Annotated in this window: 60 protein-coding genes and 3 pseudogenes (1 of these 63 cut by a window edge); 42 read left to right on the forward strand and 21 right to left on the reverse strand. The window is 44.9% G+C overall.

Going from position 1 to position 56,695, the window contains the following annotated elements; genetic code table 11:
• Both BTR1S_RS16755 and BTR1S_RS16760 read left to right on the forward strand, forming a co-directional pair.
• A pseudogene (locus BTR1S_RS16755) lies at positions 1 to 244 on the forward strand (homoserine kinase); the annotation flags it as partial.
• Positions 245 to 357: 113 nt separating this feature from the next.
• Positions 358 to 2,328 (forward strand): S9 family peptidase, encoded by a 1,971-nt coding sequence (locus tag BTR1S_RS16760; RefSeq protein WP_029418745.1) that lies wholly within the window; start codon positions 358 to 360, stop codon positions 2,326 to 2,328.
• A gap of 41 nt (positions 2,329 to 2,369) precedes the next feature.
• Here the strand turns inward: BTR1S_RS16760 and BTR1S_RS16765 are convergent.
• Positions 2,370 to 2,632: pseudogene (locus tag BTR1S_RS16765) on the reverse strand (NifU family protein).
• Between the two features lie 169 nt (positions 2,633 to 2,801).
• Here BTR1S_RS16765 and BTR1S_RS16770 point away from each other — a divergent pair.
• Together BTR1S_RS16770 and BTR1S_RS16775 are read left to right on the forward strand one after the other, a co-directional pair.
• Positions 2,802 to 3,131 carry a YuzD family protein gene (locus BTR1S_RS16770; protein ID WP_029418744.1) on the forward strand — a complete coding sequence of 110 codons (330 nt, stop codon included), beginning with the start codon at positions 2,802 to 2,804 and terminating at the stop codon, positions 3,129 to 3,131.
• A 99-nt stretch (positions 3,132 to 3,230) separates the two neighbouring features.
• On the forward strand, positions 3,231 to 3,497 hold the full coding sequence (locus BTR1S_RS16775; RefSeq protein ID WP_006638941.1) for a hypothetical protein: 267 nt from the start codon (positions 3,231 to 3,233) through the stop codon (positions 3,495 to 3,497).
• Positions 3,498 to 3,535: 38 nt separating this feature from the next.
• On the opposite strand, the gene padC is transcribed toward BTR1S_RS16775, so the two are convergent.
• Entirely contained in the window at positions 3,536 to 4,036 is a 501-nt protein-coding gene (gene padC, locus BTR1S_RS16780) for a phenolic acid decarboxylase (RefSeq protein ID WP_029418743.1), read from the reverse strand.
• Positions 4,037 to 4,284: 248 nt separating this feature from the next.
• Between padC and BTR1S_RS16785 the strand changes: the two genes are divergently transcribed.
• The 3 genes from BTR1S_RS16785 to BTR1S_RS16795 all read left to right on the forward strand — a co-directional run bounded on the left by BTR1S_RS16785 (position 4,285) and on the right by BTR1S_RS16795 (position 6,469).
• Complete coding sequence (locus BTR1S_RS16785) at positions 4,285 to 5,391, forward strand: response regulator aspartate phosphatase (protein WP_029418742.1); 1,107 nt, start codon at positions 4,285 to 4,287, stop codon at positions 5,389 to 5,391.
• Complete coding sequence (locus BTR1S_RS16790; protein ID WP_006638939.1) at positions 5,388 to 5,612, forward strand: hypothetical protein; 225 nt, start codon at positions 5,388 to 5,390, stop codon at positions 5,610 to 5,612. The genes BTR1S_RS16785 and BTR1S_RS16790 overlap by 4 nt, the downstream gene beginning before the upstream one ends.
• Positions 5,613 to 5,875: 263 nt before the next feature.
• Complete coding sequence (locus BTR1S_RS16795; protein ID WP_006638938.1) at positions 5,876 to 6,469, forward strand: dienelactone hydrolase family protein; 594 nt, start codon at positions 5,876 to 5,878, stop codon at positions 6,467 to 6,469.
• A gap of 111 nt (positions 6,470 to 6,580) precedes the next feature.
• Here BTR1S_RS16795 and BTR1S_RS16800 read toward each other — a convergent pair whose 3' ends face one another.
• Positions 6,581 to 7,648: an NAD(P)/FAD-dependent oxidoreductase gene (locus BTR1S_RS16800; RefSeq protein WP_029418741.1), complete on the reverse strand. Its 1,068-nt coding sequence runs from the start codon at positions 7,646 to 7,648 to the stop codon at positions 6,581 to 6,583.
• Positions 7,649 to 7,923: 275 nt separating this feature from the next.
• Between BTR1S_RS16800 and BTR1S_RS16805 the strand changes: the two genes are divergently transcribed.
• The 4 genes from BTR1S_RS16805 (at position 7,924) to BTR1S_RS16820 (ending at position 10,944) form a co-directional block, all read left to right on the forward strand.
• A complete protein-coding gene (locus BTR1S_RS16805) occupies positions 7,924 to 8,160 on the forward strand; it encodes a YuzB family protein (protein WP_006638936.1) in 237 nt (78 codons plus the stop codon).
• A gap of 148 nt (positions 8,161 to 8,308) precedes the next feature.
• Positions 8,309 to 9,526, forward strand: a complete 1,218-nt coding sequence (locus tag BTR1S_RS16810; protein ID WP_029418740.1) for a NupC/NupG family nucleoside CNT transporter — start codon at positions 8,309 to 8,311, stop codon at positions 9,524 to 9,526.
• Positions 9,527 to 9,647: 121 nt separating this feature from the next.
• Positions 9,648 to 10,502, forward strand: coding sequence for a diaminopimelate epimerase (dapF, locus tag BTR1S_RS16815; RefSeq protein ID WP_006638934.1), 855 nt, complete (start codon positions 9,648 to 9,650; stop codon positions 10,500 to 10,502).
• A 76-nt stretch (positions 10,503 to 10,578) separates the two neighbouring features.
• Entirely contained in the window at positions 10,579 to 10,944 is a 366-nt protein-coding gene (locus BTR1S_RS16820) for a HesB/IscA family protein (protein WP_006638933.1), read from the forward strand.
• Positions 10,945 to 11,112: 168 nt separating this feature from the next.
• On the opposite strand, the gene BTR1S_RS16825 is transcribed toward BTR1S_RS16820, so the two are convergent.
• Positions 11,113 to 11,337, reverse strand: coding sequence for a cold-shock protein (locus BTR1S_RS16825; RefSeq protein ID WP_006638932.1), 225 nt, complete (start codon positions 11,335 to 11,337; stop codon positions 11,113 to 11,115).
• A 142-nt stretch (positions 11,338 to 11,479) separates the two neighbouring features.
• On the opposite strand from BTR1S_RS16825, the gene BTR1S_RS16830 reads away from it, so the two are divergent.
• Positions 11,480 to 11,683 carry a hypothetical protein gene (locus tag BTR1S_RS16830; protein WP_006638931.1) on the forward strand — a complete coding sequence of 68 codons (204 nt, stop codon included), beginning with the start codon at positions 11,480 to 11,482 and terminating at the stop codon, positions 11,681 to 11,683.
• A 31-nt stretch (positions 11,684 to 11,714) separates the two neighbouring features.
• Here the strand turns inward: BTR1S_RS16830 and yumC are convergent, their stop codons facing one another.
• The gene (gene yumC, locus BTR1S_RS16835) at positions 11,715 to 12,713 is read right to left on the reverse strand and encodes a ferredoxin--NADP reductase 2 (protein ID WP_006638930.1); all 999 of its coding nucleotides are present in this window, start codon (positions 12,711 to 12,713) and stop codon (positions 11,715 to 11,717) included.
• Between the two features lie 361 nt (positions 12,714 to 13,074).
• Between yumC and BTR1S_RS16840 the strand changes: the two genes are divergently transcribed.
• From BTR1S_RS16840 to spsC, 4 genes are all read left to right on the forward strand, one after another.
• On the forward strand, positions 13,075 to 14,292 hold the full coding sequence (locus BTR1S_RS16840) for an NAD(P)/FAD-dependent oxidoreductase (protein ID WP_162148091.1): 1,218 nt from the start codon (positions 13,075 to 13,077) through the stop codon (positions 14,290 to 14,292).
• 188 nt (positions 14,293 to 14,480) lie between these two features.
• Positions 14,481 to 14,612, forward strand: a complete 132-nt coding sequence (locus BTR1S_RS22885; protein WP_006638928.1) for a YuiA family protein — start codon at positions 14,481 to 14,483, stop codon at positions 14,610 to 14,612.
• 74 nt (positions 14,613 to 14,686) lie between these two features.
• Positions 14,687 to 15,007, forward strand: a complete 321-nt coding sequence (locus BTR1S_RS16845) for a YuiB family protein (RefSeq protein WP_006638927.1) — start codon at positions 14,687 to 14,689, stop codon at positions 15,005 to 15,007.
• Positions 15,008 to 15,147: 140 nt separating this feature from the next.
• A complete protein-coding gene (spsC, locus tag BTR1S_RS16850; protein WP_029418739.1) occupies positions 15,148 to 15,810 on the forward strand; it encodes a stationary phase survival protein SpsC in 663 nt (220 codons plus the stop codon).
• Positions 15,811 to 15,856: 46 nt separating this feature from the next.
• Here the strand turns inward: spsC and BTR1S_RS16855 are convergent, their stop codons facing one another.
• Positions 15,857 to 16,333 carry a divergent PAP2 family protein gene (locus BTR1S_RS16855; protein WP_006638925.1) on the reverse strand — a complete coding sequence of 159 codons (477 nt, stop codon included), beginning with the start codon at positions 16,331 to 16,333 and terminating at the stop codon, positions 15,857 to 15,859.
• A 164-nt stretch (positions 16,334 to 16,497) separates the two neighbouring features.
• Here BTR1S_RS16855 and BTR1S_RS16860 point away from each other — a divergent pair, with 164 nt between their 5' ends.
• Both BTR1S_RS16860 and BTR1S_RS16865 read left to right on the forward strand, forming a co-directional pair.
• A complete protein-coding gene (locus BTR1S_RS16860) occupies positions 16,498 to 17,988 on the forward strand; it encodes a leucyl aminopeptidase (protein WP_006638924.1) in 1,491 nt (496 codons plus the stop codon).
• Between the two features lie 162 nt (positions 17,989 to 18,150).
• The gene (locus BTR1S_RS16865; protein ID WP_029418738.1) at positions 18,151 to 19,479 is read left to right on the forward strand and encodes a Na+/H+ antiporter family protein; all 1,329 of its coding nucleotides are present in this window, start codon (positions 18,151 to 18,153) and stop codon (positions 19,477 to 19,479) included.
• A 69-nt stretch (positions 19,480 to 19,548) separates the two neighbouring features.
• Here BTR1S_RS16865 and BTR1S_RS16870 read toward each other — a convergent pair whose 3' ends face one another.
• A complete protein-coding gene (locus BTR1S_RS16870) occupies positions 19,549 to 20,145 on the reverse strand; it encodes a biotin transporter BioY (protein ID WP_029418737.1) in 597 nt (198 codons plus the stop codon).
• Between the two features lie 99 nt (positions 20,146 to 20,244).
• Here BTR1S_RS16870 and BTR1S_RS16875 point away from each other — a divergent pair, with 99 nt between their 5' ends.
• Positions 20,245 to 20,841 (forward strand): sulfite oxidase-like oxidoreductase, encoded by a 597-nt coding sequence (locus BTR1S_RS16875; RefSeq protein WP_006638921.1) that lies wholly within the window; start codon positions 20,245 to 20,247, stop codon positions 20,839 to 20,841.
• 110 nt (positions 20,842 to 20,951) lie between these two features.
• Here the strand turns inward: BTR1S_RS16875 and ald are convergent, their stop codons facing one another.
• Entirely contained in the window at positions 20,952 to 22,091 is a 1,140-nt protein-coding gene (ald, locus tag BTR1S_RS16880) for an alanine dehydrogenase (RefSeq protein WP_006638920.1), read from the reverse strand.
• Between the two features lie 112 nt (positions 22,092 to 22,203).
• Complete coding sequence (gene adeR / locus BTR1S_RS16885) at positions 22,204 to 23,442, reverse strand: sporulation transcriptional activator AdeR (protein WP_029418736.1); 1,239 nt, start codon at positions 23,440 to 23,442, stop codon at positions 22,204 to 22,206.
• Positions 23,443 to 23,604: 162 nt separating this feature from the next.
• Between adeR and BTR1S_RS16890 the strand changes: the two genes are divergently transcribed.
• From BTR1S_RS16890 to BTR1S_RS16930, 9 genes are all read left to right on the forward strand, one after another.
• Positions 23,605 to 25,008, forward strand: coding sequence for an alanine/glycine:cation symporter family protein (locus tag BTR1S_RS16890; protein WP_029418735.1), 1,404 nt, complete (start codon positions 23,605 to 23,607; stop codon positions 25,006 to 25,008).
• A 366-nt stretch (positions 25,009 to 25,374) separates the two neighbouring features.
• Complete coding sequence (locus BTR1S_RS16895; RefSeq protein WP_006638917.1) at positions 25,375 to 25,671, forward strand: WXG100 family type VII secretion target; 297 nt, start codon at positions 25,375 to 25,377, stop codon at positions 25,669 to 25,671.
• 78 nt (positions 25,672 to 25,749) lie between these two features.
• Positions 25,750 to 25,989: an ESX secretion system protein YukD gene (gene yukD, locus BTR1S_RS16900; RefSeq protein WP_006638916.1), complete on the forward strand. Its 240-nt coding sequence runs from the start codon at positions 25,750 to 25,752 to the stop codon at positions 25,987 to 25,989.
• 14 nt (positions 25,990 to 26,003) lie between these two features.
• Positions 26,004 to 27,299: a type VII secretion protein EssB gene (essB, locus tag BTR1S_RS16905; RefSeq protein ID WP_006638915.1), complete on the forward strand. Its 1,296-nt coding sequence runs from the start codon at positions 26,004 to 26,006 to the stop codon at positions 27,297 to 27,299.
• A gap of 36 nt (positions 27,300 to 27,335) precedes the next feature.
• Positions 27,336 to 31,820 (forward strand): type VII secretion protein EssC, encoded by a 4,485-nt coding sequence (gene essC / locus BTR1S_RS16910; protein ID WP_006638914.1) that lies wholly within the window; start codon positions 27,336 to 27,338, stop codon positions 31,818 to 31,820.
• A complete protein-coding gene (gene esaA, locus BTR1S_RS16915) occupies positions 31,817 to 34,879 on the forward strand; it encodes a type VII secretion protein EsaA (protein WP_006638913.1) in 3,063 nt (1,020 codons plus the stop codon). The genes essC and esaA overlap by 4 nt, the downstream gene beginning before the upstream one ends.
• A complete protein-coding gene (gene essA / locus BTR1S_RS16920) occupies positions 34,869 to 35,357 on the forward strand; it encodes a type VII secretion protein EssA (protein ID WP_006638912.1) in 489 nt (162 codons plus the stop codon). The genes esaA and essA overlap by 11 nt, the downstream gene beginning before the upstream one ends.
• An 11-nt stretch (positions 35,358 to 35,368) precedes the next feature.
• Positions 35,369 to 35,824 carry a hypothetical protein gene (locus BTR1S_RS16925; RefSeq protein ID WP_006638911.1) on the forward strand — a complete coding sequence of 152 codons (456 nt, stop codon included), beginning with the start codon at positions 35,369 to 35,371 and terminating at the stop codon, positions 35,822 to 35,824.
• Positions 35,825 to 35,845: 21 nt separating this feature from the next.
• A complete protein-coding gene (locus tag BTR1S_RS16930; protein WP_006638910.1) occupies positions 35,846 to 36,577 on the forward strand; it encodes a (S)-benzoin forming benzil reductase in 732 nt (243 codons plus the stop codon).
• Positions 36,578 to 36,606: 29 nt separating this feature from the next.
• Here the strand turns inward: BTR1S_RS16930 and BTR1S_RS16935 are convergent, their stop codons facing one another.
• On the reverse strand, positions 36,607 to 37,044 hold the full coding sequence (locus tag BTR1S_RS16935; protein WP_006638909.1) for an NUDIX hydrolase: 438 nt from the start codon (positions 37,042 to 37,044) through the stop codon (positions 36,607 to 36,609).
• A 200-nt stretch (positions 37,045 to 37,244) separates the two neighbouring features.
• Here BTR1S_RS16935 and BTR1S_RS16940 point away from each other — a divergent pair, with 200 nt between their 5' ends.
• Entirely contained in the window at positions 37,245 to 37,775 is a 531-nt protein-coding gene (locus BTR1S_RS16940; protein WP_006638908.1) for an HD domain-containing protein, read from the forward strand.
• Here the strand turns inward: BTR1S_RS16940 and BTR1S_RS16945 are convergent.
• The 3 genes from BTR1S_RS16945 to BTR1S_RS16955 form a co-directional block, all read right to left on the reverse strand.
• Positions 37,772 to 39,235 (reverse strand): esterase/lipase family protein, encoded by a 1,464-nt coding sequence (locus BTR1S_RS16945; protein ID WP_006638907.1) that lies wholly within the window; start codon positions 39,233 to 39,235, stop codon positions 37,772 to 37,774. The genes BTR1S_RS16940 and BTR1S_RS16945 overlap by 4 nt on opposite strands.
• A 145-nt stretch (positions 39,236 to 39,380) precedes the next feature.
• On the reverse strand, positions 39,381 to 40,277 hold the full coding sequence (locus BTR1S_RS16950) for a prolyl oligopeptidase family serine peptidase (protein WP_006638906.1): 897 nt from the start codon (positions 40,275 to 40,277) through the stop codon (positions 39,381 to 39,383).
• A gap of 171 nt (positions 40,278 to 40,448) precedes the next feature.
• Positions 40,449 to 40,883, reverse strand: a complete 435-nt coding sequence (locus BTR1S_RS16955; protein ID WP_006638905.1) for an Rrf2 family transcriptional regulator — start codon at positions 40,881 to 40,883, stop codon at positions 40,449 to 40,451.
• 186 nt (positions 40,884 to 41,069) lie between these two features.
• Between BTR1S_RS16955 and BTR1S_RS16960 the strand changes: the two genes are divergently transcribed.
• The 7 genes from BTR1S_RS16960 to BTR1S_RS16990 all read left to right on the forward strand — a co-directional run bounded on the left by BTR1S_RS16960 (position 41,070) and on the right by BTR1S_RS16990 (position 46,871).
• A complete protein-coding gene (locus BTR1S_RS16960) occupies positions 41,070 to 42,173 on the forward strand; it encodes an AI-2E family transporter (RefSeq protein WP_006638904.1) in 1,104 nt (367 codons plus the stop codon).
• A gap of 72 nt (positions 42,174 to 42,245) precedes the next feature.
• Complete coding sequence (locus BTR1S_RS16965; RefSeq protein WP_006638903.1) at positions 42,246 to 42,470, forward strand: spore germination protein; 225 nt, start codon at positions 42,246 to 42,248, stop codon at positions 42,468 to 42,470.
• A gap of 76 nt (positions 42,471 to 42,546) precedes the next feature.
• Positions 42,547 to 42,795 carry a YueH family protein gene (locus BTR1S_RS16970; RefSeq protein WP_006638902.1) on the forward strand — a complete coding sequence of 83 codons (249 nt, stop codon included), beginning with the start codon at positions 42,547 to 42,549 and terminating at the stop codon, positions 42,793 to 42,795.
• Positions 42,796 to 42,895: 100 nt separating this feature from the next.
• On the forward strand, positions 42,896 to 43,297 hold the full coding sequence (locus tag BTR1S_RS16975; RefSeq protein WP_006638901.1) for a YueI family protein: 402 nt from the start codon (positions 42,896 to 42,898) through the stop codon (positions 43,295 to 43,297).
• 137 nt (positions 43,298 to 43,434) lie between these two features.
• Positions 43,435 to 43,986: a cysteine hydrolase family protein gene (locus BTR1S_RS16980; protein ID WP_006638900.1), complete on the forward strand. Its 552-nt coding sequence runs from the start codon at positions 43,435 to 43,437 to the stop codon at positions 43,984 to 43,986.
• A gap of 17 nt (positions 43,987 to 44,003) precedes the next feature.
• Entirely contained in the window at positions 44,004 to 45,467 is a 1,464-nt protein-coding gene (locus tag BTR1S_RS16985; protein WP_029418733.1) for a nicotinate phosphoribosyltransferase, read from the forward strand.
• 186 nt (positions 45,468 to 45,653) lie between these two features.
• Positions 45,654 to 46,871, forward strand: a complete 1,218-nt coding sequence (locus BTR1S_RS16990) for an EAL and HDOD domain-containing protein (RefSeq protein ID WP_029418732.1) — start codon at positions 45,654 to 45,656, stop codon at positions 46,869 to 46,871.
• 46 nt (positions 46,872 to 46,917) lie between these two features.
• Here the strand turns inward: BTR1S_RS16990 and BTR1S_RS16995 are convergent, their stop codons facing one another.
• Positions 46,918 to 47,259 carry a YuzC family spore coat inner layer protein gene (locus BTR1S_RS16995; protein ID WP_255265724.1) on the reverse strand — a complete coding sequence of 114 codons (342 nt, stop codon included), beginning with the start codon at positions 47,257 to 47,259 and terminating at the stop codon, positions 46,918 to 46,920.
• A 492-nt stretch (positions 47,260 to 47,751) separates the two neighbouring features.
• On the opposite strand from BTR1S_RS16995, the gene degQ reads away from it, so the two are divergent.
• The 6 genes and pseudogenes from degQ (at position 47,752) to BTR1S_RS17025 (ending at position 52,640) form a co-directional block, all read left to right on the forward strand.
• Positions 47,752 to 47,892 carry a degradation enzyme regulation protein DegQ gene (gene degQ / locus BTR1S_RS17000; protein WP_003184860.1) on the forward strand — a complete coding sequence of 47 codons (141 nt, stop codon included), beginning with the start codon at positions 47,752 to 47,754 and terminating at the stop codon, positions 47,890 to 47,892.
• Between the two features lie 191 nt (positions 47,893 to 48,083).
• Complete coding sequence (locus BTR1S_RS17005) at positions 48,084 to 48,965, forward strand: polyprenyl synthetase family protein (RefSeq protein WP_029418730.1); 882 nt, start codon at positions 48,084 to 48,086, stop codon at positions 48,963 to 48,965.
• Between the two features lie 2 nt (positions 48,966 to 48,967).
• Positions 48,968 to 49,141 (forward strand): competence pheromone ComX, encoded by a 174-nt coding sequence (comX, locus tag BTR1S_RS17010; protein ID WP_029418729.1) that lies wholly within the window; start codon positions 48,968 to 48,970, stop codon positions 49,139 to 49,141.
• Positions 49,142 to 49,152: 11 nt separating this feature from the next.
• Positions 49,153 to 51,509: pseudogene (locus tag BTR1S_RS17015) on the forward strand (ATP-binding protein).
• Positions 51,510 to 51,590: 81 nt separating this feature from the next.
• A complete protein-coding gene (gene comA / locus BTR1S_RS17020; protein WP_006638893.1) occupies positions 51,591 to 52,229 on the forward strand; it encodes a two-component system response regulator ComA in 639 nt (212 codons plus the stop codon).
• 18 nt (positions 52,230 to 52,247) lie between these two features.
• Positions 52,248 to 52,640 carry a hotdog fold thioesterase gene (locus BTR1S_RS17025; protein WP_006638892.1) on the forward strand — a complete coding sequence of 131 codons (393 nt, stop codon included), beginning with the start codon at positions 52,248 to 52,250 and terminating at the stop codon, positions 52,638 to 52,640.
• 40 nt (positions 52,641 to 52,680) lie between these two features.
• Here BTR1S_RS17025 and mnhG read toward each other — a convergent pair whose 3' ends face one another.
• The 7 genes in view from mnhG to BTR1S_RS17060 are tightly spaced (at most 5 nt apart) and all read right to left on the reverse strand, a layout consistent with a single transcriptional unit that may run on beyond the window.
• Positions 52,681 to 53,055 (reverse strand): monovalent cation/H(+) antiporter subunit G, encoded by a 375-nt coding sequence (mnhG, locus tag BTR1S_RS17030; RefSeq protein ID WP_006638891.1) that lies wholly within the window; start codon positions 53,053 to 53,055, stop codon positions 52,681 to 52,683.
• Complete coding sequence (locus tag BTR1S_RS17035; RefSeq protein WP_006638890.1) at positions 53,039 to 53,323, reverse strand: Na(+)/H(+) antiporter subunit F1; 285 nt, start codon at positions 53,321 to 53,323, stop codon at positions 53,039 to 53,041. Before BTR1S_RS17035 ends, mnhG begins: the two co-directional genes overlap by 17 nt.
• Positions 53,323 to 53,799, reverse strand: a complete 477-nt coding sequence (locus tag BTR1S_RS17040; protein WP_006638889.1) for a Na+/H+ antiporter subunit E — start codon at positions 53,797 to 53,799, stop codon at positions 53,323 to 53,325. Before BTR1S_RS17040 ends, BTR1S_RS17035 begins: the two co-directional genes overlap by 1 nt.
• A 5-nt stretch (positions 53,800 to 53,804) precedes the next feature.
• Positions 53,805 to 55,283, reverse strand: coding sequence for a Na+/H+ antiporter subunit D (locus BTR1S_RS17045; RefSeq protein ID WP_029418728.1), 1,479 nt, complete (start codon positions 55,281 to 55,283; stop codon positions 53,805 to 53,807).
• On the reverse strand, positions 55,276 to 55,617 hold the full coding sequence (locus tag BTR1S_RS17050) for a Na(+)/H(+) antiporter subunit C (protein ID WP_006638887.1): 342 nt from the start codon (positions 55,615 to 55,617) through the stop codon (positions 55,276 to 55,278). Before BTR1S_RS17050 ends, BTR1S_RS17045 begins: the two co-directional genes overlap by 8 nt.
• The gene (locus tag BTR1S_RS17055; protein WP_006638886.1) at positions 55,617 to 56,048 is read right to left on the reverse strand and encodes a Na(+)/H(+) antiporter subunit B; all 432 of its coding nucleotides are present in this window, start codon (positions 56,046 to 56,048) and stop codon (positions 55,617 to 55,619) included. The genes BTR1S_RS17050 and BTR1S_RS17055 overlap by 1 nt, the downstream gene beginning before the upstream one ends.
• Positions 56,045 to 56,695, reverse strand: the 3' portion of a protein-coding gene (locus BTR1S_RS17060; RefSeq protein ID WP_006638885.1) for a Na+/H+ antiporter subunit A. It continues 1,752 nt past the right edge of the window; 651 of the gene's 2,403 nt are visible here — the last part of the coding sequence; the start codon falls outside the window, past its right edge — the gene reads right to left on this strand; it ends in the stop codon at positions 56,045 to 56,047. Before BTR1S_RS17060 ends, BTR1S_RS17055 begins: the two co-directional genes overlap by 4 nt.

A 56,695-nucleotide genomic window follows, 5' to 3' on the forward strand; every position in this document is an offset into this window, starting at 1 on the left:
CCAGCCATACCGGAGGGCGCTCGTTCCTGAACTCGCCAAAGTGGAGCATCAAGCGCAATTAAACGGCGCGTACGGTACGGCTTTAAGCGGCGCAGGGCCGACCATTCTCTCCTTTATTGAAAAAGGAAAAGGCGAACAGTTGAAAGCCCAGCTGACATTAGCATTTCCGCATTGTGAAGTCGATTGCCTGCATGTCCCGAATACAGGCAGCATCGTCGAAAGAAATCCGGTGAAAAGCGTATAACAACCGTCTAAAAAAGAGCTGTCACAGCTCTTTTTTAGTTTGCAGGCAACAAGGATTTTTATTTAGAAAGTCGAAATAGAATATAGAAACGAACAAGAGGAGGAGAATCGCCATTGAAGCAGCCCATAACAGAAGCAGATCTTACCCGGCTGGTATCCATTACAGATCCCCAGTATTCGCCTGACGGCAAGAAGCTGGCTTATGTGCAGACAAAAGTCAACAAAAAACAAGATTCCTATGACGCTCACATTTACGTCTTTGATACCGATGCGCAGGAGTCGGCGCAATGGACGTTTGGAAATGGAAGGAATCAGCACCCTCGCTGGTCCCCTGACGGCAGGATGCTCGCATTTACGTCCAACCGGGAGGAGACATCACAAGTTTACGTTATCCATACAGCCGGAGGCGAAGCGAGAAAGGCGACTGATATCCCTTATGATGTCAACCAGCCTGTCTGGTCGCCTGACGGAAACTATTTGCTTTGCTCTGTCAAATTAACGAAAGACGAAAGCGTCACAGATGAAAAAAAGCCTGAAATTGAAGATTACGAACCGTTGGAGGTCGATTCTTTAACATATAAAGCCGACGGACAAGGTTTCAAAAGAGGAAAATATACACAGCTTGTGCTCGTTCAGCTGGATACGGGGGAAATCAGGCAAATCACAAAGCACGAAAGAGACCATGCCGGCCACACGTTTTCACCATGCGGAAAAACCATTGCTTTTTGCGCGAATTTGACCGAAAAAGAAGACAGCCGGGTAAACGATGTTTATATCATGACGCTGTCAACCGGTGAGATCAAACGTCTGACAGGACAAAACGGGATGTTTTCTTCGCCGTCATTTTCGCCTGACGGAAAATACCTTGCTTTTTTAGGACATGAACAAGAGTTTGAAAATGCGACGCTTGATAAAGCTTGGCTGTATGATGTGGAGAAAGGGGAGCTTGTTTGTTTAACCGACATGCTTGACGTCCATTTAAATGATGCGGTGGTGGGTGACAGCCTTGTCGGCGGCGTGCTGCCAAAGCCGGCCTGGACAAAGGATGGCAAAGGCTTTTATGTGATCGGGACCGAGCAGGGATCGACCGGCATTTATTACATATCGACAGAAGGACTCGCTTATCCGGTCCGCCTGGAAAAAGAACATGTAAACGGATTTAGCCTCCACCCGGATGAGACGGGATTCGCCGCTTCCATCACCCTTCCTGTTTGGCCGAGCGAGCTGTACGATATCGCGCTGGGCGAAGATCAGGCAGTACGGCTGACGAATGTTAACAAAGCGTTTATCGAAGAACGCATCATCTCAGAACCGGAAGAGCTTCAATTTGCAACGACTGACGGTTTAACGGTGCACGGATGGCTGATCAAGCCCGCCCGATTTGAAAAAGGAAAGACATATCCGCTTATTTTGGAGGTTCACGGCGGGCCGCACGCCATGTATGCCAATGCCTACTTTCATGAATTCCAGGTGCTGGCCGCTAAAGGCAGCGCGGTCGTCTATGTGAATCCGAGAGGGAGCCACGGCTATGGACAGGATTTCGTCAACAGGGTCAGAGGCGACTACGGGGGCGGAGACTTTGAGGACGTCATGGCGGCCGTCGACCATGTTTTAGACCGTTACCAGTTTATTGATCACGACAGGATCGGGATCACCGGGGGAAGCTACGGCGGTTTTATGACAAACTGGGCCGTCGGCCATACGAATCGTTTTAAAGCCGCTGTGACGCAGCGGTCGATTTCCAACTGGGTCAGCTTTTACGGTGTCAGTGATATCGGCTACTTTTTCACTGAATGGCAGATCGGGGCGGACCTCTTTGAAAATCCGGACAAACTGTGGGATCGCTCCCCCCTGAAATATGCCGACCGGGTTGAAACCCCATTATTAATCCTGCATGGCGAACGGGATGACAGATGTCCGATTGAACAGGCGGAACAGCTGTTTACAGCATTGAAAAAAATGGGCAAGAAAGTAAAGCTCGTCAGGTTTCCGAATGCATCACACGATTTATCAAGAAGCGGCCATCCGAAGCAGAGAATCAAACGGCTGCAATATATTTCAGGATGGTTTGATAGCCATTTATAAATAAAAAAGGCTGCCATGATGCCGGGCAGCCTTTTTGTTGATTAAAATACTTGCTCTACCTCGATAACGCCCGGAACCTCTTCCAAAAGGGCGCGCTCGATTCCCGCTTTCAGCGTGATCGTGGAACTTGGGCAGCTTCCGCATGCGCCGAGAAGACGAAGCTTTACGATACCGTCTTCGACGTCAACAAGCTCACAATCTCCGCCGTCACGGAGTAAAAACGGACGAAGTTTGTCCAGCACTTCCTGCACCTGTTCTTTCATTTCGACTTCTGTCGCCATTCATATCGCTCCTTTCAAATCATACAACCATTATATTCAGTCGAACAATAAAAAGCTATTGTTTAGTTTCAGCGTTTTCCCACCTATTATATCATATTTGCCGCTAAAGACAAAAAACGATTTTCATATCAAATATGGAGCACGCGATGAAAATAGACTAAAATAAAAGAAAAGGGAAAGGAGCGTTTTGACATGACAAAACCAGCCGAGCTTTTTGTTTACGGAGCCGACGTTCTTTGTCCGAGCTGTGTGAATCTGCCTTCATCAAAAGAAACATACGAATGGCTTGAAGCCGCACTCAAAAGAAAGTATCCGGACCAGCCGTTTTCGATTACCTACATTGATATTCATCATCCGCCTGCACATGATCAAAAAAAGCAAGAGATCTCACAAAAAATATTAAATGACGAATACTTCTATCCATTGGTCCTGATCGGCGATCAAGTGGTCGGCGAAGGCAATCCGAAGCTGAAGGACGTATATAAAGAAATGGAAAAGCAGGGATATCAGCCGGCAATATAAAAAACAGCAAGGGATGTTAAAGCCTTGCTGTTTTTTTATGCATGGTTGATCTGTTGAAAAAAGGGACAAACTAAAGAAAAAAGTGCAGGAGTGGTAGACATGTCTTTTATTGAAGGACAAATCGTAACAGGCGATTTTGATCGCGAGATGAACGTGTTTTCTTTAAAAACAATCAAACAGTTTCACACGCAAACAAGTTTGAATGAAAGCCAACTGCGGGCTTTGCAGCAATACTTGGAGCAGCATGAGCATGAAGAAGACGGACAGATCGTCACCCTTTATGACCAAATGCTTGTTCCTTTATCACAAAAAGACATCAAAGCGCTGCTGGCCGATTTAACAAAAGTTCAGTCCTTATATCAATAAAAAGAGAAAGTTTCCTCCCTAGCTTCTTTGCACTTATGTTACACCCGTTTTCCGGCGCGGATGTCATCCGTCATTCCGGGATAAGGCGCTTTGGAAATCAATTCTTCATTATCGGCCCCCGCATTTTCCATAAACGTGATGTCCGCGAACTCTGGTACGACATATTTTGGATATGTCTCATATTTTTCGCGTGATTCTTCCATTAAATCAATATGGTCATTTTGATAGCAGACCGTAATGTCCGGACGTTCATGAACCCATTTAGGAAAGAAAATAATGCCGTGCATACGTTTTTCTTTTGGCATAAAGTTCAGCGAAACGTCAGTGCCTGTCGGTTCTGTCCATGACACCTTATAAACGCCTTCAGTCAGCTTGACAAGGTCGACCTCCTGATCGCGAACCCAGCGGCCCGCGACCATGCCGCTGTGAATGCGGTAATCGATTGTATGGTCATTCTTAATGTAGATTTCATATTCCCAGCCGTTTTCATAGGTATAGATCATATGGCTTCCAACAAAATCTTTGACATCTTGATTCATATGAACCGCTCCTTTTCGTTGTAAATTAAAACATGTTGATGTTTACATATATAATTATAATTTTCTTGTTATAAGCTGTCAATTCAAAACATTTGTCAAAAATTAAGCGTAAAAAAAGAAATGTAAGTCATATTAGGAAATTTTGCTAATATTTAGAAAAATGGATTGTCAAAAAATGCTCCATTCTGTAAAATGAAAAACAACCCATAAAAAGGAAAAGAGAGAGGGATGAAAGGAAGGATGATCGATTGAAAACGAAAATTGCCTACGAAGAAGTCGCTAAAATGCTGAATCAATGGTATGTCATGATCAAACGCCACGAAATATCCCAAGCGGTCTCCATAAAATACGATATTGAACATCAGCTTCCGAATATGGAAGAAAATCAAGATTTGCTGCTCTATTTTAATCTTTTAGACTATCGGCATAAACTGCTGACAGAAAAATTTGCCGAATCGACCCGATTGTTTAAAGACATTCAGCACCAGAAAGCGGATATGCAGAGCACTGATGACATGATTGAATACTATTTTTTCTTTTTCGCAGGCATGTATGAATTTCACAAAAAGGATTACACAAATGCAATCAATTACTACAAATTGGCTGAGGACAAGCTCAGAAAGATCCCCGATCAAATCGAAAATGCCGAATTCCATTACAAACTGGCGATCGCCTACTATCAAATCAAACAAAATTTCTTCTCCTTAAACCATGCGAAAACAGCCTTAAAAACATTCAAAACCCATGATGACTACATTCAAAAAGCGATAAGCAGCGAAATGCTTATCGCAGCGAATAAACTCGATTTATTTCATTTTGATGAAGCGGAAAAACATTATAAACAAGCCTTGAAAGACGCTGAACAGATTCAGCACAACATCCTCATCGGCATGGCGCATCACAACTTAGGCCTGAGCTATGTCAGCCGGGATCTCCTCGCACTGGCCGAAAAGCACTTTAAAGAAGCGCTAGTGTTAAAAGAGCATGAAGAATCGGTATACGGCATCCACTCGATGTTTGAATTGACGCATGTTCTCTATAAATTAGGGCTTTTTAAGGAAGCGCGCGACTGGTATGAAAAAGGATTTTCCCGTGCGAAAAAAGCAGGAGAAAGGGAATATTTGTCGAAATTTAAACTTATTCATGCTCTGTATGATGAACACGATTCGCTTATGATTGAACATGCTTTAGAATATCTTAAAACGATCAATCTTTGGACAGATATAGCGGAATTAACATTAGATATTGCTCATTATTACAAAAAAAATGGTGATGTACACAATGCGGCTGGATACTTTGAAGAGTCTCATCATGCAAGAGACCAAATTCTTAAAAGAACGGAGGAGTTAAAGTGAAAAAGATTCTTGCCGTTGTTTCAGCGGCCGTTTTCGCCAGCCTTGCCGCTCTAAGCTTCGCTTCCCAGCCGAAGGGGAATGCCGAGTTTGCCGGGCGAGCCATTTTTCTTGAGCATTCATCCGCAAAACAGCTTGCCGGACGAGCGATCTTTCTTGATCGCTATACCGGAACATCGCTTGTATCTGATGCCGCTAACACAAAAGCGGATGTAACAGCATGAAGCTGGCGGACGCGATTGGACAAGCCGCGGGCGGTTTTGTCCGCTCACGGCCATCGATTTGAAAGAGGCGCCAAGATCGGCGCCTCTTTCAAATCGATAAACTGGCAGCCTTTGGCCGCGTTTGTTTCTTTTCTATTGAGGAAGCAGGCACGAACTGTCGCGGATGCCATGGATGTTATCACATCGGGGCAGTCCACCTCCGCTACAGCATATTGCTGAGGGGCTGTACATAATGAATTTGAGCAGGATAAGGAGCCGGATCAATGATAGATATTCAGAAAAATTCCTCTGCAGCCGTCATCGTACTTCATGAAATATACGGTATTAACAAGCATATCCAAGATGTTTGTCAATCGCTTTCTGCGGCCGGTTTTGCTGTCGTCTGTCCGAATTTATTGCATAGGGAAGAACCCTTCGATTATTCGGACGAGAAAGCCGCCTATCATCATTTTATTGAGAAGGTCGGTTTTATCGATGCTTCTCACAAAATAAAAACGCTGGCAATGAATTTGAAAGATCAATACCAAAAGGTCATAATAGCTGGATTCAGTGTGGGAGCGACTATTGCCTGGCTGTGCAGTGAAGATGACCATGTTGATGGAATTGTCGGATACTACGGTTCCCGTATTAGAGATTACTTGGAGACATCGCCTGCATGTCCAGTCATGCTTTTCTTTGCGGAAGAAGAACGATCCTTTCACATTAATGAATTGATATCAGCTTTAAACAGAAAGAACATCAAAGCGGACAAACTGCCGGGTGCGCACGGGTTTAACGATCCCTACTCTGCGGCATACAACAGCAGGTCATCGCGAATAGCATTTGAGAAAATGATGGGCTTTTTAAAGAGGTTGTAATTTTAATGAAGCGGATAAAGGGAATTGAAAACTGCAAAACTCAGGAAAGCTCATCAAGACAGATGAGCTTTCCTGAGTTTATGAAAGGAATAATATAATGATGGCGAAACCCTATCCATTATGATGCTTATACATCCACAGCAGCCCTGATTTTAATAAGCGCGGAACCCTGCCGATCAGCGGGCGTTCTGCGACGAGTCCGAATCCTGCTTTCTTGCCGAGTGAACCGAGGACGCCTTTCAGCTTGAATTTTGGCATTGTTTCCGGAAGAGGCTCGCCTTTCCAGCGGGACTCGAGAACCTGAACGATTTGTTCCGCCTGTGCTTCGGCAAGCTGTGCGCTTGGTGCGTGAGGAAGGCTTGCGCAATCTCCGACGACATAAACGTGTTCATCTCCCGGCAAATTGTGGTGCGGCGTCAGGACGACGCGGCCTTGCGGATCTTTTTCCACGTCAAGATCACGGACGACATGATTCGGCTGAATTCCGGCGGTCCAGACAATCGCATCGGCACGAACCGGATCATCATGGTTGTAGACGGCGCCTTCCTCCACTTTTGTAATGTTGGCGCAGTTAATAATGTTTACGCCATGCTCTTCAAACCAGCTTTGAACATATTTGCTGAGCCGCTTAGGGAAGCTGGACAAAATCAGTTCGCCGCGGTCAAAGAGAATGATGTTTAAATCCTTTCTGCTTTCCCTTAATTCGCTAGCAAGCTCGACGCCGCTGAGTCCTGCCCCGACGATCGCGACGGTCGCTTCGGCATTCAAATTGTTGAGCGCCTGGTAAGTACGGCGTGACTCGTCGATCGTCTGAATGCTGTAGGTATAGTCAGGCGCTCCGGGAACATTGTGATATTTATCCTCGCAGCCAAGCCCGATCACTGCATCATCATAGGAAATCGGCTCTCTGTCGTGAAACAGCACCTTTTTCTGTTTCAAATCAACAGCCGATATGTTGCCGTATTCAATCGTTAACTTAGGGTGATCCGGGAAGGACACTCTGATATGATGATCAGAAATCGTTCCGGCAGCAAGAGCATAATACTCCGTTTTCAAACAATGGTAAGGGTTTCTGTCAATTAAAGTGATCATCACATCATCAGGCAGCTGATTCGGCAATAGACGGTGAATGACACGCATATTTCCGTAACCGCCGCCAAGCAAGACTAAATTTCTCATTGCTAATTCCCCTTTTCCCCTCAGATTCAAAAAAGTTATCTTTTTACACTGCAAAAATAAAAAACTATGTAAATACCCTCTAGAATTATATCTAATTTGATGCAAAATCACAATATTTCTTAAAAAATAGCCTACACTTACGCCGTAAAAACAGAATTAGTAAAACTTTTTTGGGTAATTAATATGTTACAAAAGGTGGATTGCTCAGATCGTATATTTTGACTAATGAAAGGACATTAGGGTACGATAAAAAAACGATGTGAGGTGAATAAACAGTGTTTCCAATCGTTGAATTTTGTGTCAGCAATCTTGCCCAAGGTTCTCAAGCGGCAAAAGAAATTTTGGAAAAAGATCCGAATTTAGACGTTGTCGAGTACGGCTGTTTAAGCTACTGCGGTCAATGCATGCAGACGCTGTTCGCCCTTGTCAACGGAGAGATGGTTTCAGGGAATAATCCGGCTGAATTGGTCGAAAATATATATACATTCATTGAAGAAAATGACATCATGTAGGCGGGATCATAAGATGATTCCGTTTTTTATAAGCATTTTTTGAAAGGGTTTACATATATGCGGATGATCCGTAAAAATTTTTGTGGACAGGCAAATGATTAATTGTTATCTTAATAAAAGTTTAAAAATTCTTTCAGAGGTGTGGTCATTGAACATATTATGGGGACTTCTTGGTATTATCGTCGTTTTCGCGATAGCGTTCTTACTGTCAGAACATAAAACCAAAATAAATATCAGGACGATTTTAATCGGTCTGGCGATCCAGCTTTTGTTCGGATTTATCGTGCTCAAATGGGAAATGGGTCGAGAGGCCTTCCTGTCGTTTACGAAATCGGTTCAGCATCTTGTGAATTTCGCAAATGAAGGGATCAGCTTTATCTTCGGACCTCTTTTAAAGGTGGGGGACAGCCCGGCCTTTGCTTTAAGCGTTTTACCCGTTATCATCTTCTTTTCATCACTGATTGCCGTCCTTTACCACTTAAGAATCATGCAGGTGATTATTCGTGTGATCGGCGGCGGATTATCGAAACTTCTTGGAACAAGCAAAACTGAATCTCTTTCTGCGGCCGCGAATATTTTTGTCGGCCAAACAGAGGCTCCGCTTGTCATTAAGCCGTTTATCGCGGGATTGACAAAGTCTGAGCTGTTTGCCGTCATGACGGGCGGATTGGCATCAGTTGCCGGTTCTGTTCTCTTTGGCTACGCCCTTCTGGGGGTTCCGCTTGAATACTTGCTGGCGGCAAGCTTTATGGCTGCACCTGCCGGATTGATTATGGCAAAAATGCTGATTCCGGAAACTGAAACAGCAAAAACAACGTCAAAAGATATTCAAATGGCTGATAACGAGGATGCCGCAAATGTCATCGACGCCGCGGCAAAAGGAGCGTCAACAGGTTTGAAGCTTGCTTTAAACGTCGGTGCGATGCTGCTTGCATTTGTTGCTTTGATTGCCGTGCTGAACGGGATTCTCGGAGGAATCGGCAGCTGGTTTGGATTTAAAGGGCTGTCTCTCGAATTCATTCTCGGATATGTTTTTGCTCCGCTCGCCTTTGTCATTGGGGTTCCTTGGCATGAGGCCGTTCAGGCCGGAAGCTTTATCGGACAAAAGCTCGTTTTAAACGAATTTGTCGCTTATTCCAACTTTGCGCCGATGATGGATCATTTGTCCGCTAAAACCGTTTCAGTTATCAGCTTCGCACTTTGCGGTTTTGCAAATTTGTCTTCTGTTGCGATTTTGCTTGGAGGACTGGGCGGAATGGCGCCGAGCCGCCGTCAGGACATCGCGCGCCTCGGACTAAAAGCCGTTGCCGCCGGAACATTGGCCAACCTGTTAAGCGCGGCGATCGCCGGCATGTTTATCGCATGATAAAAGCTCCCTGCACGATTTGCAGGGAGCTTTTATGTATGAAAAACGGGGGATAATCATATTGTGTCCCATCCTTTCAGCTTTTATACTAAAAGAAATAAAAAAATTGTTGGAGGCCGCTATGAATGTTTTTCGATTTACTAAAATGCACGGTTTAGGAAACAGTTATATATATGTCAATCAATTTGAAGAAAATCTGCCTGAGGAAATGCTATCAGATCTTGCCGTCAAGGTTTCCTCGGTTTATACGGGAATCGGCTCCGACGGGATGATTTTGATTTGTCCTTCTGATCAGGCGCCCGTAAAAATGCGGATTTTCAACAGCGACGGCTCCGAAGGGAAGAATTGTGGAAACGGTTTGCGCTGTGTCGCAAAATATGCTTACGAACATAAACTTGTAAAAGAAAAAACATTTTTAATTGAAACGCTGTCAGGCCTTGTGACGGCTGAAGTCGAAGTCAAGGACGGAAAAGTGGTTTCGGCTACGGTCGATATGGGGGAGCCGCGCCTGCTCAAATCCGATCTGCCGATGCTTGGCGATCAGGATTCTGAAACGATCAATGAACCGATGGATTTCAGCGGCCGGGAAATGAAAGGAACCGCCGTTTCGATGGGAAATCCGCACATTGTCTTTTATGTAGATCGTATTGAAGAAGCCCCGCTTGAAACGCTGGGACCCCTTATCGAAAAAGACAAAAGATTTCCGGAAGGCGTCAATGTGGAGTTTGTTGAAGTGGAGAACGAGAAGGAACTTCATTTCCGTGTATGGGAGAGGGGCTCAGGCATCACCCAGGCTTGCGGAACAGGCGCTTGTGCGGCAGCGGTCGCTTCGGTATTAAACGGATCTGCCAAAAAGGAAACGGACATCACCGTTCATCTTGCCGGAGGCGATCTCATCATCAACTGGAAAGACGACGGCCGTGTCATGATGACAGGACCGGCCGAAACAGTATGTGAAGGCGTATTTTACGTTTGAAAACAGGCTGTTTGAGAAATAAAGGATTGGCATTTATAATAGAGATGCACATGACAGCCAGAGGAGGTGCTTTTTCATGAGCGATAAAACCGTTACGCTTACTGAAGCGGCTGCCCTTCATATTAAAGATATGATGAAGGAGCATGAAGAGGAAAATGCTTTTTTGAGAATCGGTGTTAAAGGCGGCGGCTGCAGCGGTCTTTCATATGGAATGGGATTTGAACACGAAAAAAACGAGAATGACAATGAATTCGTCCAGCATGGCATCACGTTCCTGATTGATCAGGAAAGCCTGGATATCATGAACGGAACGGTCATTGATTTCAAACAGTCGATGATGGGCGGAGGCTTTACGATCGACAACCCGAACGCCATCGCATCGTGCGGCTGCGGCTCATCATTCCGGACGGCGGCGAACGCCGGCAAGCCTGAAGAGTGTTAACGCCTTTTCCCGAGAGATAAATAACAAAAACACGCCTTTCGATGATGGAGATCATTCATCATGAAGAAGGGCGTGTTTTTCTGAATGCGGGCCGGGAACAAGCGGAAATAACCGTCCCGCTCAGGAGGCTTGAGCAGGACATCTGCGAATGGAGAACGGCCGGGGTGTTTATTTTTGGTTAAAGATGCGGTGAAGGTTGCTTGTATTGTTGGTAATTGAAGTTAAAAAGCGGCTGCCGCTCACCATTTCCTGATTGCAAAGCGGACATAAAGGGCGGTCACTGCTTGTAAAGTTTTTTCTCATCCATCCGTTGCATTCTTCTGCCGTACATTCCCACGTGCTGACATCTTCTTTTGGAAGAGGTTCCTGGTTTCGATTGTTGTAGTAAGACATAGCGTCACTTCCTAACGAGGATTTTTTTGGTGCATATAAGAATATTTTGTGAATCTTAAGACATTCTATTCGCTCTTTTGTTATTCTATACTGGACAAGTTCCATTTTGGAACAAAAGCCCCCTATGAAAAGAGGTGCAATATTGGAAGAAAAAATAAACTGCAGACACTGCGGCCAGCTGATCCCATACCGTTCAACAGTATGTGAAGCGTGCGGCTGCAAGGAGCCTCTGCCGAAAGCTGATAAAATCAAAGACCGCATCATTCTGACTACTGCGGGCATTGTTGGTGTATTGACGATTGTCCTGATTTTAGGAACGATCTTTTCGTATATAAAACTGATCTAATAAAAAGGAGCCGGTTGTAAGGCTCCTTTTTTTATTTATTCTCAAACATGCTTGTTGAATGAAGCGGCTGAACGCGCGCTTTAGGGTCCATATAGGCTTTTGCGTTGTTGACGGCGGTTGGAGCTTCTCCAAATCCGCTGGCAATCAGCTTGACTTTTCCTTCATATGTGCAGATGTCGCCTGCGGCATAGAAGCCCGGGATGTTTGTTTCCATCGTGGATTTGACCTTGATGGAGTTTTTCTCGATGTCGAGCCCCCAGTTTTTGATCGGGCCGAGAGATGAAACGAATCCAAAGTTGACAATAACATCATCCACATCCAGGATTTCTTTTCTTTCCCCTTTGACTTCCTCAATAACGAGCTGCTCAATCTTTGTTTCGCCGATCAGCTCAGTCGGAACAAACGGGGTCAACACGTTGACTTTAGAGTTATGAAGGTTTTCAACGCTGTGTTCATGAGCACGGAATTTGTCGCGGCGGTGAATGATCGACACCTCTTTTGCAATCGGCTCAAGCATAAGCGCCCAGTCAACGGCAGAGTCTCCGCCTCCCAATACCGCGACGCGTTTGCCCGCGAATTTGTTCAAATCATCGATAAAGTAGTGCAGGTTCGCGTTTTCAAATTGAGCTGCTGATTCAAGCTCAAGCTTTCTCGGCTGGAAAGCGCCGTTTCCGGCCGTAATGATGACCGTTTTTGAATAATGCACTTCTTTGTTTGTGACGAGTTTAAATATGCCGTCCGCCTGTTTTTCGACGCTTTCGACGGCTTGTTCAAGGCAAACAGTCTGATCGAATTTATCCATTTGCTCCTTTAGATTGTCAACGAGTTCCTGGGCGCGGATTTTAGGGAAGCCGGCCACGTCATATATGTATTTCTCCGGATATAGAGCGGACAGCTGGCCGCCAAGCTGCGGCAGACTTTCAATGATTTTAACGCTGGCTTGCCGCATCCCGCCGTAAAACGCGGTAAACAAGCCGACAGGGCCGCCTCCGATGATGGTAATGTCATATACTTTTGAGTCTTCACGCATGAAAATAATGCCCCCTAAGTGAAAATTGTTCTTAATTATATCATATCACATAAAATAAATACGAGCGTGCCGGTTTTTTTTGGTGAGAAAATCTTACCATCATGGCCGTGTTCAAAATGCACATGAAGCATATTGAATCTTGAAAAAACAAATATGAATCGCTATGATGTAGTTGTGAACAAAACAGTAACTCTTTATGAATCTTTTGTGTCGATCGAATGCGGAAAAAAGCGGCTTTTTGATGTTTTAAAGTGAAGGATTTCACAAACTTTTTTTCATAAAAAGCCGGCCTCAGGTTGAAAATAACCCAAAGGCTATTTTTAATCCGGCTTGGCAGTAAAATATAGAAAAGGTGGATGTGATTCCGTTGAATAAGCCAAAAGTAGTAGTGTTAGGTGCAGGTTATGGAGGATTAATGACTGTTACAAGACTCGGCAAAAAAATCGGTGTCAATGAAGCAGATATCACGCTTGTCAATAAACACAACTATCATTATGAAACGACCTGGATGCATGAGGCGAGCGCAGGAACGCTTCATCATGACAGATGCCGCTATCAGATCAAAGACGTCATCAATCAGTCGCGTGTCCGCTTTGTACAGGATACGGTTAAGAAAATCAATAAAGAAGAAAACAAAGTCGTCCTGGAGACCGGCGAGCTTTCATACGATTACCTTGTTGTTGCTCTGGGAGCCGTTCCCGAGACTTTTGGGATTTCCGGTTTGAAGGAGCATGCCTTTCCGATTTCCAATATCAATACGTCACGCCAGCTTCGCGAACATATTGAATACCAGTTTGCAACATACAACACGGAAGCCGAAAAGCGTCCTGAGCGCCTGACGATCGTAGTCGGAGGGGCGGGTTTTACCGGTATTGAATTTTTGGGCGAATTGGGCAACCGCATTCCCGAATTGTGCAGAGAATATGATATTGACCGTGAGAAGGTCAACTTGATCTGCGTTGAAGCGGCGCCGTCCGTCCTTCCGGGATTTGATCCGGAGCTTGTCGATTATGCGGTCAATTATCTGGAAGGCAAAGGGGTTCAATTTAAGATCGGCACCGCTGTAAAAGAATGTACGCCTGACGGCATCATTGTCGGGAAAGACGATCAAACTGAAGAAATCAAGGCCGGAACAGTGGTGTGGGCAGCGGGTGTCCGCGGAAATCCGGTCATTGAAGAATCCGGATTTGAAAACATGCGCGGCCGTGTCAAGGTAAAACCGGATCTCAGGGTCGAGGGCCATGACAACATTTTCGTGATCGGAGACTGCTCGCTCGTCATTAATGAAGAGACAGACCGCCCTTATCCGCCGACCGCCCAAATTTCAATGCAGCAGGGCGAGACATGCGCCAAAAACATCGCCGCTTTGATACACGGCAAAGAAACGGAAACGTTTACTTTCGATAATAAAGGCTCTGTCGCATCGCTTGGCGAACATGACGCGATCGGTGTGGCATTCGGCAAAAAAATGACAGGAACAACGGCCTCCATGATGAAAAAAATCATCGACAACCGCTCGCTCTTCTTGATCGGCGGACCGGGGCTCGTACTGAAAAAAGGAAAATTCAAGTTTTTCTAACGCTCAGAAGCCTGCAAATTTATTGCAGGCTTTTTTATGTACCGTTTAAAACTTCAAAAACAAAAGAAAAAGAAAGAATACCGATATTTTAAGCGCTTACATGAAATAATCCGTTATATTTTCTGACTTTAACATTGACAATCTTCATGATATTATTATCAGAAAATTGAGAAAAAGGTGTGTTTATGATGAAAACTTCTTCTTCGCCTCATCATTCTGATTCATCATGTACATTTTGTTCCGGAAAGGGCTACTTTCAGCTTCTGCTCGGCGGCTCTGAAACGTGCAGCAATTGCCGTGGAACAGGAAAAGACCGCTGATTCGGCTTTCCAATGATTGACTCGTCTTCCTGCTCCAATGTAAACTAAAAGAGGTTACATGGGGGTGGAAGGCTTTGATTAGTTTACCAGTCGTCATTATTTCAGTTGTCTTGTTTTTTGTGCTGTTTTTCGGAATTGGTTTCTTGCTGAACATGCTGCTCAGGATGTCATGGATTATGGCCGTCATATACCCGATTGTATGCCTTTTCATTGTGAATAAAGAAAAGCTGATACGCTATGTAGAAGCTCCTGGAGAGGCGTTTTCCGGACTCTTTGCCCGTGTGGCTTCTTTGGCGGCGGCGGACATCATGATTTTAGCAAGCGGGATGGCCGGGGCCCTGCTATCCGGAATCGCGATCAAAGCATTGCGAAAAAGAGGATATCAAATGTTTTAAGCCTTCTTCTTTTCCTGAAGAGGGCTTTTTACACGGTTAATTTTCTTACTTTTCTTAAAACTTTCTCGCCATCTGAATATTTCTTTTCCTTGTTGGAAACAACTAGATGGTGAGAGGAGTGGAAAGAATTGAAAAAAGCGATGGCAATATTCAGGCGTTTCTTGATGTCGGCTTTATTTGTCCTGGCTCTTATGACGACTTTCTTTGCGGTTTCCGGAGTGGAGGCTGAGGATATATCAAGCTGGGCAAAGGAACGGGAGTTGTCGTTCAAACAATTGCATCTGACCTTTAAATCACTTCCGAAAGAAAAAGCGGAAAAGACATCACTGTCGGCCGCCAAAGAAATTAAAAACAAACCGAAAAAGCTTGAAGACGCTTTTGACTGGAGCAAATATCCGAAACAAAAAGTGACTGCGACCGGGTACACGGCCGGAGTCGAATCTACGGGAAAACATCCGCACCATCCCGAATACGGGCTTACATATTCCGGTGTCAAAGTAAAAAGGGATTTGTATTCGACCGTTGCAGCCGATCCGTCCGTTTTTCCCATCGGTACGATTTTGTTCATTCCGGACTACGGCTATGGCGTAGTGGCGGATACAGGATCAGCCATTAAAGGAAACCGTCTTGACCTCTATTATGAAACGGTTGAAGACGTCTATAATGAATGGGGAAAGAAAACCCTTGATGTATACGTCATTAAAAAAGGAGACGGTTCCGTAACGGAAGAGGATCTCTTAAAGCTGAATGAAAACAAATCGATGCAGGTATTCAGGCAAAAATACAAAATGGCAAAAGAATAACCAAAAAAACGTTTAAGACCGGACAGGCTTAAACGTTTTTTTAATGCTACATAAAGATATAGTGCAAAAGCAGCGTCAGGACGATTCCCGTCAGCCCTCCGAAAAAGACTTCGATCGGCTGGTGTCCCAACAGTTCTTTTAATTTCTTTTGCTTTTCTTCCTGATGGCTCTTTGGGAAATCCTTCGCTTCATTGACGAAGCGGTTAAAGTCTCTGACAAGCCGGTTGAGAACGGTGGCCTGTTCGCCGGCATGCCTCCTGACTCCTGTCGCATCAAACATCGTGATGACTGCAAAGATTGAAGAGACGGCAAACAAAGATGAATCTATCCCCTGATCAAGCGCTACTCCTGTCGAAAGCGCCGTGACGGCCGCCGAATGCGAACTTGGCATTCCTCCCGTGCTTGTCACCAGCCGCCAGTCCCACTTTCTTGAGACAATGAAAAAAATGGGCACTTTGATAAACTGGGCGAAAAAGATTGCGGCGAAGCCAGCCAGTAAAGGAAAGTTGTTGAGGATTTCCATTTCCCAGAACATCCTTTCTATAAGGAAAATAAAAGATGAATTCAGAAAAACATACGTTTATTTGCTAAAATAAAGGTATGGATTTTAAAGAGGAAAAATGTTTTTCCTATTATAACATTGTTGTTTCATTTTTACTCACTTTGCCGAGAAGGAGCTGTGAACAAATGTTTTACGCCTTTCATGATTTTGAAAAAAACGAAACGCTGATGATCGGATTGTTTAAAAAAAGCCAATTGAATGGAAAAGCGGAAGAAATCGACCGCCAGTTGAACGGCCAGCTGACACAGCTGTTAAAAGACGGGGACGTCTCCTCCACAAAAGCGAAAGTGTCTAAAATATTTACCCCGTCGCTCCCAGGAGTCAAACGGCTGTATGTAGTCGGATTGGGGCGGGAGGCAGAATTTACATTCGAGGATGCAAAGCATTGCTTTGCCGAAGCCATTCAGATGATTCATAAAGACAGGAAACAGGAGTTGACAGTCTGTCTCGACACCTTTGTTTCAGATCGCGTCAACGCGAACGATGCGGCGCATGCTTTGGCGGAATCCGCCATGCTCTCCAGCTATGAAGTGCAGGATTACAAACATAAATCAAATGAACCGGAACGTCCTCTGGAAAACGTTTATGTCCTGACAGACCATGATCTGAAGGAAGTCCAGGCGAGCCTCCATGTCGGCCAAGTGTACGGACATGCGACAAATTCGGCGAGAACGCTTGTGAACATGCCGGGCAACATGCTGACCGCCACAGATCTCGCTTCTTATGCCGCCGAGCTTGCCGCCAAATACGAATTCGAATGCGAAATTCTTGAAAAAGAGGAAATGGAAGAGCTCGGCATGGGCGGACTGCTGGCGGTCAACCAAGGATCAAGCGAGCCGCCGAAAATGATCGTGTTGAAATATCAGGGGAAAGAAACATGGGACGATGTCATCGGTTTGGTCGGCAAAGGAATCACGTTTGATACCGGAGGCTATTCCTTAAAAACGAAAGACGGCATTGTCGGCATGAAATCAGATATGGGCGGAGCCGCCAGCGTGTTAGGTGCGATGGAAGCGATTGGCGAGCTGCGTCCGGAACAAAATGTTCTTGCCGTGATCCCGTCCACAGACAACATGATTTCAGCGACCGCCATGAAGCCGGACGATGTCATTGTGTCGCTCAGCGGCAAAACGATTGAAATTTTAAATACGGATGCAGAAGGAAGACTTGCTCTTGCCGACGGCTTGACCTACGCAAAACATCATGGAGCCTCCATGCTGATCGATGTAGCGACGCTAACGGGAGGAATCATCGTGGCCCTTGGCACGGAAACGACAGGCGCCATGACAAATCATGAGCCGCTTTATGAGGAGCTCAGACAGGCGGCTGAAGAAGCGGGGGAAGCGATCTGGCAGCTTCCGATTACGGAAAAAGACAAAAAGAGAGTGAAAAACAGCCAGATGGCCGATTTGAATAACTCACCTGGAAGAGAAGGGCACGCCATCATGGCCGGCACGTTTCTCGGAGAATTCGCAGAGCAGACGCCTTGGGTGCATCTTGATATAGCCGGTACTGCAACGACAAATAAAAGCACTTGCTTTGGACCAAAAGGCGGAACAGGCGTCATGGTGAGAACCCTTGTCACGTTTGTGGAGCGGTTTGCGGGCAATATGTAAAATGATGATCCTCTTCATTTAATGAAGAGGATTTTTTACGGGCAAATTTTTCATATTGTTAAAGCTTCATTGACGCAATCACAAAAAATGTGATAATATACGTTCATTACTTTAATTATCTACTACATTAGCAAACTAAAGTGTTTGTTCGGAGGTTTCATTATGAATGCAGTTGTGATTGCGGTTATCATTATGCTTATATTAAGCCTGCTGCGGGTCAATGTCGTCATTGCCCTGATGGTGGGCGCCCTCGCCGGCGGTCTGACGGGCGGACTAGGACTTGGCCAGACAGTCAGCGTTTTTACCGAAGGACTCGGAGGCAATGCGACAGTAGCGGTCAGCTACGCGCTTCTCGGGGCATTTGCGGTTGCCTTGACAAAAACGGGTCTCCCGGATGCGATGGTTGAGGCCGCTGTAAGGCTGATCGGCAAAGAAGGGGATGCGCGGCGAAAAACACTTTCAAAAGTATTGATCGTCTTCGTGATTTTAATCGTTTCATGTATGTCGCAAAACGTCGTTCCCGTCCATATCGCATTTATACCGGTTTTGATTCCGCCTTTATTGAAAATTTTAAACGAGCTGCAAGTTGACCGCAGGTTGATCGCATGTGTGATGACCTTCGGTTTAACAGCTCCCTATATTTTGCTCCCGGTTGGATTTGGACAGATTTTTCAGGGGATTTTAAAAGACAACATGAAAGATGCGGGGCTTTCTGTTACGCTTGCGGATATTCCGGTTGCGATGGTGATTCCGGTTGCGGGTATGATTGTCGGTCTGCTGCTTGCCGTTTTTGTATACCGTAAACCCCGCACATATGACATGAAGGAAATCGCCGGTCAAAAGCCTGTGTCTTATACGAAAAAAAGCCTCACCATCGCGGTGCTGGCCATTGCCGTTTCATTGTCTGTGCAGCTTTATTTATCACAGAGCCTAGACGTTGACGGCATGATATTCGGCGCTCTCAGCGGTTTAGCGGTGCTATTCGTAAGCGGTGCGATGAAAAAAGGCGAAGCGGACGAACTGATCACAAACGGGATGAACATGATGGCGTTTATCGGGTTTGTGATGCTGGCGGCTGCGGGGTTTGCCAGCGTGCTTGAAAAAACCGGAGATGTGAAGGCGCTCGTGGAAGCATCAACCGGAATGATCAGCCATAACCAGGTGATTGGGGCATTGCTGATGCTGGTTGTCGGTCTGCTGATTACGATGGGGATCGGGTCATCGTTTGCGACGATTCCGATTATCACGACTATTTTTGTTCCGCTTTGCCTGCAGCTCGGCTTCAGCCCGATGGCGACGATCGCCATTATCGGAACGGCTGCCGCATTGGGTGATGCGGGTTCTCCGGCCAGTGACAGTACGCTTGGCCCGACATCAGGTTTGAACGCGGACGGACAGCACCACCACATTTGGGACACTTGCGTTCCGACATTCATCTATTATAATATTCCGCTCATCCTGTTCGGCTGGATCGCAGCGATGGTTCTTTAAAAAATTCCCCTCTGAAGGGGAATTTTTTTGTTAAAATGAAAAACAGAACCTGAAAGCGGTTCTGTTTTTTTAGAATGAAGGATTTCTATTAAAGCCTGCCGCCTTTTGAACAGCGCGGTACACTTTTGAAGCAAGCGCGGCCAGCAGAATGGAAAATGCAAAGTCTTTGATAAAAAACCAGACCATCGATTTCCATGCCGCCGTATACGTTACCGGCGTGTTGAGCCAATATTTAAAAGCGAGATACATATAGTTGACACCGATGAAATAGATGACGGCCGTACCGATGACAGAAGCCGCAAAAAAATGCTTTGTTTGCGGATCAGCTTTTCTGTCGGTCACCCAGCCCGCGGCATATGCCGCAGGGATATAGGACAAAATAAACCCGCCGCTGCCTTTGAAAAGAGCGGAAATTCCGCCGGAAAAGTGTGCGAAAACAGGGGCTCCCATAAAGCCGACGAGCGCATAAACAATCATTGCAAGCGCTCCTAGTCTGCGCCCGAGCAGCAGACCTGAGAGCAGGCAGAAAAAGGGCTGCATGGTAAGCGGGATGCCGCCGATTTGCAGAAAAGGGGCAAACGAAGTCATATTGGCGCCGATCCCCATCAGGGCGGCGAACATTCCTACAAGCGCCATGTCACTGGCGCGAAGCTTTTGTTTTTTCATGTTTGTTCCTCCTATGAATGTCACATCATTATCGTAAAAGACGATTGAATAGTTTGTCAACCTTGTTTTTATATAAGTTAACAAAAGGGAGGGAGCCATATGTATTTTGGAAAAATAAAACGGCACAGCCTGACTGACAGAGTGCCACCCAACCAAAATGTCACGACATCATTTCCGGTGCTGCATGCCGGGAGTGTGCCGGATTATCAAGATTTATCAAAATGGAATCTGCAAATTTACGGTCTGGTCGAATCTCCGCTTCTGTTGACCTTTGACGAGCTGAAAAAGCTGCCGCAAAGCGAAGTGTCCCATGATATACATTGTGTGACAGGCTGGTCAAAGCTTGATACCGTCTGGAAAGGCGTCAAAACAAAAGAGATAGCCAAAAGGGTCAAGCCGCTTGAGGAAGCAAGATTTGTCATCCTTCATGCAGAGGAGGGCTGGACGACAAATGTTCCCCTTGATGACTTTTTGAGGGAATCCTCTTTGCTGGCCCATTCGTATAACGGCGTTCCGCTCACTCCTGAGCACGGCTTCCCGCTCAGAGCCGTCATGCCGCATCTCTATTTCTGGAAAAGCGCTAAATGGCTGAGAGGTATCCAATTTACAAAGGAAAACCATCCAGGATTTTGGGAGAAAAACGGCTACCATATGAGGGGAGATCCGTGGAAGGAAGAAAGGTACAGCTTTGATTAGTCTATTAGCGGAGCCGCTACATAGGTGAAATGAATACCGATATGCGTATGAGTCAAATATTGATTCAACCAAAAAAGCAGGAGCCCGCTGCGAGCCCCTGCTTTCATCTATTAAGCTTCAGTGGCGGATGACGAGTTTTCAATCGCCAGTTCCACCGGCACGTAATCATACTGTAAATCTTTTGCCACCGCTTCATATGTGATGTGTCCGTTTGCGACATTGACTCCGGCTTTTAAGGCGGCGTTTTCGAGGATCGCTTTCACTGCGCCTTTGTTAGCGATTTCAAGAGCGTATGGCACAGTAACATTCGTCAACGCCACGGTAGATGTTCTCGGCACGGCCCCCGGCATGTTGGCGACGGCGTAATGGACGATTCCGTGTTTTTCGTAGGTCGGGTTGTCATGGGTCGTAATATGATCGACCGTTTCCACAATGCCGCCCTGGTCGATGGCGACATCGACGATCACGGAGCCCGGCTTCATCTGCTTCACCATCTCCTCCGTCACCAAAGTCGGAGCTTTGGCGCCCGGGATCAGCACTGCACATATGAGAAGATCTGCTTCAGCCACAGCGTCGGCGATATTGACCGGATTGGACATGAGCGTTTGAATTTGATGGCCGAACTGATCGTCAAGCTGGCGCAGCCGGTCTGCATTCAGGTCAATCATGGTCACGTCCGCCCCAAGACCGACTGCAACCTTGGCGGCGTTTGTGCCGACAACGCCGCCGCCGATAATGATCACTTTTCCCCGCGCCACACCGGGAACCCCGGCTAATAAGATTCCTTTTCCTCCTTTTGGCTTTTCAAGGAACTGCGCGCCGATTTGCGCAGCCATCCGTCCGGCTACTTCCGACATCGGCGTCAGCAAAGGAAGAGAGCGCCCGTCGCTCACCGTTTCATAAGCGATGGCAGTCACGCCTTTTTGTTTCAGCGCTTCAGCCAGGGAAGGCTCTGCTGCCAGATGCAGATAAGTGAACAAGATCAAGCCTTCTCTGAAATACGGATATTCTTCCGGAAGGGGCTCTTTTACTTTCATCACCATCTCGGCTGCATTCCAGACGGCTTTCGCCTGTTCGGCGATTTCGGCTCCCACAGATACATAATCTTCGTTGTCAAAACCGCTTCCAGCACCGGCATTTGCTTCTATGATGACGCGGTGCCCTGCGGCGATCAGCTGTGAAGCTGCACCAGGCGTCAAAGCCACCCTGTTTTCATTGTTTTTAATTTCTTTTGGAACCCCGATTATCATCGCGAATCGCTCCTCCTTTTTTAGGAAAACTTCTGTTACTTTAGTTTATATTGATTTTTTTGAATTTTCTTTGTTTGATTAGAAAAATAAAAAAACATGCATTTGTGGAATTTCACAAATGCATGTTTTGCAGCTTGATTTCAAGATAAATCGAGAATTTCTCGTTAATGTTTTTCAAATCGATTTCTGCGATTTTACTAATCCGCTTGAGCCTGTAGTTTAATGTATTGACATGAATGTTCAGCTTTTTGGCGGCGGTGTTTACATTGCTGTCGCATTCGATGAATTGTTCAAGGGTTTCGACTAGGTTGGAATGGTGTACCTTGTCGTACGCCTCAAGCCGTGTCAAAGAATAGTTGGGATAGCTGTCATGCTTTCGTTTTTCGGCAAGCACGTCAAGATATTGGTAAATGCCAAGCTCAGAAAAACTGACAAGGTGCTTCGTTTCTGCAGCAAACCGCTCTTTCACCTTTAAAACCGAGAGCGCTTCCTGGTATGACTGATGAACGCGCGTGATCGATTCATATATTCCGCCGATCGACAAGGTACAATCATGCAGCTTATAGCGTTCTTCAAGCTGTTTTTGGATATTGACGGCAAATTGTTTTAAATCGTTGAAGGGCTGTCCGTTTTCCCCTGTTTTCGGAGAAGCGAGGATGATCAGCTCATTGTAGTCGAGCGTTGTCAGAAGAATTTGCACCTGCTGTGTCGTTTCCAATAAATAATTGAGCTGTTTTTCGGTTTTCTCCTCAATTTCGCTTTTCAGGCGGACGATCAAAACGGAATAAGAAGATGGGACCCTGATGCCGAGCTGGTGAAAGCCGTCTGCGATTTCCTGTTCCTCTGATATGTGCCCGGTGAGCAGCTTCCAGAAAAACTCCTGGCTGCGCTGTTCGTTTTTTCTTTTGCGGACCTGATAAGGCAAAAGCTTATTTTTTACGGATTCAGCTGCAAGCTTCAATAGATGCAGCTCTTCGTCAGAGAGTGTTTTATGGCTTTCCAGCGCCCAAATAAATCCGATGACTTCGCTGTTTTTCCAGATTGAAATCGCCACGCGGCTGCTCAGTCCGACTTCATCGATTTGTTCTACTCTGATCGGCTCGTCCGTTTTCAACAGAGCGGGGATGGTCCCGTCTTTCCAGAGCTTGTTGATTACTTTTTCAGGAACGCGGCGGCCGATAATCGTCGAGGTTCTCGCCGGATCGGTATAGTCGCTGTGTGTGCTGTAGGCGAGGAGCCGGTGATTGACATCTTCGATTGTAATAGGACAGTTCAGCACTTCGCTGATATGATCTGCGACATCTTCCAGACGGTCATAGTTGTATTTAAAAGGATTCATTCGATTGTTCATAAAAAACCCCTACTTTATGTTTGCAAAAAAATTTTTTGACATATACCCATCTTACTTTTATTATGGTTATAGTTGTTTGTGAAAATCAACAAAAAAGTTGGAGTTCATTTATTAATTTTCATAAATGATGAGACGACATGCAATTAAGAGGAGAAGGAAAGAGTGTTTATTTTAGAGAAAATCAACGGAATTTTGTGGGGAGTACCTGGAATTGTCCTGCTTGTCGGCACCGGAATTTTTCTGACGATGGTGCTGCGGGGGCTGCAATTTAAAAGATTAATATATGCATTTAAACTCGCTTTTGGGAAAGAAAAAGAATCGTCCGGGGCAGAAGGGGATGTCAGCAACTTTAAAGCTTTGATGACGACCCTTGCCGGAACGATCGGAAACGGCAATATCGCCGGCGTGGCAACGGCGATTACAGTCGGGGGACCGGGCGCTTTGTTTTGGATGTGGCTCGTCGGCCTTTTAGGCATGGCCACCAAATACAGTGAAGCGCTGCTGGCGGTGAAATACCGGGTCAAAAATGAACGCGGGGAATACTCCGGGGGACCGATGTATTATGTAGAAAAAGGACTGGGGAAGAAATGGAAGCCGCTTGCCGTCTTATTCGCGCTTTCAGGTGTGCTCGCTTCATTTGGAATCGGAGACTCGGTCCAATCCAATACGATTTCTGAAGTCGTTACTCAAAGCTTTGCAATTCCCGGCTGGGTGATCGGCCTTATTCTCGCCGTATTAACGGCGGCGATTATTTTCGGCGGATTTCAGCGTGTCAGTGCTGTTGCGAGCATCTTTGTGCCGATTATGGCGATCCTTTATATCGGCGGCTCGCTGATCATTATTTTTATGCACTATGATCAAATCATCCCGGCGTTTCAGCTGATTTTCCACCATGCTTTCAACCCTGTTTCAGTAGCGGGCGGCTTTTCGGGTGTGGTTGTTTCAGAAGCGATCAGAAACGGAATGTCAAAAGGGATCTTTTCGAATGAAGCGGGTCTCGGAACAGCGGCTTTGATTGCAGGAAACGCGAAATCCGACCATCCCGTTAAATCGGCCCTGGTTGCGATGACGGGAACGTTCATTGTCACGTTGATCGTTTGTACAATGACCGGGCTTGTGCTGATTATTACGGGCTTTTGGGATCCTTCAGGCGGATTGATCTCAGGCGTTGCACATGATGCGTCCCTTGATGCAGGCGCACTGACAAACGCGGCGTTTGCTTCTTCATTAGGAGCGGCCGGCAAATACATCGTCACATTTTCAGTCATCTTTTTCGGCTACTCGACAATTGTCGGCTGGTATGTTTATGGAGAAAAATGTCTGGAATATTTGGTCGGTTTAAAATGGGTGCCGATTTACCGGATCGTGTATGTGTTTGCGGCATACTACGGAGCCGTGGCAAGCCTGGACACCGTCTGGGCTTTCGCGGATATGGCGAACGCTATCATGATGATCCCGAACCTTGTGGCTCTTATTCTGCTATGGAAAGTCATCCGCGCAGAAACCGACGATTTCTTTTTACACCATTACAACAAGGAAAAGGATGCTGAGCTAAAAGCCGGCTGATCGGCAAAAACAGCCTGCCTCAAGACGGGGGCGGGCTGTTTTGCTATCCAAATTCCTTCATTATTATGTGATCCACCCTTTTTACTATGGTCTGTTCGGGTTCAAACCGCGTCTTCCTGAATAGTCTATTAGAACCATGTCTTTTGATCTGATCCGTACCGGTACTTGAAATTGAGATATTTTTACTAGATATCTATAATTTTAGTTGGTTGGAAATAGAGGAACAATAAACCTTTAGACTCATTTTGTAAAATTACAACAGATTTGTTTGACTGTGCCTCAATCTTGTTTTTATAATAAAAACGTTCAAAAAAATAAGTTATTTAGCCCATATCTAGGGCGAATAGCGCAGGAGGTATAAGGAATATGTCAGGAATCATTCGTGTGACGCCGGCGGAACTCCGGCAAATGGCTGACAGATATCAAAAGGAAAGCGGAGATGTAACTGAACAGGTAAACCAGCGTCTTGATCAAATGATCAATCAGCTTCAGGATATGTGGGAAGGTGAATCAAGCCGTGCATTCGCAGAGCAATATCAAGAGCTAAGACCTTCTTTTCTAAAAATGGCTGAACTTCTAAGTGACGTCTCCAAACAGCTTCATCAGACTGCTAACACTCTTGAAAGCACTGACCAAGACATCGCTAGCCAAATCCGCGGCTAATTACAGATTAGAAGAACGAGAGAAGCGCCTAATTCAAAAGAAGATGACGGCGCTTTTTCTATTGAGAGGTGATGAACTGTGTACGTCGACATTACCATCGATTTAAAGCACTATGACGGCGGCGCTTTTGATCTCAGACTGTCAGATTACCATTCTGTTAAAAAGGTCATCGATATCGCATGGCAAGCCAAAAGCATCCCCTTGCCTCCGCGCGAAGGGTACTGGGTAAGGGTGACGAATAAAGATGCCGTTTTTTCAGGCGAATACACGTTAGCCGACTGCGGGATTACGACAGGTGACCGTCTGGAAATACTATGAAAGGATCTGGATGAATGACAGAAAAAAAGAAAACGTATCTGGAAAATCAATTAGAGGCGGTCATGACGAAAGAAGACGACACTTATATCATTCGTTTTCAAAGAGAAAAAATCAATCTTGTAAACGGTTTGGAAGCAAACGTCATCAAAGAAGTCAATCCTTCCTTTAAAAAGGAAACCGTTATGACCGATGATGAAGTCCAAATTTCGATTCAGCCTCCGTCAGAATACAAGCCATTTCGCCATTTGAAAACGAAAAATAAAAAAAGCAAATGGCTGTTTGCTTATCAGCTCGTCAAGGCTGTTGAAGAGCATTCAGTCAACAGGCTGCACTTGATCGCGGCACCGGAAAACATTGTCTTTGACAAGGGACTCACCCCCGCATTTTTACATTATGGAGTGAAAGAAAGCATTCCGCCATACGAAAACGATGAAGAAAGACTGTTTAATGAAGTGAAAGCGGCGGCGGCGCTGGCCGTCGACTGGGAATTTTCCTTTGAAGATTATTTGAAATACAGTGAAACGATAAAGTTCTCAGACGAGGCCAAAGGCATCATCTCAAGCAAAACATACGGTGAATTAAAAGCCTTCATCAAAACGAAGATCGATGAACTGGATGCCGAAGAAAAAACGCTTGTCCATCTTCCGAAGAAGAAATGGAAGGTTCAAAGATACATAGGATTGGGACTCATTATATGCTTAATACCGGCCGTTTTATTTTCATTTTATTCACTGTTCTTTATCCAGCCGAAGCAGGCAGCGTTTATTGACAGCAACCGCTACTTTTTAAATAAACAATACAGCAAAGTCATCAGCACGCTTGATAAATATGATGCCGGTGAAATGCCGGAGTCTGTTCAATACCAGCTTGCTTATTCTTATGCGGCGGTTGACAATGTGCTGAAGGAAGCCAACGGACAGGAAGTCGCCCTGAATTTGCTTACGCTTCAGGCCGATCCGAAGTATTTCCAGTATTTCATTGAAATTGGCCGGGGTGAAAACAAGGAAGCGTTAGAAACGGCCCACTTGTTGGAGGATGACCGCTGGATCGGCTATGCGATTATCAAATATGAGCAAGAAATCAAAGCGAATGACAAATTGTCGAGCGAAGAAAGAGAAAAACAGCTTGAACCGCTTGAAAAAGAACTCGAACAAGTGAATGAGAGACGAAAAAAAGCGGAAAACGCCGAAGAAGCCGAGCAGACTTCTGCTGACCAGCAGCAGGCCGCACAAGAGGCTGAAAAAGCAAAGCAAGAGGCAGAAAAGGAAAAAAAAGAAAAGGAAGACAACAAGAAAAAAGATGACAAATAAAAGCGATAAAACCTGTTGTTTGCAGGAGGCGGAAAAATGAATCTGTTATGGATTTTTTATAGCGAAAACTATCAAAACGTAAAGCTGGATCATCCCAGCACCCGCACGCTGACCATCGGCCCTGAGCTGAGGCATTCCGTCACCATCCGCCACTTTCCGTTTGAAAAAGGTCCGGTGACGCTGGACAAGCAAAGGGATGCCGACGCTTACAGCGTGTCTCAAGGAGAGGAGCCTGCCTTTCTGCTGAAGCTTGGCGAAAAAGCGGCAGTAAAGGACGGGAAGGAAGAACTGGTCCTCTTTTTAACCGAGGAACAGGAAAGCGCCCCTGTTTATTATTTAGGAGAAAGAAAGGAAATCGCGATTTCCTCCCATGATCAGGAAGCTGACGTCTATTTCTCTGAGATGGATCCATTCTTCGGGAATCAGGCAACGTTCTCAATCATCAGACTTGAAGATCAATGGAACGTCATTCCAAATGGCGCTAACGTTTATATGAACGGCGAAAAAATAACCGCGCCCGCCTCATTGCAAAACGGAGATGAAATCTTATTCGGGCTGAATACCTTCCGGATCATTGAAGGCGATCTTTTGGAAATCAACGCGCGTGAGCCGTTCGAAACCGCTTTGGAGCAAACGGTAAAACCGAGCTCTGAAACGAAAAACAAATACCCGCAATATCGCAGGCCGCCGAGAATGATCTATGACCTGCCTGATGACAAAATCTCATTCAGCTTCCCTGCGCAGGAAAGCGACAATGACAACAGAGGATTATGGCTGATGATCCTTCCTCCAATTGTCATGCTGGTCGTCATGGGAATCGTGGCGCTCATCCAGCCGCGCGGGATTTTTATCCTCGTCTCGCTGGCGATGTTTATGATGACGCTGATTACATCAACGGTGCAGTATTTCCGCGACAAAAACCAGCGCAAAAAGCGCGAAGAGAAAAGGGAGAGGGTCTACACCCTCTATCTTGAAAATAAAAAGAAAGAGCTGCATGAGCTTGCGGAAAGGCAAAAGTTTGTCCTGAACTTTCATTTCCCTTCATTTGAAAGAATGAAATATTTAACACGGGAAATCAGCGGCCGAATTTGGGAAAAATCGATTGAAAGCGAGGATTTCCTTCAGATCCGCCTTGGAACGGGGACGGTTGCTTCCTCCTATCACATCAATTTGAACGGAGGGGATTTGGCAAACCGCGATACAGACGATCTTCTTGAACAAACGCAAAAAATAGAGCAGGTCTACAGAGAACTGAGAAATGCTCCGGTTACCGTGAACCTTGCCGAAGGCCCGATGGGTGTCGTCGGAAAGTTGTCTGTTGTAAAAAATGAAATTCATCAGCTTGTCGGACAGCTGGCTTTTTTCCACAGCTATCATGATCTGCGCTTTGTGTTTATTTTTGATGAAGCGGAGTACAAAGACTGGGAATGGATGAAATGGCTTCCGCATTTTCAGCTTCCGCATACATATGCGAAAGGCTTTATTTACAACGAACAGACGAGGGATCAGCTTCTCTCCAGCATATATGAGATATTAAGAGAGCGCGATTTGGATGAAAACAAAGAAAAAACGCGGTTCAGACCGCACTTCGTCTTTATCATTACAAATCAGCAGCTGATCGCAGAGCACGTCATTCTCGAATATTTGGAAGGTAAGCAAAAACATCTCGGCGTTTCGACGATTGTTGCGGCAGAGACAAAGGAAAGCCTGTCAGAAAACATTCATACCCTTGTTCGTTATATTACTGAGCATGAGGGCGATATTTTGATCAAGCAAAAGAAAGCCGTCCAGATCCCTTTTCAATTGGATGATCATCAAAGAGAAGATAATGAAATCTTTTCACGGACATTGCGGACGCTTGATCACCAGATGGGCATGACAAATTCAATCCCTGAAACCGTATCGTTTCTCGAGCTGTTCCATGCAAAAGAAGTCAATGATATCGCCATCAGAGAAAAATGGCTGACAAGCGAGTCGGCTAAATCGCTGGCGGTACCGATCGGTTATAAGGGGAAAGAGGACATCGTTTATTTGAACCTGCATGAAAAAGCGCACGGGCCGCACGGGCTGCTTGCGGGGACAACAGGTTCGGGGAAAAGTGAATTTTTGCAGACGTATATTTTGTCTTTGGCTGTTCACTTCCATCCGCATGAGGTCGCCTTTTTGCTGATCGACTATAAGGGGGGCGGAATGGCGCAGCCGTTCAGAAACATTCCCCATCTGCTAGGAACGATCACGAACATCGAAGGCAGCAAAAACTTCAGTGCGCGCGCCCTGGCGTCAATCAAAAGCGAGCTGAAGAAAAGGCAGCGCCTTTTTGATCAGTACAGTGTCAACCATATCAATGATTATACGAAGCTGTATAAACAGAAAAAAGCAAAAACACCGATGCCTCATTTATTCTTAATATCCGATGAGTTTGCCGAGCTGAAAAGCGAAGAGCCGGAATTTATCCGCGAGCTTGTCAGTGCGGCAAGGATCGGCCGAAGCCTTGGGGTGCACTTAATCTTGGCGACGCAAAAGCCGGGCGGCATCATCGATGACCAGATCTGGAGTAACTCCAGATTTAAAGTGGCCTTAAAAGTGCAGGACGCAAACGACAGTAAAGAGATCCTCAAAAACGGGGACGCGGCGACCATCACGGTGACAGGTCGCGGCTATTTGCAGGTCGGAAACAACGAAGTATACGAGCTGTTCCAGTCTGCGTGGAGCGGTGCGCCTTACATGGAAGACGCATATGGAACAGAGGATGAAGTCGCGATCGTAACGGATACCGGCTTGATTCCATTGTCAGACGTTGATGCCGATCAGTCGGCGAAAAAAGAAGTGCAGACGGAAATTTCCGCCGTCGTTGAACAAATCGAGCAGATTCAGGGGGAAATGGGAATCGAAAAACTCCCAAGTCCTTGGCTGCCGCCGCTTGAGGAGCGCATTCCCAAAACGCGTTATCCGTCGGATGAAGCCGATACGTTCAACTTCGCCTTTATCGATGAACCTGAGAAGCAAAGCCAGAAGCCGATCAGCTATCGCATGATGGAGGACGGAAACATCGGAATCGTCGGGTCTTCAGGCTACGGAAAATCGCTCAGCGCCATCACCTTCCTGATGAGCTTTGCGGCTGAATACACGCCTGGGGAGCTGCACAACTACATCTTTGACTTTGGAAACGGAACGCTTCTGCCGCTTGCGAGACTTCCGCATACGGCCGATTATTTCCTCATGGACCAGACAAGAAAAATCGAAAAATTTATGGCCCGGATCAAAGAGGAAATCGAGCACCGGAAAAATCTCTTCCGTCAGAAAGAAATCAGCCACATCAAGATGTACAATGCGCTGAATGAAGAAAAGCTGCCGTTCATCTTTATCACGGTTGACAACTTTGACATTATCAAAGATGAGATGCATGAGCTCGAACAGGAATTCATTCAGTTCGCCCGCGACGGCCAGTCATTGGGAATTTACTTAATCCTGACGGCGACAAGAGTCAACGCGATCAGGCAATCGCTCTTGAACAACCTGAAAACAAGGGTCGTCCACTATTTGCTTGATCAGTCTGAAGCTTATTCGATTATCGGAAGGCCTGAGTACAGCCTTGAACCGATACCGGGACGGGTCATTATCAATAAAGAGAGCCAGTATTTCGCACAAATGTTTATGCCTGTTGAGGCAGAGAACGATCTCGAACTGTTTGAACAGATCAAAGCGGATATTCAGGCCATCGCGGACCGCTATCAAGGCATGAGAAAGCCGGCTCCGGTGCCAATGCTGCCGCTCGAGCTTTCCGTGACGCAGTTCATGAGGGATTACCCGCTGCAGCCTGAGAGAGGACTCATCCCTATGGGGCTTGATGAAGAGACGGTTGAGCCTGTCTACTTTAACCTAGAGAAAAACAAACACTGTCTCATCATGGGACAGACCCAGCGCGGAAAAACAAACGTCATCAAAATCATGCTTGAACATCTGCTTGACCATGATACGAAAAAAATTGCCGTGTTTGATTCGATTGACCGCGGCTTGTCCCAATACGCAACAGAAGATGAGATCAGCTATCTTGAGACAAAGGACGATATATTGCTTTGGCTGTCTGAGGCGGAGGAAATCTGCCGGACAAGGGAAGCGATGTACGTGGAAGCGGTCAGATCAGGGGAAACCGCAAAGCTCGACTTCTCGCCGATGGTCTTTATCGTTGACGGAATTTCACGCTTCCAGCAAACAATTGACGCATCGATCCAAGACAGGATGGCCATGTTTATGAAATCATACGCCCATCTTGGTTTCCACTTCATCCCTGCCGGAAACCACAACGAGTTTACAAAAGGGTATGATTCATTAACGAGCGAGGTCAAACAAGTCAGACATGCCGTCCTGCTGATGAAAAAGTCCGAGCAAAATCTGATTCAGCTCCCGTACGAACGGCAGGAGCCGGAAATTCAGCCGGGCTTCGGTTACATTGTTGAAAACGGCAAGGAAAGGAAAATTCAAATTCCTTTATGTTCTGTAGAAAGGAAGAAAATGAAATGACGGAACAACAGAAAAGCTCGCTGAAAATCATCAGCGCCGTGCTGATCGTCATACTGCTGCCCGTCTTGTTTTTCCATTTCATCGGAGAGAATCCGACGAAAAAAGTGTCGAATGAGACGAAAGAAATCGCCGTTGTCAATGAAGATATCGGCAGCGATCAAGGCAGCGGAAACGACGAGAAAAAAGTGTATTTCGGCCGCGATATCTCGGCTGCACTGGCTGAACGGCCCGACTATAAATGGACGGTCGTCAGCCGCAGCACCGCCGAAAGCGGACTCGCCGACAAAAAATATGATGCGATTGTCTACATTCCATCAGACTTTACGAACAATATTTTAAGCTACAATCATAAGCGACCGCAAAAAGCGGAATTGGATTTCCGAGTTCAAGCCCAGCTTGACGCCGTCAACAAGGAAAAAGTCCAGCGCGAGCTTCAGGACGCCCAAAAGTCTGTCAGCAAAAAGATGTCTTCCTTGTATTGGAATATCGTCAAGCTGAGAATGAAGGATGTCAGAGATGAATTTGACAATATCGTAGACAAAGAATCAGAGTTCCAAAACGCGATGTACAACTTTTACAAGCCGAGCTCAAACAACCTGGCCGGCGAGGTGGAAAGACAAAAAGAAATGATCGACAGCCTGAAAGAATCGATCAACCAAACGAAAGACACCTCAAAAGACCGCAGCACAGGCGTTGAGGAAACCAAAAAACAATTGGACGGTTTTGTCGAAAACGTCAATCAATATAAAAAATACCAACAGGAGCAGTCAAAACTGCTGATGGCCGCCCAGGCGGACAGCGAAAAGCAAATCCAAACGGGTCTGACGTCCATCAATGAAAAACAAGCCAGCACATCAAGCACCTTCGCCCAAAGAATGAACGGCATGACCACTGCGTTTGGGAATTTGCAGACGCAATTTGGCGAGGCTGCGAGATCTAACAAGGAGCTTCAAGACTACCGGTATGATCAGATACCGCAGCAGCAGCTTGGCCAGATCGGCACGATACAGAGCGCTCTGATTTCTGAATATAAAAAACAGGCTAGACAATACACTTTAAATCAAATTGAAACACCTATGCTAAAGAATCGTGAAAAATTGTTTGAATCAAATAATAATGAAACGCCGAAAGAAGAAGAACCAGGGGATGATGGAAAAGAAGAACCCGGAGATGATGAAGACAACAAAAATATAGAAATAAATTTAGATGATGAAGCGAATGAACTAGAAAAGATTTCAAAAGAATTAGAGGATTTGTCTAATAACATTCAAGTACCTAATAAAGAAGAACCTGAATCTCCTTCACCTGGTGAAAACGATGGAACAGCAGAAGATAATACGTCAACAGATCCAGCAGGTAATGGACAAACAGATGAAAACAAATCGAATAATTCAGATGAAGATGGACAGCAGACAGACAGTGGAAATAATGTTGATGATACCACAAATGAAGATCCGACTCCTTCAGAAGAAAATCCGGGTGATCAAGACGGTAATAATCTTGAGGAGTTAAAAAAAGAGTTAAATACCATATCTTCCAATATTGCAGGTGTGAAATCCAACATTGATCAAAAAACAAAAGAACATAACGAAGAACTTAAGAAAAAAATTGATAATTTAGATGAAAAAATAAAAAAACTGAATGATAAAATCGATGGTTTAAATGAAACTGTAAAAAATCTAAATATAGAGATTGACCAAATTAAAACTGATAGAGACAACGATTTTCAAAAAATATATGATAAAATAATAGATCTCGAAACAGAATTACAGACGTATGAATTAAAAGATGAGGTAAGACAGGCATTCGAAAATGATATTTTTGTTAATAGAAATATTAATAATTTAATGGATTACTACAATCTATTATCTATTTACCATGCCACAATAACTGGAAGATATAAAGCAGGGACAGAGCTTGATGATGGAGTTCTCCAAAATAGCAAAAATCAAGTCGACACAGTCCTCAGAGTTAGTGTCGACGAAAACACAAAATGGGAAACCCTAAAAAACAACATGCTCGCCACAAGTGAAGATGTTGAAGCATACACAACGGGTATGACCGATTTTGTGAAAGAGTATGAAACGTTCGTTAAAGAAAAACAAGATGAAATCATGAATGAGCTTGACTCGATTTCAGAGCGGGCAAATGCCGTCACTGAGCAGCTGAGCAATCCGGCAGGTGCAGGATCGGCCGTAATGGAAGGGGATGCAACGGACGGAACTGTTGTACTCAGCATGCAGGATACGCTTGGAAACGACATTCTCAGCTTGTCAGATATGCTCGGTGCATTGTCAGAACATCAATCCGGTGTGATCGATTACACAAACAACATTCAGCAAAGTGTAAACGATGTACAGGAAAAAGCGGATACGCTGAATTCGAACTGGGGCAAAAACGTGAATTCCACCAAACTCGTCCGCAGTGATGTGTACGGCGTTCTCGGCAATGCGTTCGGAGGCAATGACACGTATGTATACGACTATCTGGCAAATCCGGTGAAAATCAGCGGGGACGTTCCGGAGTCTAAAGCGCAGAATATTCCTCCGGTCGTGATTCTCGTGATTGTCTTGATCTCAAGTCTTTTGATCGGCTATTTCAGCCATCACTATCAAAAGGCACCGCTGCTTGTCAGAGGCGCGCTGTTCGGCATTCTCAATCTCATTGTCGGCCTGATGATCAGCCTGTTCGGCTTGAATGTCTATTCACTTGCTGACGACCAGGCAGTGATGTGGACGATCTTTACGATCTTGCTGCTTATCGCAAGCTCTGCGATTATCCGTACGGCATTCATGCTCGGATCCATTCCTGGAGGCGTGGCAACGGCCGCCTTGATTTTGTTCTACATTGCGCCGCTGCTCGATTTGGCGATGCCGAACTTCAGTTTTAATGATCCGGTATCAAAGGTATATATGTCGATTCAATATGGCACTGGAGATCTGTTTGCTCTCGGAATCGGAGCCTTGGTGTTAGTTGCGGCTGTCGTGCTGGCTGTTCCTTTTGTTGTTGAGATTGCAAAAGCAAAAACAGAAGAAGGCGAGATTGACCATGAGGCGTAATGCAAACTGGGGAAAGAAGGGGATCATGGCGATCATGCTCTCCTTCTTTCTTTTCACTCCGCTCGTGAAAGCGGAAGAGACTGATAATGTTGATGTGAAGCCAAATGAATATAAAAGACAGGACATCGAAGTCAACACAGACTACATTCAGGAGGAAGAGCCTGAATACAAGGGAGATATCACCATCCCGGAGGAATTAAAGAACTTTTCTTTTAAAGAAACGAACAAACTTGATCCAAAAGAAGAGCTGAAAGAAATATTTACGGTCACATCAGATGAACCAAACACGGTGGTGGCACAGTTGAAACAGCTTAACCTGTCATTTGATTCTGAACCCTCACGCCTTGGAAAGGAAGATACGGACAGCACCGATCAGCAATCGCTCATCCTGCCGATCCTTTACGGCGTGCTTATTCTTCTCGGCATCGCAGGTCTGTTCTTTTTGATTCCGCGGATTGCGGGACAGCAGAAAAAATAGGAGCTGTTCTCATGAAAAATCCGAGGTTTTACAAGCTGTTGTCTGTTTCACTTGCTTTTGGGTTATCAATCATCTGGCTATGCGTTCTTGTTGCCGCGAATGGACTATATCTGTTGGAAGCCATGATCAGTTTGTTTGCCATTGTTTTTACATTGGGGGCCGTTTTGTGGCTGTTTCCTTCCCTTAGGGAGGAATACGACCAGGCGATGACGGCCTTTTTTCATACCGGCTTTGGCATTATTGGATCGTTTTTGGCTTTAGGCATCATCGTGTTCGCTTTCGTGATGATCTTAAGAAAGCGGGGCGGTCCGGGCTTAAAATGGCTCCTTATATCAGGAGCTTTTTTTCAGCTTATCGTATGGGAATCGTTCAGTTTTCTGACAGCTGCCGTTTACCTGCTGGCGGCATTTCTGCCTGATCACCAGAGGCAGCCGCTTGAGAAAAGAGCGCCTGAATCAGTACAATGATGGATAAGGAGGGAAATCCACATGCATTTATCCATTGTAACGGGGGCGTCAAAAGGCCTCGGTGAAGCGATTGCCAAAGGCCTTTTAGAGAAAGGCCATGTTGTGCACGCTTTCTCCCGCAGCAAATCCGATATCCGTCATGACCGGCTGATACAGCACGAGGCCGATCTGACGCAACTGGCTGAAACGGAAGAGCTGTTTCAGAAATTAATGGATTCGGTACAAATCTCTGATTGTTCTTCCATCACCCTGATCAACAACGCGGGAATGGTGGAACCGATCAAACGCGCGGGGGAAGCCGGCCGGGAGGAACTGAGACGCCACTATGACCTGAATTTATTGGCGCCGGTGATCCTCAGCCAGCTGTTTGCAAAATGGCTGAAAGAATTTCCGGGCAAAAAAGCGATCGTTAACATATCATCAGGCGCGGCAAAAAACCCTTATAAAGGCTGGAGCGCCTATTGCAGCTCAAAGGCGGGGCTTGATATGTTCACGAAAACATTCGGCTATGAACAGGAAGATGAGCGACATCCGGTAAAGGTGATTTCTTTCTCACCGGGGATTATGGATACCGGCATGCAGGCAGTCATTCGCTCATCATCGAAACAAGACTTTCATGAAATTGAACGATTTAAAAATTATCAAACAGAAGGAAAGCTGAGAAGCACGTCTTTTGTTGCCGGTGTTTTGCTCGATCTGCTTGAGACCGATTTTGAAAACGGCAGAGTGTATGACATCAAACAGTTTTTATAAAAAAAGGGCCTTTTCCAAGGTCCTTTTTGCTATGTTTGCAGCAATGTTGATGCCTCATGTACCGCCCAGCTCTGGTGTTCGTGAAATAAATCGGCAATTGCCCGGCGTGTGCCGATCCATTTGAGTTCATGGTCTTCCTCGGTCGGTCTGCCCACTTGCTTGCCTATCTCGCACAAATAAAAATACCCCTCGCTCAGGATATATCGATCTTCATTTGGCGAGAAAAAATAGCGCCGCGCACATCCCGCGAACTTGCCGATCGTAATATCCATTCCGATTTCTTCACGGGCTTCTCTTTTTAAGCAAGCTTCATGTGTCTCACCATGTTCGATTCCGCCTCCGGGGAGAAACAGCTTCCCGTCTTTTGTTTGCACAACGGCGATTTTCTGATCATTGAATATGAGGCCGTAAACAGCCGGCTTCCATATATATTCTATGCCTTCTTCTTTTACTCCGAATGTGGTCATCATTTCCTTGCTCCTTTCACCATCACTTCAATGATATCAATATACCAAGCGAACGCCACAAAAAAACAGCAGCCCCGGACGGGCCGCGGATGCTATCCAACATAAGCAGATGCGGAAATTTCATTTATGATGTGTCAGATCAATTGAGATTTCCGCAAAAATATGTTAGGATTCTAAAAATATATAAAGGAGGGGTTTACATGAGAAACGTAACATTAATGGATGTATTCACCCATCCAATCGCACAAAAATATTTAAGGCGTTCAGGCGTCGCCCATGCCATCGCTTGTGCATACCATGCGTACCGCTTGGCGGTGAAAGCGGGAATCGATCCCGATATAGCGACAAAAGCGGCTCTTTTGCATGATATCGGACATTATGAATGGTACACGGACGGTCAATGGGATTATGAAAAGTACAGACAGAACGACATTCACGCCATAAAGGGAGCGGAACGCGCCCACAAGCTTTTGATCCGGCTGGGCGAGGAGCCGAAAGCGGCAAAAGAGATCGCTCTGGCGATTCTGCTTCATACCGACTCATATTTGCCTGAAGGCGACCTTGATAAAAACAAGCTGCAGCAGATTGTCAAAAAGGCGGATGAGCTTGATGAAGAACCAGGCGGACATCATCACTACCGCACAATCGATCATGAACTTGCGCTGAAAAAAATCAAACAGCTTGATCATATGGTGGATAAATCCTGTTCACCCATGAAAAAAACGGTTTAAGGGTGCAAAGGGTTATGTTCAAACCTCTGCCCTTTGTCATTTACATAAACTGATCTGATGATCGTTCGGTTAAACGGCGCGTTGTCCGCTGTTTTTCCAGAGAGATCGACCGTCACCGAATACATGCCCGCTTTTTTGAATGAAAGGCTGTGCCGGAGTCCATTTGCTGATACGGATTTGAGCTCTTTTTTCTCAACCTGCTTTCCGTTTTCATAACGGATGGAACGGACGGCGGTTTTCACATTTGCCAGGCCTGATGCTTGCGTGTTCACCGTCCTTTGAATCTGCTGGTCGAGCGGAGAGTCAAATGTGGCGACGAATAAATAGGCTTCCTTCTGCTTGACGGAAGACGAGATCGTCCATTTTCCCGAAGCCGGGTTCTTCACTGTAGCGGAATGAACAAATCCGCCCTCAAATACATCTGCTGTCTTTGACAGTGCAAAGTCCGTGACGGCTTTGCCGTGCGGGTCGGTCAGCTTGATATTTCCCGAGGAATGGCTGCTCAGCCAGTGAACGGTTACTTCTTTCACCCCTTTCTCCACTGCAAATTCTTCTTCCTGTTGACCTTTGTTCTCGCCTCCTCTGATATACGGATAAGACGTGTGCTCTTTTGATAATGATGCTGCTGGATTTGCCTGCTGTTCAATTCCTAATAAAGGCAGAAAAACGGGAAATGTGATATTTCCTTTTATGATTGAAAAATGGTCCCATTTTCCGGCATCCATATTTGTCGCATACGGAAGTCTTGCGTTTTTTTCCGTGACAGCCCCGTCATTTTGGCCAAACATGTTTAAATAGACGCCCCCGAAAAACAATACGCTGCCGAATCCCCCGATCTTATTGCCCGCCAATGTATAATAGCGCGTTTTCGCCCTGTTTGGATGGCTGTCGGCTTGCTCGCGGAATGAAGCCATATAACCGGTTTGCAATGAATAAACGGCGTCATTTTTCATGCCTAAAATGCCGGAAAGCCATCCGGCCCAGCTGCTGTACGCAAGGTCTGCCAGCTGTGACCCGTGATGGGGGGTTCCCAGTGTAATGACATGCTCGACATATCTGTAAGCGTCATGAAAGATAAGCGCTGATTGGGTATCAATGCCGCCTTTGCTGTAGGAAACGAGGATCATTTTCCGGCCGAAATGTTCATACATGTCACGAAGCTTAGACGCAAGCAGCGCTCCATTGTCCCGCATGTCTTTGTCGGGGTGGAGGTCGATAAAGGCTGTATCGTAACCGTTTTTAAATGCTTGTTCTGACATGTCATTTTTGTCAAACCATATACTGGACGAACCGTTTAAACCATGGACAAAAACAAGCGGCGGTTTTCCGGGATCGGGAGCTTCAACGGGATCACCGGGGAACCAATAGCCGGGATCGCCGTCTCCGCCTTTAAAGCCCGCTTTTGATGTAAGCGGATACAAAATCAGCAAAACGGCAATAAGCAGCACCATTTTTTTCATCATGTTCACCTCATGGTTTATTTGTAAGCGTTTTCATCTTATTTTCTGAAGGTGAACTTTATACCGATATACTGAAAAAAATTTAAAAAATATTCACAAAAGAGAGGAATATACACTGAAAGGCCGGAAATCCGGCCTTCATTATTCATGCTTTTCCAGGCTTTAAATGTTTGCGGAAGAACGATTTGACAATGTCAAGGGTATGAGCTTGGGTAAAACCGTTATGTCCGGCCCCGTTTATTTTATACATAAGGGCATCATGGCCTTCTTTTATTAAGGCTTCAAACAATTGGACGCTTTGTTCATAAGGGACGACATCATCCTGATCCCCGTGCATGATCAGAATGGGGGGCGCTTCCCTGTGAACATAGCTTATCGGACTCGCTTGTTCCGCCTGTTCTCTGTTTTCTTGAACAGCTCCGCCGATCAGCTTGGATTCCGGCGAATTGGGAGAATCATGGTCGAAGATGGACGGATATTTGCTCATGGACAGAAGATCGACCGGACCGAACCAGTCCGCAACCGCATCGACTTTGCTCGATACATGACGGTATTCGTCCGGCCCTTCAAATTCTTCAATTCCTTCAGTCAATCCAAGCAAAAGAGCCAAATGGCCGCCTGAAGAATCACCCCAGACTCCCACTCTATCGGGATCGATGTTATAGCGGGCGGCATTTGCTTTTAAAAAACGGACCGCTGTTTTCACATCGTGAAGCTGAGCCGGAAACACCGCCTCTCCGCTGCCTCTGTATTGAACGCTTGCCACGACATAGCCTTGCTCGACAAATGGAACCAGCTGGGGGATAAAGGCGGCTGTATCCTGTTTTGTCCAGCCCCATCCGCACCCTTGCAGATAAATGATCAGCGGATATGTTTCCTGATTGCCTTCTCTGTTAAATAACGCATCCATTGGATTGCGGTACACCAGCAAATGTAATGTCAAAGAAGTGTCTTCCACTTTTGTGTACTCAATATTCGGTATGAGCTGAATGTAAGAGTTGGTGTTTTGCTCCCAGTTGATTTCTTTTATATGTTTCGTCATGTTAAGTCCTCCCTTAATGTGATGGAAATCCGGGTTTGCCTGTGTTGATCACATGGTGCCCACCTCCTTTTATTTCGTTGTAATGAATATTATTGCAACAAGCTGAAAAAACACAGTGTCAGACGCTCGTTGTAAGTGATATTATTACAACGAGTTGAAAAAAATCATGCCTCATTGAGAAGCATTCTTTTTTTGGATGATCAGATCAGTCAATTCTCTTATAGAAATTTCTTTGAGTATAGTCTCCATGGCTGTTTGCGCTTTTAATAAAATAAGTTCAAGAACCTGGTGGATATTCGCGCCAACCCAGCAATCAGGATTGGGATTTTCGTGAGTGTGAAACAGTTCGCCTTCACCGACAACCTCGACGGCTTTATAGACATCATACAAAGAAATGGCGCCGGCATCCCGTAATAAGTGCGCGCCGCCTGTGCCGCGCTTTACTTCAATCAAGCCCGCTTTTTTCAGCAATCTGCTGATTTGGCGGATGATGACCGGATTGGTATTGACGCTGTCTGCGATTTGCTCTGATGTCAAATGGTCGCTTCGGACGTGCATCAAGGATAACATATGTACGGCTATCGTAAATCTGCTGCTGATCTTCATCAAATCACCCTTTCGTTGTAATCATTATATTTACAACGAAAGAAGCTGTCAATCTTTTTTGCTCAAAAAGGCGCTGAAATGAAACCCTGTCAAAGCTTTTTCGTATGAATGGAAGGAAAACAGTTGACAGACGTTAGTGTGAATAGTAGTTTTTAGAGTAATGAAAAAACCGGGAGGAAAAAAAGGTTGTTTAAATCAAAGACTCATTTTTGGACGGTGCAAATTTTATTGGTGCTCCTGATCGTGTTTGTTGCTACAAAAGTGTCGTTTCTTTTCGAGCCGATTATTTTATTTGTATCGACATTGTTTTTTCCGGTCTTAATTGCGGGAATTTTGTATTTTATCTTTAACCCGGTCGTACGGCTTCTCGAAAAAAAGCTCCCGAGAACCTTGTCCATCCTGCTGATCTACTTGGCGTTTGTGGCTTTGATCGGGTTTGTCTTGTCGTCTGTCGGACCTGTATTTACTAAGCAGGTTACCGATTTATTTAACAATATTCCGGACATTGTCAAGCAGATTCAAAACTTCATTAAACATTTATCCAATACGCAGTGGTTTACATGGATGATGAATCAGGATTTTGTTTCTGTATCTAAAATCGAAAGATCAATCGGGGATTTTCTGACGAATCTGCCCGAAAATATTACAGCGAGCCTGACTTCCGTGTTTGGAGTGGTTACCAATATAGCGCTGATCGCCTTGACCGTCCCGTTCATCCTGTTTTACATGCTGAAAGACGGACACCGCTTTCCGAATTTGGCTGTAAAAATTCTCCCCGATCAATATAAAAATGAAGGGCTGAAGATTTTTAAGGATTTGTATGAAACGCTTGCCGCTTATATTCAAGGACAGCTGATCGTCTGCCTGTTTGTCGGCATCGGCTGTTACATCGGCTTTTTGTTCGCCGGTGTGAAATATGCGCTGATCCTCGGTGTGATCATGACCGTGACGAACATTATACCGTATGTCGGTCCGTTTCTCGGTGCGACACCGGCGGTAATCATCGCGTTTATCGATTCACCGACTAAAGCTCTGATCGCCGTGATCGTGGTGGTGGTCGTACAGCAGATCGACGGAAATCTGGTGTCGCCGCTGATCATCGGAAAAAGGCTGAACACACATCCTTTAACAATCATTCTTCTATTGCTCGGCGCCGGAAGCTTCGGAGGCGTCCTCGGCATGATACTGGCCGTTCCATGCTACGCTCTTGCGAAGGCCTTTACGCTGAATATTGTCCGCCTCGTCCGTTTAAGACAGAGATCGAAAAAAGAAATGACAACAGAAGCTTGAGCCCGCATTTGCCTGAACCTTTTTTCTGTAGGCACATATCCTGCTAATAAAAGCAATGGCGGAGGTGGGATTATGCCCGCAATGGTGGGGCCGATTCTGATTCGGGAGGTTAACGACAACAGCGCCATTTTCGTTGGAGATGTGTTTGCCATTTCTCCAAAGACGACGCAAGCTTCCGAAATCGGAGGATGCGGAGGATTTAATGTAGGCGACTTCGGACTGGTTCATAACAAAAGAAGCATCACAAGCTTTAAAGATGCGGACGTATTCGATGCCACACAGGGATTCAACGCCTGACAGCCTCTTTTAAAAGAGGCTGTTTGTTTTTTATAGTATAATGGGAAGAAAGATAGATAGGCAGGTGTAGCAAGATATGAAAATCAGAAAAGCAAACATTGTAAGTGAAGACAAAATGATCACAGATGTGTATCTGCATGAAAATAAAAAGCAGTCTCATACGCTTGTGGCTGTGCCGGAACTGGAATGGAGCGCGCTGATTTCCTATGAAGAAGAAAAGCGGCCGCTTGTTCAAAAGCTGAAGCAGTCGCTGGCAAAAAACATGCAAACAGATGCTGCGGAGGAGCTTTCTCAAAAGATCGTCCAATGGGTAACGGAAATGTAGATAAGGGCGGGGAAGCGCGGGTTTATCCCGGTCTGTTTCATGCCATACTGATAAAAAGACCGAAAATCTTGCAACTATGACAAATCGGGAGGGTCTAGACATGAGCGACCAATCAATGGATCTATACTTGCAGCAGGGGATGCACGGAATCCGTGAAACAAAGCCGGATGAGCGCAGGCTGTTTTTAGGCTCATTAAGAGAAAGAGTGATCATCGCTTTAACAAAGGGACAAGTTCTCCGTCCGAAAGCATACGATGAAGTGATCGCGGCGATCGAATCACATTCGGATGCCACATTGCTGTTGAACGGCGAAATCGATTACTCGCGTTTTTCGGCTTATATCAAGACCGCAAACAAACAAGGGGTTCCTTTTTCAATCGTTTCAGACCAGCAGTCAGACACGCCGCTCGGGTTGATCCTCGCAGCGAAGAGTGCTGTTGAAAAAGCATCGATTTATGTACAAGACGACATTTTTGAACGTTCCATATTGAAAAAAGGCTGAAGGCTGTTTTTTTGTTTTTTCTAAAAAATCCGCCTGCAACGCGGCTTGCGGCCTGTTTCCGTCTGAATCGCCCATTCACTTGTCCGTTTAGATAAGTTATAATGTTATCTATCATACAAATGGCAGGGAGGGCGGCAATGAAAAAAGCTCTTATTTGCATCGATTATACAAATGATTTTGTCGCATCAGACGGAAAGCTGACGTGCGGGGAGCCGGCTCAAAACATTGAGGAGGCCGTGACACAGCTGACGGAAACGTTTATTGAAAACGGCGATTATGTCGTATTCGCAGTGGATGCCCATGATATCGACGACTTGCATCATCCGGAAACACGCTTGTTTCCACCCCACAATATAAAAGGCACATCAGGGAAAGCTTTATACGGAAAGCTTGACGCGCTTTTTAAACAGCATGAAAATGACAGTCATATATATTACATGGAAAAAACAAGGTATTCCGCTTTTGCGGGGACAAATCTCGAATTGAAGCTTCGTGAAAGAGACATTAAAGAACTGCATTTAATCGGCGTATGCACGGATATATGCGTGCTCCATACCGCAGTAGATGCTTATAATAAAGGGTTTGATCTTGTCATTCATCAAAACGCAGTGGCTAGCTTTAACCCGGATGGACACGACTGGGCTCTTTCCCACTTTGCAAACGCCCTGGGAGCTTCAGTGTCAGATTGAGGAAGGAGAAATGAAGGTTGGAACACCGGTTTACTGACGACAGTTTATCACTTCATACAGATCTTTACCAAATTAATATGGCGGAAACCTATTGGCGCGACGGCATTGATCAAAAAAAAGCCGTCTTTGAGCTGTTTTTCAGAAAGCTCCCTTTTGACAGCGGTTTTGCTGTTTTTGCCGGTTTGGAAAAAGCGATCGAATTTTTGCGCGATTTCAGATTTACTGAAAGCGATTTAACATACTTAAAGGAAGAGCTTGGCTTTAAGGATGACTTTCTCGGTTTTTTAAAGGGCATGAGATTTACCGGTTCGCTTTATTCCATGCAGGAAGGGGAAATCGTTTTCGGCAATGAGCCGATCATGCGGATTGAAGCTCCTTTGGCAGAAGCGCAGCTTGTAGAAACGGCATTGCTCAACATTGTGAACTACCAAACATTAATCGCCACAAAAGCCGCGAGAATCAAAAGCGTGATCGGAGACGAAACAGCGCTTGAATTCGGAACGAGGCGCGCGCATGAAATGGATGCGGCGATGTGGGGGGCGAGAGCGGCGATCATCGGCGGCTTTGATGCCACAAGCAACGTCCGCGCCGGAAAACGGTTTGACATCCCGGTGTCAGGCACGCACGCCCATGCCCTTGTACAGGCCTATCGCGACGAATACACAGCATTTAAAAAATATGCGGAAACCCATAAAAAATGCGTGTTTTTGGTCGATACATATGATACGGTCCGTTCAGGCATTCCCAATGCGATAAAAGTAGCTAAAGAATTCGGCGATAAAATCGAATTCATTGGTATCCGCCTTGACAGCGGCGATCTTGCCTATCTGTCCAAAAAAGCCAGAGCCATGCTGGATGAAGCGGGTTTTCACGATGCAAAGGTCGTCGCATCAAGCGATCTTGATGAATATACGATCATGAATCTGAAGGCTCAAGGGGCGAAAATTGACGTCTGGGGCATCGGCACAAAGCTGATTACCGCTTATGACCAGCCCGCGCTTGGAGCGGTTTATAAACTCGTCTCAATTGAAGAAAACGGGAAGATGACAGATACGATTAAAATTTCTTCCAATCCGGAAAAAGTGACGACCCCGGGACAGAAAAAGGTGTACAGAATCATCAACCAGCTGAATCATCATTCAGAAGGAGATTACATCGCTCTAGACTATGAAAAGGTGAATGAGCAGGAGCGGCTTAAAATGTTTCATCCCGTTCATACGTTTATCAGCAAATTTGTTACGAATTTCGACGCCAAAGATCTCCATAAACCGATTTTTGAAAACGGCAAGCTCGTTTATAAAAATCCGTGCATTAAGGACATTAAGCAGTATGTTCAGGAGAACCTTAAGTTGCTTTGGGAAGAGTATAAACGGATCAGCAAACCTGAAGAATATCCGGTTGATTTAAGCGAAGCGTGCTGGAACAACAAAATGCAGCAGATTCATGAGGCGAAAATCAAAGCGATCAAAAGCCTGGATTAAAAATAAACCTGTAAACGACAGTTTATGAGCGGAACTTGGGATTGAAACAGATAATTTCTTCGGGGATTATCTGTTTTTTTATATAAAGTTTATGTTTTCGATGAATTTTTTCGTAGGTCGAAGGAACCCGCTCATTTATTTGATATACTTAGAGAAAAGGTACCTCAGTCGCTAGGGGGAAGAGGAATGAGGGTATTTGTCGCCAGACAGCCAATTTTTAACAGAAAAGAACAAGTCGTCGCATATGAGCTTTTATACAGGGAAAGCGAAAAAAACGTGTTTTCCGGAACAGACGGCGATCAAGCGACGGCAGAACTAATGATTAACAGCTTTTTAAACATCGGAATCGATAAACTGACAGAAGGCAAAAGATATTATGTAAACTTTACGGCGGGGCTTTTAGAATCAAGAATGCCGACGTACTTTGATCCCGATCAGCTAGTGATAGAGATTCTCGAAGATGTCCCGATTACCCGGAGTCTGATCGAAAGGTGCAGGCAATTGAAAAGGCTCGGCTATATGATTGCCCTTGATGATTTTTGTTTAAAGCACCGCGGACATCAAGAGCTGCTTCATCAGCTTCTGAAGTATATTGATATCTTAAAGGTCGATTTTTTCAAAACAACGCAGGCGGAAAGACAGAGCATTCTGCGTTCCTGCCGTCCATACGGTTTGACCTTTCTCGCTGAGAAAGTGGAGACGAGAAAAGAGTATGAGCAGGCGGCGGCCGACGGTTTTCATCTATTTCAAGGATATTTCTTCAGCGAACCGGTCGTGATCGACGGTCAGGACATTACATATCATTTCCATGCTTATTATGAACTGCTGCATGAATTAAGCGAAGAACAGCCCGATATTCAAGTTGTCACAAATATTATCGAAAAGGATTTGTCGCTATCTTACCAGTTGCTGAAACTGCTGAACTCGCCGGCCAACCGGCCGATACAAAAAATTAAAAGCATCCGCCAGGCGATCGTGCTGCTCGGATTCAAAGAAATCAAAAGATGGATTTACATCCTTTCCTTTAAAGATTTAACGAAAAGAAAAAACTCCAGCAAAAATGAAGTCGTGAAAATTTCGCTCATCCGCGCAAAGCTTTGCGAATTGCTGGCGAAAAAAACAAATCGTCCCCAGCCTTCTTCCTATATGCTGACAGGAATGTTTTCATTTATTGATACACTTTTGCATAAGGAATTACCGGAAGTGATCAGTGAACTGCCCCTGACAGATGAAGTGGGCCAGGCTTTGCTCGGCAAAGAGAACGACTATCGGAAAATTTTAAGGCTTGCGAAATCAATTGAACGAAATAAATGGGAAGACAACTCGAAAATAGACGGCTTGACAAAAGAGGATGCATATAAATGCTATCTGGAAGCCATTGATTGGTGCCAAAAGCTGTTGTAATAAAAAAAATCCGGACCTTCTCCCCGAGAAGCCGGATTTTTTCGTTTTAGGACCAGCGCAAAATCAGAGACATTGTGCTGTACGGATTGATTAGCACGATGTGAATGCCGTCGGGATTGAAGGATACGTCGAGCTGGCTGTGAATGCCGGTTTGCCTTAATAACGATTTGACGGTTTCTTTTTGCGAGTTCTGGGCAGCCGTCATGATTCTTCGCGCCAAATCTTGAGAAGAGGCTAACCTGTTCAAGATCCGCTGTCCGTCGGCCATAAGGCTGTGGGCTTCTTTTGCTGAGCGGAGAAGCATGGTTGTTTTGACCTCGGGAAATATCTGGCGATAGTAATGGTGCGGATACGCCCAATAAGTATTGATCATGCAACATGGAAACAAATTGAACACCTCATTTTTTATTTTACGGGTCAAATTGCGGTTTTTGCGGTGTAAGCACAAGGAATGGTTTTTTAGGGAAAAATTACGCAATATTTATTGCGTTGTTTTTCGGTGTTGAATCCGCGTTTGCGTTCTGAGAACCTTCACATTTTTGAAGCTTTTCGACTTGGGTTACTTTCGACTCATGATCATAAAACGAACTAATTTTATCTGCATCCATGGAATGAAAGGGTTTTAAATGGAAAGTTACATTTTTGTTTCAAAATAAAGATATTTTTTTTACATTCAATTAGGATTTGAGAACTATTGTACAATCATGTAGAATGGGTTTTATGGTCTATGGAAAGTTTGCGGTTTAACGCATGAATGTTTAGTCATCTTTTCGGTGAAAAAGTGGCCAGATGCCTTTAAACTTGAATTAACAGATCAAATACCTATGACTCGTTCACTATACACAAATTTGATTGATCTTCCAAAAGGAGTGTGGAATCAGTGGAAAAGCAACAAATTGAAGAGTTAAAGCAATTACTCTGGCGGCTTGAAAATGAAATCAGAGAAACAAAGGACTCCTTGCGCAAGATTAACAAAAGCATCGATCAGTACGACAAGTACACATATTTAAAAACCTCTTAAAAAAGGACTTGTTTTAGACAAGTCCTTTTTTTTTTTTTGACTACAAACCAAAAAAAGGATAAATTATTATATAATTGTTAAAATGAAAAAATGCTCTGTCAATCAGGAATTTGTTTTAGTAAAATATTAAGGAAGGAGGGAGCGTCATCTCTAAGCTTTTCAGTCTAGATCAACATAAAATCAAGCAAAAAATGAATCATTTTATAGACGATGAAATTCCCAACAGCGACTTAAATCAGACTTTACATTCTTTTGTTGATGCAAAAGACCATCTGAATTTCAGTGAGCTTGTTTTTTGTCATTACAACTGTTTTGGCGGCACAGATACCGAAGCGGCGGAAACTCTTGCAGCCGGGATTGAACTGCTGATTCTTTCTTTTGATATATTCGATGATTTGGAGGATGAAGACAGTCCTGACGAGCTTTGGATGAAGATGAGCCGTTCAGTCGTTCTGAATGCTGCGACAGCTCTTTACACCCTCGGTATCAAAGTGATCAGCTCTGTTTCAAATAATCCTGCGTTCTTACAGAAACTGATGGAATACATATTGGAATCAACACAGGGGCAGCATGATGATCTCAGGAACAAGTCAGTAACCGAAGAAGAATGTCTTGGTATGATCAAGCGGAAATCGGGTTCTCTGACGGCTCTTTCCTGCGTTTTGGGAACGATGCTTGCAACAGGCGAATTCAATAAAACAGTCGAAACATACGCATACCAGCTGGGAATTGCTTCGCAGATTGAAAATGATTATAAGGCTCTTTTTTATGATTCCAAAAGCGACATAGCAAAAAAGAAGCGAACGCTTTCTTACTTATATTTGAAGCGAAAATTTAATCAAGCCTCAATAGAATTGTTAAATATATTTGAAACTAAGGATAAAATTGCCGATATAGAAATAAAATTGTATAAAGAGAAATTGAAGGCAGCTGGTGTTACTCAGTATATGTATGTTATGAATCAGTTGGCTATTCAGAAATTTAGAAAGGGAATTGCTGAGTTGGATTTGGAAGAGCCGAAGAAAAAAGATTTAACTTTATTGCTTTTACAGATGTTTGATGAGGAGGAATAGTTTTGCAGGAAATTGTGAGTTATTTAGTTCAACATCCAGAGGTTTTGGAACAGGTTATGTTTGGAAAAGCGAGCCTTTTAGGTGTAGATAATGATCAGTTACTATCTATAATAAAAGCATTCGAAGGATTCGAATTACAAGGTAAGGTAACGTTGTGGAATCTAAACAAAGGATAGGGAGCTTAAAATTGAAATTTTCATTAAACGGAATTTCGATTTTGCTGGTTCTTTTGAGTTTTGTTTACAGTCTTTATATCTGCTATCTTTGTTTTAATAATGTATTTGATGGTGCTAAACTAAAATATAATTCGCATCAGCAGTTAGTTGTTTTAAAAGTAGAGGAAGACTCTCTTGCGGAATATGCTGGACTAAAAAAAGGGGATATTCTCCTTGAGATTGATGGTAAAACTATATCTAAAAAGAAGGAGCCAGCAGAAAGTCTTCTTTCCGGGGTGTATTCAGTCACTGTAAAGAGGGGTACAGAGGTCATAGGGATTAACACCAGGGAGACTTTTCTTGGATATGATATTTTCTTTGTATTTGTTATTCCAGTTATTTTTTACTTATTGTGTTTGTTTTGCATCTTTTTTATTTTAAAATCAAATAAATCAAGTAAACTCTTTTCTTCTACTTTTTTATTTTAAAATCAAATAAATCAAGTAAACTCTTTTCTTCTACTTTTTTATTGATTGCGTTTTTATTAAACATTTCAATTGCTTATTTAAGTGCAGGTGGTGTTTCAAGAGGTGATGTGTTTAGTAGGTATGTAAACTTACTAACATTTTTATCGGTACCTGTTAGTTACTTGCATTTTGTTTATAAGTATTTTCAGGAAAAAGGGAAGGAATTTTTCAGTAATAAAGTATTTTTACTATATCTCTTGCCAGTAGTTAATATTATTATAGAATATTTTTTAGGTATAGATAAGTTGTCTGTTGAAGTTATAAGCACAATAAATTTGTTTTCTTTTTTTGTCGGTGTTATTGTGGTTTTCATCATTATTTTATATGGGTTAAATAAATATAAGTTTTCTGCACAAGCTTATTTTTTAAAAATGATGATGCTAACCAATTTTGTAGCAATAATACCTTTTGTGGGTTTTTATGTATTTCCAAGCCTGATTTTAGGTGACTATATATTCCCGTCAGTTTTTGTTGCACCATTCCTTTTGTTAATTCCATTTTCTTTAGTCTATCAATTTATGGCAAATAAAATATACAATATTGAGTTTATTCTAGGTAGACTAAGATATTATGGCTTATTGGCGATTATTCCAACAGTTATTGTTGTATCCATAGTTACATTTACACAGTATCCAACAGGTGGCTACAATACAATTAGACTCGCGATTTATATCTATCTTGTAATGCTTGGAGTATTCTATCTCAAAGAAATCCTTGACTTCCGCTTACGTATGAAACGATTTTCAGAGAAGTTTAACTATCAAGACAGCATCTTTAAATTTACGCAAATGATCCGGACATTTACGTCTTTGAATCAAGTCCTATTAGAATTGAAGCAAGCGATACTGGATGTGCTGACTGTCAGCCAAGCACATGTATTGAAAGTGAAAAACGACGGAACGATTTCTTTGCTGGAAGGAGAGACGGAAGATTACCCTTGGATTCCATATGAAAAAGAAGTCTCCAAGGTCATCGCCGAAATCGGCAAAATCATCGAAGTCGACCGCGGGTTTTTGATTAAGATCGGTGAACGGGGCGGGACGTCTTATGTCATGCTGTGTCTGTCGATGCTAAATACGCCCAGGCTCACCCGCGATGAAATTTCCTGGCTTGAGACGCTGGCGTTTTATACGAGTGTTTCCTTGGAAAACGTGTTGAAAATCGGCGAGCTGATGGAGCATCTTGAGAATGTGAAAAAGGAAGGGCCGAATCCGGCTTGGCTGAATAAGCTGATGTTTGCGATTGAGGAGAAGCAGAGATCTGATTTGGCAAGGGATTTACACGATTCGGTGCTTCAGGATATGATTTCTTTGAAGCATCAAAGCGAGATGTTTCTTGCCGATTTTGAAAAGGATAAAGTCTGTACCTCTCAAATACAGCAAAGGCTGATCAATATGAATGAGCAAATGTCAAATGTGATTCAGACGACGAGGGAAACGTGCCAGGAGCTCCGGCCGCAGCTGCTGTATGATCTAGGCCTTGTTAAGGCGCTCTCCAAACTGGTGGCGCAGCATCAGGAATCCTCATCGATCCGCATTCGCTTAAACACGGAAAGGTTTTCAAAAGTGCTGGATCTTGATACACAGCTGAATTTGTACAGAATCGTGCAGGAGCTGTTGAACAATGCGGTTAAACATTCAAAGGCGCACGAGATTCTGATTATGCTCGTTTGCATTAAAGAAAAGGTCGTCCTTCATTATGAGGATGACGGTGTCGGCTTTGATCAGGACAAGCTTTATCAGAACAAAACAGGCATGGGGCTGTCGGGCATCCGTGAGCGGGTCCGCGCATTGGACGGCAATCTTGAAATTAAAACAGCTGAGGGAAAAGGATTCAGGGTCATTATTGAAATGGAATTGTAATGTTTAGTAAAGGGATTTTGCTTGGCATCTGCCAAGTTTTTTCTATAAAATGGTGTTAGGGAACGGAAAAGGGAGGAAGTTATGAGAAGATTACTTGTGATCGATGATCATCCGGCTGTCATGGAGGGGACGAAGGCAATTCTTGAGACGAACCAGGATTTTCTTGTGGATTGCCTCAGCCCGGAAGCCAGCGAACAATTTCTGACTAAACATGATTTTTCTGCGTATGACCTGATCTTAATGGATTTGAATCTGGGTGAAATCAACGGAATGGACCTCTCTAAGAAAATCCTTGAGACCTGTTCATCATGCAAAATTATTGTGTACACCGGATACGAAGTTGAGGATTATTTTGAGGAAGCGATCCGGTCCGGCATGCATGGTGCGATTAGCAAAACAGAGTCGAAAGAAAAGATTATTGAATACATATATCAAGTATTGGATAACAAAATTGTCGTTGACTATGATTACTTGAAGGATCTGATCACCCAGCAAAAAACGAAATCAAACAGCCAAGAGACCCAGCATGATGTATTGACCGAGAGAGAACGCCTGATTTTAAAAGAAGTTGAAAAAGGCTATACGAATCAGGAGATTGCCGATGCGCTGCATCTGAGCAAGCGTTCGATCGAATACAGTCTGACGTCCGTATTTAATAAACTGAATGTCGGTTCACGTACGGAAGCCGTTTTGATTGCAAAATCTGAAGGCGTGCTTTGAGCAGAAGGGGGAGATAGGATGAAGACGAAAGATACGCTTCTTGAGGCATTGGGCATAGAAGTGACGGAATGCAATAAAGAACGGTGCGTCGCCGTCATGCCTGTTGATGAAAGGACGCGCCAGCCGTTCGGTTTTCTCCATGGCGGTGCCTCTGTCGCATTGGCGGAAACGGTCGCCAGCATCGGAGCATACCAGCATATTGATCCAAAACAGCAGGCATGCTTTGGACTTGAGATCAATGCCAATCATATTAAGTCCGTCAAGGAAGGCACTGTCAAAGCAGTTGCAACCCCGTTTCATATCGGTAAAAGCACGATGGTATTCCATATTGAAATCCGGGATGAACAAGACCGCCTCATCTGCATTTCGCGCTGCACCATGGCTGTCGTGCGGAATTCCTCCTCATCATAAATCTTCCATAAAAAAACTCGCCTCAACGGGCGAGTTTTCTTTATAAATAAGAGTCATCTTTCTTTTTGATGACGAAATTTCGATATCCTTCATAGTCATCCTGGACGGTTTTTTCTTCCATTTTCACCCCTGTATTGTAGGCGGCTCTGGCGATTAAATGGGCGCCTACGGGAGACGTCAGGAAGACAAAGACGATCCCGAGAAGGATCTTTGCCGTAATGATTCCGTGCAGAAACCAGAAGTAAAAGAATGCGCCGAGCAGAACGCTGATAATGCCCAATGTCGCCCCTTTTGACGCGGCATGGATTCGCGAATAGACATCAGGGAGCCTCAATGTCCCAAATGACGCGGCAAGGGATATAAGCGCGCCCACAAGAATGAGGACAGCAATGATCAATTTAGCGGCTGCGATCATTTTCAATAATCTCTCCTTTCTCAAGGAATTTTGAAAATGCAACGGTTCCGATAAATGCTAAAATGCCGATCAGCAAAATGACCTCTAAAAAAGCGGATGTATTCAAAAGAATCGAGACGAGAGCCGTAATACCGATCAGATTGATGCCGATCGCATCAAGCGCCACCACTCTGTCAGGGATGCTCGGTCCTTTGATGACCCTGAGAACGTACAGAAAAGTGGAGACCGCCAAAATGCCGAGCGACAGCTGGAGAATGAATTCAAACATCAGCGGCTTACCTCCTTAATGGCTTCTTCAAATGAATGGCGGATGTCGTTGATGGCTTTTTCGGCATCGTCTATATCGACCGCATGAATATAAAGGATGGAACGGTCGTCTGAAATATCGACGACTAATGTGCCCGGCGTCAACGTAATCAGATTCGCCAGAGCCGTAATTTCCCAGTCCGCTTTTAGGTCTGTTTTAAAAGCGAAGATCCCGGGTTTATTTTTAAGCTTTGGTGAGAGGATCGTTTTTAAAACGCTAATATTGGCGAGCAGCAGCTCTTTTATGAAAATAAACAGCAGCATGATAATCGCCCAAATGTTGATGACATAAAAACGGCGGTGAAAAAAGCGCCTCATTAAAAAGAGCGAGAATAATCCGAGCGCGTACCCGATAATAAAGCCGACAATGGTAGGATCATTGTTCAAAAACATCCAGCATAATGCAAGAATAAAGTTCAATAATATTTGTAGTGCCATGCGATCTACTCCTTCAAAACGGCTTCAATGTATTTTTCAGGGTGAATCAGCGTATCTGTTGCCTGGTGAAAGTACGGAGCGACAAACTCGGTGCCGATCCCGATGGCGAGCGACAGGAAAAGCAGGATCGCTGCCGGATACATGAAGCCTTTTACCGATCTGTTTGGCGGGGCATCCTTCCATTCATCTCCCCAAAATCCGTTGATAAAAATTTTCATGACCGAATATAAGACAAGCAGACTGGATAAAAGCATCAGCATGGTGATGACGAATTCTCCGCTCGTAAAGCCGCCTTCCGCAATTTTCAGCTTTCCTATAAAACCGCTGAAGGGCGGGATTCCGGCCAGGGAAACGGCTGAGATCATGAACATCCAGCCAAGGGCGGGATGGGTTTTGATGAAGCCGCTCATTTTTTTCAGGTTGTTCGTTCCGGCCAGTGTAAATAGCGCCCCCCCAAGCATAAACATGGCCCCTTTGATGATCATGTCGTGAACCAGATAATAGACAGAGCCTTCAATGGAAGCGGGGGTATTTGCGGCGATGCCGAACAGGATGACGCCGACCGCTGTCACAATATTGTAAATGATGATTTTTTGGACGTCCCAATAGGCGATTGAGCCGATAACCCCGAATATGATTGTGAGAGCCGCGAGCCAGACCATCAGCTGGTGGGTATAGGCGGCGTCTTGTGTGAAAATCAGCGTAAACACACGGGTGATCGCGTACAATCCGACCTTTGTGAGGAGCGCCCCGAACAAAGCGGAGATTGCCGCAGGCGGTGCATAATAAGACCCGGGCATCCAAAAATAAAGCGGGAAGATGCCGCCTTTCAGCCCGAAGACAATGAGAAACAGCACGGCGATGACGGTGATCAGTCCGGTATGCCCTGATTCGCTGATCCGGACGCTGAGATCCGCCATGTTTAAGGTGCCCGTCACGGCGTATAAATAGCCGACTCCGATTACGAATAAAGCTGAAGAAATAATATTAAAGACGATATATTTCAATGATTCTCTCAGCTGAATCTTCGTGCCGCCAATGACAATCAAAACATATGAAGCCATTAACAGAACCTCGAAGAATACAAACAGGTTGAACAGATCGCCCGTTAAAAATGCGCCGCTTACTCCCGCCAGCAGGAACTGGACAGCAGGATAGTAAAAGAAGCGCTCCCGCTTTTCCCCGATTGAACGAAACGAATACAGCACCGTCATGAATCCGATAATCGCCGTTGTTAAAGCGAGAAGGCTGGCGAATTGATCGGCGACAAGAATGATCCCGAACGGGGGCTTCCAGCCGCCGAGGTAAAGGGTTTGGATCCCGTCTGTAAACACGGTCTTCACGAGCACGGCCGCCGCGGCCACGGCTGCAATGGAAGATATGGCACTGAATACGCGCATCAGCTTGATCGATTTATTCATAAATATAAGCAAAACTGCGGCCAATAAAGGAATCAATATCGGCAAGATTACGAGATTATTCATGTTGATCATTTCCCCTCATTTGATCCATATCATCCATTTTCAGCTCCTGATAGGCGCGGAAGGCCATGACCAAAAGAAACGATGTGACACCGAAGGCGATAACGATCGCTGTCAGAATAAGAGCCTGCGGAAGCGGATCGACATAGGCCGAAGTGCCATCTTGTAAAATCGGCGGCGCCCCTTTTTTTAACCCTCCCATCGTTAATAAAAGGAGATGGACGCCATGGCTGAGAACAGCCGTTCCGATGATCACCCTCAGAAGGCTTTTTGACAGCATTAAATAAGTCGCCGCCATGAACAAAATTCCTACAATAAAAGACATTAAAATCTCCATTATTCTCTCTCTCCAATCGTCTGAATAATGGTCATGGTCACACCGACCACCACTAGATATACACCGGTATCAAACAGCACCGCAGTGGCAAGCTCCGTTTTCCCGAGCAATGGAAGCTGAAAATAGCCGAAAGCGTGCGAGAGAAACTGAGTGCCGAACAAAAATGAACCGATGCCTGTACAGACGGATACCAGCAAGCCCGTCCCGGCCACATAAATAAAGTTGACGGGCAGGATGTTTTTCACCGTTTTCAAATCATAGGCAAGCAGCAGAAGCACGAATGAAGACGAGGTCATCAAACCGGCGATAAAGCCGCCGCCCGGCTGGTTATGACCGGCTAAAAAAATGTGGAATGAAAAGAGCAAAATGATAAAACTGGTGACCTTTGTAACAGTCTGCAAAATCACATCGTTCGTCTGTTGTTTTTTCATTGCTCTTCTCCCCCCTTTTCCATTCTGAGCTTGATCATGCCGTAAATCCCAAGCGAAGCAATGGTAAGCACGGTAATTTCAAACAATGTATCAAATCCCCTGAAATCGACCAGCACTACGTTGACGATATTGTGGCCGCCGGCAAGCTTATAGCTGTTTTCAATAAAGTAGGATGAGATGCTTTCAAGGGAACGCTGGCTGTTTGAAGCCAAGGCCAGCAGCGTCACGACGGCTCCCACGCCGATCGAAACGAGCGCATTGGTGATTCTGAATTTTTTCGTTTTCGGTTTGAATCTGAGCTTCGGCAAATGGTAGAAGCACAGAAGGAACAGCGCCACAGAAATCGTTTCGATGATAAGCTGTGTCAGCGCCAGATCGGGCGCCCTGAATATTACAAAGAATAAGGCGAGCGTATAGCCGATGACACCAAGTGAGATAATCGCCGTCAGCCTTGATCTGGCAAACACCGTCGTAAAGGTGGCGGCGATCATAACCGCTGACAGAACGAGCTCATAAACGCCGATTGAAGCGTTCCCTTTCACGCTATAGGAAAAGCTGCCTGTAATCACAAGCGAACCGCCGACTGCGATAATAAAAAATACAAAAACATATACGAGATAATCCCGAAGGAATCCTGTCATGTATGT

It is taken from the genome of Bacillus sonorensis NBRC 101234 = KCTC 13918 (genome assembly GCF_001592005.1).
GTDB lineage: Bacteria > Bacillota > Bacilli > Bacillales > Bacillaceae > Bacillus > Bacillus sonorensis.

What these genes read in the sequence shown, in the direction of transcription:
- BTR1S_RS16770 (WP_029418744.1), top strand. Translation starts at nt 2,802, where the DNA reads ATGACAAAACCAGCCGAGCTTTTTGTTTACGGAGCCGACGTTCTTTGT.
- BTR1S_RS16775 (WP_006638941.1), top strand. Translation starts at nt 3,231, where the DNA reads ATGTCTTTTATTGAAGGACAAATCGTAACAGGCGATTTTGATCGCGAG.
- padC (WP_029418743.1), bottom strand. Translation starts at nt 4,036, where the DNA reads ATGAATCAAGATGTCAAAGATTTTGTTGGAAGCCATATGATCTATACC.
- BTR1S_RS16795 (WP_006638938.1), top strand. Translation starts at nt 5,876, where the DNA reads ATGATAGATATTCAGAAAAATTCCTCTGCAGCCGTCATCGTACTTCAT.
- BTR1S_RS16800 (WP_029418741.1), bottom strand. Translation starts at nt 7,648, where the DNA reads ATGAGAAATTTAGTCTTGCTTGGCGGCGGTTACGGAAATATGCGTGTC.
- dapF (WP_006638934.1), top strand. Translation starts at nt 9,648, where the DNA reads ATGAATGTTTTTCGATTTACTAAAATGCACGGTTTAGGAAACAGTTAT.
- BTR1S_RS16820 (WP_006638933.1), top strand. Translation starts at nt 10,579, where the DNA reads ATGAGCGATAAAACCGTTACGCTTACTGAAGCGGCTGCCCTTCATATT.
- BTR1S_RS16825 (WP_006638932.1), bottom strand. Translation starts at nt 11,337, where the DNA reads ATGTCTTACTACAACAATCGAAACCAGGAACCTCTTCCAAAAGAAGAT.
- yumC (WP_006638930.1), bottom strand. Translation starts at nt 12,713, where the DNA reads ATGCGTGAAGACTCAAAAGTATATGACATTACCATCATCGGAGGCGGC.
- BTR1S_RS22885 (WP_006638928.1), top strand. Translation starts at nt 14,481, where the DNA reads ATGAAAACTTCTTCTTCGCCTCATCATTCTGATTCATCATGTACATTT.
- spsC (WP_029418739.1), top strand. Translation starts at nt 15,148, where the DNA reads ATGGCAATATTCAGGCGTTTCTTGATGTCGGCTTTATTTGTCCTGGCT.
- BTR1S_RS16855 (WP_006638925.1), bottom strand. Translation starts at nt 16,333, where the DNA reads ATGGAAATCCTCAACAACTTTCCTTTACTGGCTGGCTTCGCCGCAATC.
- BTR1S_RS16860 (WP_006638924.1), top strand. Translation starts at nt 16,498, where the DNA reads ATGTTTTACGCCTTTCATGATTTTGAAAAAAACGAAACGCTGATGATC.
- BTR1S_RS16865 (WP_029418738.1), top strand. Translation starts at nt 18,151, where the DNA reads ATGAATGCAGTTGTGATTGCGGTTATCATTATGCTTATATTAAGCCTG.
- BTR1S_RS16870 (WP_029418737.1), bottom strand. Translation starts at nt 20,145, where the DNA reads ATGAAAAAACAAAAGCTTCGCGCCAGTGACATGGCGCTTGTAGGAATG.
- BTR1S_RS16875 (WP_006638921.1), top strand. Translation starts at nt 20,245, where the DNA reads ATGTATTTTGGAAAAATAAAACGGCACAGCCTGACTGACAGAGTGCCA.
- ald (WP_006638920.1), bottom strand. Translation starts at nt 22,091, where the DNA reads ATGATAATCGGGGTTCCAAAAGAAATTAAAAACAATGAAAACAGGGTG.
- adeR (WP_029418736.1), bottom strand. Translation starts at nt 23,442, where the DNA reads ATGAACAATCGAATGAATCCTTTTAAATACAACTATGACCGTCTGGAA.
- BTR1S_RS16895 (WP_006638917.1), top strand. Translation starts at nt 25,375, where the DNA reads ATGTCAGGAATCATTCGTGTGACGCCGGCGGAACTCCGGCAAATGGCT.
- essB (WP_006638915.1), top strand. Translation starts at nt 26,004, where the DNA reads ATGACAGAAAAAAAGAAAACGTATCTGGAAAATCAATTAGAGGCGGTC.
- essC (WP_006638914.1), top strand. Translation starts at nt 27,336, where the DNA reads ATGAATCTGTTATGGATTTTTTATAGCGAAAACTATCAAAACGTAAAG.
- esaA (WP_006638913.1), top strand. Translation starts at nt 31,817, where the DNA reads ATGACGGAACAACAGAAAAGCTCGCTGAAAATCATCAGCGCCGTGCTG.
- essA (WP_006638912.1), top strand. Translation starts at nt 34,869, where the DNA reads ATGAGGCGTAATGCAAACTGGGGAAAGAAGGGGATCATGGCGATCATG.
- BTR1S_RS16925 (WP_006638911.1), top strand. Translation starts at nt 35,369, where the DNA reads ATGAAAAATCCGAGGTTTTACAAGCTGTTGTCTGTTTCACTTGCTTTT.
- BTR1S_RS16930 (WP_006638910.1), top strand. Translation starts at nt 35,846, where the DNA reads ATGCATTTATCCATTGTAACGGGGGCGTCAAAAGGCCTCGGTGAAGCG.
- BTR1S_RS16935 (WP_006638909.1), bottom strand. Translation starts at nt 37,044, where the DNA reads ATGACCACATTCGGAGTAAAAGAAGAAGGCATAGAATATATATGGAAG.
- BTR1S_RS16940 (WP_006638908.1), top strand. Translation starts at nt 37,245, where the DNA reads ATGAGAAACGTAACATTAATGGATGTATTCACCCATCCAATCGCACAA.
- BTR1S_RS16945 (WP_006638907.1), bottom strand. Translation starts at nt 39,235, where the DNA reads ATGAAAAAAATGGTGCTGCTTATTGCCGTTTTGCTGATTTTGTATCCG.
- BTR1S_RS16950 (WP_006638906.1), bottom strand. Translation starts at nt 40,277, where the DNA reads ATGACGAAACATATAAAAGAAATCAACTGGGAGCAAAACACCAACTCT.
- BTR1S_RS16955 (WP_006638905.1), bottom strand. Translation starts at nt 40,883, where the DNA reads ATGAAGATCAGCAGCAGATTTACGATAGCCGTACATATGTTATCCTTG.
- BTR1S_RS16965 (WP_006638903.1), top strand. Translation starts at nt 42,246, where the DNA reads ATGCCCGCAATGGTGGGGCCGATTCTGATTCGGGAGGTTAACGACAAC.
- BTR1S_RS16970 (WP_006638902.1), top strand. Translation starts at nt 42,547, where the DNA reads ATGAAAATCAGAAAAGCAAACATTGTAAGTGAAGACAAAATGATCACA.
- BTR1S_RS16975 (WP_006638901.1), top strand. Translation starts at nt 42,896, where the DNA reads ATGAGCGACCAATCAATGGATCTATACTTGCAGCAGGGGATGCACGGA.
- BTR1S_RS16980 (WP_006638900.1), top strand. Translation starts at nt 43,435, where the DNA reads ATGAAAAAAGCTCTTATTTGCATCGATTATACAAATGATTTTGTCGCA.
- BTR1S_RS16990 (WP_029418732.1), top strand. Translation starts at nt 45,654, where the DNA reads ATGAGGGTATTTGTCGCCAGACAGCCAATTTTTAACAGAAAAGAACAA.
- BTR1S_RS17005 (WP_029418730.1), top strand. Translation starts at nt 48,084, where the DNA reads ATGAATCATTTTATAGACGATGAAATTCCCAACAGCGACTTAAATCAG.
- comA (WP_006638893.1), top strand. Translation starts at nt 51,591, where the DNA reads ATGAGAAGATTACTTGTGATCGATGATCATCCGGCTGTCATGGAGGGG.
- BTR1S_RS17025 (WP_006638892.1), top strand. Translation starts at nt 52,248, where the DNA reads ATGAAGACGAAAGATACGCTTCTTGAGGCATTGGGCATAGAAGTGACG.
- mnhG (WP_006638891.1), bottom strand. Translation starts at nt 53,055, where the DNA reads ATGATCGCAGCCGCTAAATTGATCATTGCTGTCCTCATTCTTGTGGGC.
- BTR1S_RS17035 (WP_006638890.1), bottom strand. Translation starts at nt 53,323, where the DNA reads ATGTTTGAATTCATTCTCCAGCTGTCGCTCGGCATTTTGGCGGTCTCC.
- BTR1S_RS17040 (WP_006638889.1), bottom strand. Translation starts at nt 53,799, where the DNA reads ATGGCACTACAAATATTATTGAACTTTATTCTTGCATTATGCTGGATG.
- BTR1S_RS17045 (WP_029418728.1), bottom strand. Translation starts at nt 55,283, where the DNA reads ATGAATAATCTCGTAATCTTGCCGATATTGATTCCTTTATTGGCCGCA.
- BTR1S_RS17050 (WP_006638887.1), bottom strand. Translation starts at nt 55,617, where the DNA reads ATGGAGATTTTAATGTCTTTTATTGTAGGAATTTTGTTCATGGCGGCG.
- BTR1S_RS17055 (WP_006638886.1), bottom strand. Translation starts at nt 56,048, where the DNA reads ATGAAAAAACAACAGACGAACGATGTGATTTTGCAGACTGTTACAAAG.